Below are 57,671 nucleotides of genomic sequence, written 5' to 3' on the forward strand. Positions count from 1 at the left end.
TCCGTTCAGGTCACCCTGTTTCTCGTCCGACTTACCGTATTTCTGATGCACATAACTGGCTTTCACAAAAACATCTTTGTTGATATTCCAGGTCAGGCTGGTAAATGGCGAAAGCCTGGATTTCGGCTCCAGCCAGACCCCTCCCTGATTGCTGTGCGTCCAGGTTTTAATCGGATACAGCGCACCGCCTTCCAGACTCAGACGTGAATCTGCGGTCATTTGCCAGTTCGCCCCCAGTGACGCTTTGGCGTAAGGCTGCAAAGACACTTCAACGGCGGTGTACTGCCGGGTGGTGTTTTGTGAGGCAATATACACATCGTCAGAGCGGATATTTCGCACCCACGCCTGGCCGCCGACAGCGCCTTTCATATCGAAAGACACACTGTCGGATGCCCGGTAACGGTAGCCACGGGTCATGTCCGCGCTGTAGCCGGTGTAATAGGTTTTGCCCTTCAGCGAGCCGTTCGCCACGTTGGCCTGATCGTCCAGCGTACTGCCTTTATAACGGACGATCCCGAACATCACGCTCATGTCCCAGGCTTTTAATAAGCCGCTTTGGGTATCGAGATAGTTATTGGATCCGAAATTAACGCGCAGGCGCGGGCCATGTTCAGCAACATATTTACCGTCCATATTACTGACGGATTCGTCCCACTTGTAATATTCGGCACCATAACTCACATAGTGCCGCATCCCTTCGGTATTGCTGCTCAACAAACTTTCCCCGGCCCGGGAAACCCCGGAAACCAATAAAGAACTCGCGACCAGCAAGCTGGATACGGTCTTTAATTTAATCATTTTCATGTTTTATTTCTACTTACGGGTRGATGGAGCTGGTTGCTTAGTAAGCAATAAGGGGATGCTAATGTCAGGAGGGGGATAATTAAAGTTATTTATCTGTTTTTAGTAAAAAAACGATCTTTTGATCTGTCATAAGCTAAATTATTGGTTATATAACAATTTTGTTTGACTTAATATCTGTATATTATTTCTGTAATTTGGCTTAAATATCAGATCCTTCATCGTTAAATTTAGCTTAAATAAAGATTTAATGACTGTTTTGATATTAATTTGTCTTAAGGAGTATAGCGGGTATTCATCCATGTAAATATATTTTACTTAAGTAATGCTTATTGAGTTTCAGGCGGGGGAATATTCAATATCAGAATTTGTCTATACAAAAGAAAGGCCGGACATTTCAAAAATGCCCGGCCTTTCCTTTATTCAGCTCTGATCAGACTGACGGCAGATTGCGGCCGTAATAGATTTCCTGCATTTCCTTGTAGAGCAAATCGGTGATTTCTTTACGCTCTTGCGCGCTCAGTTCATCCGGTTTGGCATTAAACAAGTAATGTTTGAGATCGAACTCTTTCAGTAACATCTTGGTATGGAAGATGTTTTCCTGATACACGTTGACGTCCATCATGTCGTACAGTGCTTTCATATCCTGCGACATGAAGTTCTGAATCGAATTGATGGAATGGTCGATGTAGTGTTTAACACCGTTCACGTCGCGGGTGAAACCCCGGACACGGTAATCGATGGTGACGATGTCGGATTCAAGCTGATGAATCAGATAGTTCAGCGCTTTCAGCGGCGAAATCACGCCACAGGTCGAGACTTCAATGTCAGCGCGGAAGGTACACAGCCCGCCTTCGGGATGGCTTTCCGGATAGGTATGCACACAGATATGGCTTTTATCCAGATGCGCGACCACGGAATTCGGCAACGGGCCCGGATGCTCGGTGGTATCGACATCACGCGGGTCCATCGGCTCTTCGCTCACTAAAATCGTCACGCTGGCGCCCTGTGGTTCGTAATCCTGTCGCGCCACGTTGAGGATATTGGCACCGATAATGGAGCAGGTTTCGGTGAGAATTTCCGTCAAACGGTTGGCGTTATATTCTTTGTCAATGTAGGCAATGTAGCCATCACGATCGTCTGCGGTTTTGGCGTAGCAGATATCGTAGATACAAAAACTCAGGCTTTTGGTCAGGTTGTTGAAGCCATGCAGTTTCAGCTTTTGCAATTTAGTTCACCCCCTTATGGATGCTGTATCAGCGTGCGGCTGACAGGGCATTCAGTAAATATTGCGGCAGGGCAAAGCTGCCGTGATGAATCGCCGGATTGTAATAACGGCAAGTTATGTCTGCGGCGTCGAAACGCGCCTGCAAGGTTTTGCTGTCAATCTGGCGATATTCCGGGCTGTTGGTCGCCCAGGCAAAGGTCATGATGCCGCCGTAATAGGTCGGGATCGCGGCCTGATAGAAACTGACATCACTGAAATAGTGGCTCAGTTTGGTGTGGCTGTTCACCGCTTCATCCTGCTGGAGGAAGCACACGCCATTTTGTGCCACGAAAATGCCGCCCGGATTGAGGCAACGGGCACAACCTTCGTAGAATGCCGACGTAAACAGGCTTTCTCCGGGACCGATGGGATCGGTGCAGTCGGAGATGATCACGTCGAAGGTTTCAGTGGTCTGATTAACGAAGTTCACGCCGTCGTCGATCACCAGTTTGAAACGCGGATCGTCATAAGAACCGGCATTATGGTTGGGCAGATACTGGCGGCAAAACTCCACCACGCCGGCATCAATTTCCACCATCGTGATCGACTCCACGCCTTTGTGGCGAGACACTTCGCGCAGCATTGCGCCGTCGCCGCCACCAATGATCAGCACCTTGCGGGCGCTGCCGTGGGCGAACAACGGGACGTGGGTCAGCATTTCGTGGTAAATGAATTCATCACGCTCGGTGGTTTGCACCACGCCGTCGAGCGCCATCACGCGACCCAGCGCCGCGTTCTCGAAAATCACCAGATCCTGATGATCGGTTTTCTCACGGTATAGCTCTTTATCGACGCTGAAGTACTGGCCAAAATGGGCGTGCAGCGTCTCATACCATATTTCTTTGGATGACGAGTTCCGGGACATGTCGTTGTTTCTCCTGATCAATCGCAGCCATAAAAATGGGCGCACATGATAGCTAACTCTGCCTGTCCATGCACGGTTGAATTTCAGACAGGTAAATGTAGATTAAGTGTAGACGAGGCAGGCGTGGTGCGAAAAATCGGGGGACAGGGGGAAAGAAAACAGGCTCCGGCATCAGAATGACGGAGCACACGGCTGAAAAACGGCTGACAGGATTCAGTTGGTGTAGGCCAGTAAACTCAGCGAGTCGCGGGCCAGAGACTTACATTTTGTCGGTTTAGGCACGGCGATCCCACTCAGATCACGGTAGCTTTCTTCGCCCATCGACTGCATGTTAAAGCTGTTGTAATTGCTCAGGTCCCAGCGGTTTTGCTGGGCGAAAAACACGATAGCCCGTTTGATTTGGGTGTTCGGCAGTTGTTCGTAACCGCAGTTATTTTTCAGATAAACGAAGACTGCCGTCAGATCCGCCAGATCTTCCGCTTCTGATTCACTCAGCGCCTGACTGGCGGAGGAGAAACCGAGCAGCGACAGTAATAACAAACACAGTGTTGTTTTTTTCATGGGTGTGTTCTTGTTCTTGTAGATTGAAAGTCAGAAGGACTTGGCTCACAGGCAGTTAAAAGGACGTTACCATATTTGCACTGAGCGGCACCAAATTTCTTTTACCGCTGAACCGCTTGACCTTCCCCTTAGGGGAAGGGATAGGCTGTCGTACTATTATGGCACGCCTGCGCCATCTGTCTGGTTATCACCCTTCAAAAGGACCGAAAAATGAACCGACGCGATTTCGTGAAGTGGACGACCCTGATGGGCGCCGCCAGTATGCTGCCCGGCTGGAGCCGCTTCGCGCTCGCCGCTGACCGCCCGGCATTGCCCATCCCGGCGTTACTCGAACCGGATATCCGCAGCGCCATTACGCTCACATTACAGCGCGGGCAGAGCCAGTTTCTGCCTGGCGTGAACACTGAAACCTGGGGCGTAAACGGTAATCTTCTCGGCCCCGCGTTGCGTATCCGTCGTGGGAAACCGGTCAGCGTCACCATCAATAACCGGCTGGATGTGGCCAGCACCGTTCACTGGCACGGGCTGGAAATTCCCGGTGACGTGGATGGCGGGCCGCAGGGATTAATCGAACCCGGCCAGAATCGCAAAGTCAGTTTGCAACTTGATCAACCCGCATCGACCTGCTGGTTCCACCCGCATCCGCATCAGACCAGCGGTTATCAGGTGGCGATGGGGCTCGCCGGGCTGGTACTGATCGAAGATGAAAGCAGTGACCTGTTGCAGATCCCAAAACGCTGGGGCGTGGATGATATTCCGGTCATTTTGCAGGATAAGCGCCTGAACGACGCCGGTAAAATCGATTATCAGATGGACGTCATGACCGCCGCCGTCGGCTGGTTCGGGCAACACATGCTGACCAACGGCGCGGTGTATCCGCAGCACGGAATTTCCCGTGGCTGGGTACGTTTTCGTTTACTCAATGGCTGTAATGCACGCTCGCTGCATATCGCCACCAGCGATCAGCGGCCGATGTATGTCATCGCCAGTGACGGCGGTTTCCTGCCTGAGCCGGTGAAAGTCAGCGATTTGCCGCTGCTGATGGGCGAGCGTTTTGAAGTGCTGATTGATTGCAGCGACGGCAAAGCCTTTGATCTGGTCACGCTGCCGGTGAAGCAAATGGGCATGACGCTGGCACCGTTCGACAAACCGTTGCCGGTGTTACGCATTCAGCCGACGCTGACCCAAAGCGGCAGTTCATTGCCGGACACGCTGGTGCCGCTTCCGGCGCTGGTGTCAGTGGATAATCTGCCGACCCGCTGGCTGCAACTGATGATGGATCCGCAGCTTGATCAGCAGGGTATGGCGGCGCTGATGAAACGTTATGGCCACAAGGCGATGGCCGGCATGAGCATGGATCACGGCGGGGGCGGGATGGCCGCAATGCCGGGTATGTCCGGTTCCGGTCACGACGGTCATGGCGGTATGGCAGGAATGGCAGGAATGGACATGAGTCAATCGTCCGGTGGTTATGATTTCATGCAGGGCAACAAAATTAACGGCAAAGCCTACGACATGAACCTGCCCGCTTTCGATGTGAAACAAGGCCAGTATGAGAAATGGACCCTTTCGGGCGAAGGCGACATGATGCTGCATCCTTTCCATATCCACGGCACACAGTTCCGTATTCTTTCTGAAAACGGTCAGCCGGTCGCGCCCCATCGTCAGGGCTGGAAGGACATCGTGCGCGTTGAAGGCGCCCGCAGCGAAGTGCTGGTGCGCTTTAATCATCTGGCGGATAAACAACATGCTTACATGGCGCACTGTCATCTGCTGGAACACGAAGACACCGGCATGATGCTCGGCTTTACGGTATCCGCGTGATCCGGTTTACTGCTTTCCTTTCTGTAATTTCTTAAAAATCAGCGGCCGGGGGCGATCCTCCGGCCCGCGTCTTTCCTTTCCCTCCCGTTTCTTTCTTTGCCTGTGCTACTCCTTCGAATATATATCTTTCAATTTGAAAGATTAAACTTTCAAAATGTGATCAATATATAATTAATATAAATTCAATATGATTATATTTTCAGCGTGGAGTAACAAAACATGAAAGCTTAAACCCACGTATCCCTACAGGAGAAGATGATGATCGATGTAATAACGCACGGTGCCGAGTGGTTTATCGGCCTGTTTCAAAAAGGGGGAGAGGTGTTTGTCGGCATGGTCACCGGCATTCTGCCTCTCTTAATTAGTTTGCTGGTCGTCATGAACGCGCTGATCGTGTTTGTCGGACAGCGGCGGATCGAACGTCTGGCGCAGCGTTGTGCCGGAAATCCGGTTTCACGTTATCTGCTGTTACCGGTGATTGGCACCTTTGTTTTCTGCAATCCGATGACCCTCAGCCTCGGGCGTTTTATGCCTGAAATCTACAAACCCAGCTATTACGCCGCAGGCTCCTACAGCTGCCATTCCATGAACGGACTCTTCCCGCATATTAACCCCGGCGAACTGTTTGTGTATCTCGGCGTTGCCAGCGGACTGACCACGCTGGGATTACCGCTCGGGCCGCTGGCCGTCAGTTATTTCCTGGTCGGTATGGTGACTAACTTCTTCCGCGGCTGGGTAACGGATCTCACCACCCGCATCTTTGAACGCAAGATGGGCATTCAGCTTGATCGTGAGGTTCAGTTGTAATCAGGTTCAATTCTAATCAGGTCAAATTCTAAAAAGCGGAGCAGAAAATGAGCGTTACGATTCGCATTAACCGGGGTGAAGGTGGCTGGGGTGGTCCGTTGCTGATTGAGGCGGTGCCCGGCAAAAAAGTGATGTATATCACGGCGGGCACGCGCCCGGCGATTGTCGACAAGCTGGCAGAACTGACCGGCTGGGAAACGGTAGACGGTTTTAAAGAAGGTGAGCCACCGGCAGAGGAAATCGGTGTGGCGGTAATCGACTGTGGCGGCACGCTGCGCTGCGGCATCTACCCAAAGCGACGCATCCCGACGGTTAATATCCATTCGACCGGTAAATCCGGCCCGCTGGCACAATTTATTACCGAAGACATTTATGTTTCCGGTGTCCGTGAGCATGACATCGTGCTGGAAAGCGCAGAGGCGGCTGAGCCGGTAAGCGCAGCGGCTAAACCCGCACCGGCTGCGGCAGGACGCGACTACGACACCACTAAAAAAATTACCGAACAAAGCGACGGCCTGCTGGCGAAAGTCGGGATGGGGATGGGCTCCGGCGTAGCCGTTTTATTCCAGGCCGGGCGCGACACCATCGACACCGTGCTCAAAACCATCCTGCCATTTATGGCGTTCGTGGCGGCGCTGATCGGCATCATTATGGCCTCCGGGCTGGGTGATCTGGTGGCGCACGGGCTGACGCCGCTGGCGAAAAGCCCGGTCGGGCTGGTGATGCTGGCGCTGATCTGTTCCTTCCCGTTGCTTTCTCCTTTCCTCGGCCCGGGCGCGGTGATTGCGCAGGTTATCGGCGTGCTGGTGGGGGTGCAGATCGGGCTGGGCAATATCCCGCCACATCTGGCGCTGCCTGCACTTTTCGCCATCAACGCTCAGGCGGCGTGCGATTTCATTCCTGTCGGACTTTCGCTCGCCGAAGCCAAACAGGACACCGTGCGTGTCGGCGTGCCTTCGGTGCTGGTCAGCCGTTTTCTGACCGGCGCACCGACGGTACTTATCGCCTGGGCCGCTTCCGCTTTCATTTACCAGTAAGGAGTCACTGTGCAAACCATTTATCAAACCACTATTACGCAAATCGGCGATTTCGCCCGTGAAGCCTTAACCGACCAGATGCTGATCACCTTCCGTGAAGGGGCGCCAGCGGATATTCAGGATTATTGCTTCATTCACCAGCCCGGGAAAATGGAAGGGGAATTGCATCGTGGCGCGTATATGGAACTGGCTGATGTGCGTTATCCGGTGACCGCCGTGGGAGAGGTGGCGATGCAAAATCTGCGCGAGCTGGGGCATATCACCCTGCGTTTTGACGGCAGTGCCGAGGCTGAGTTTCCCGGCAGCGTACATGTAAAAGGCACCACGCCCGACGATATTCCGCTGGGCAGCGTATTGAAATTTATCGATTAACTATCAGAGTCAGGAGTCAGTTATGGAACAGGTTGCAGTCGTGATCGGCGGGGGGCAGACGCTGGGCGCATTTCTCTGTCAGGGGCTGGCTGAATCCGGCTATCGCGTGGCGGTGGCGGATTTGAATGAGAAGAATGCCGCATCGGTGGCAGAGCAGATTAACCGGCAGTTTGGCGAGGAAAGGGCGTTCGGATTTGCAGTCGATGCCACCAATGAAGCCAGCGTAGAACAACTGGCGAAAGCGGTGGATCAGACGTTCGGCAGGGTCAGTTTACTGGTATACAGCGCAGGGATGGCGAAGGCATCGCCAATCACGGATTTTGCCCTCAACGACTTTGATCTCTCGTTGCAGGTCAATCTGGTGGGATATTTCCTTTGCGCCCGTGAGTTTTCGCGCCTGATGATCCGCGACCGTATTCCGGGACGCATTATTCAGATCAACTCCAAATCCGGCAAAGTGGGCAGCAAACATAATGCCGGTTACAGCGCGGCCAAATTCGGCGGCGTGGGGCTGACACAGTCTCTGGCGCTGGATCTGGCAGAGTACGGTATTACCGTGCATTCGCTGATGCTGGGCAATTTACTCAAATCGCCGATGTTCCAGTCATTATTACCGCAATACGCCAAAAAACTGGGCATTCAGGCCGATGAAGTCGAGCAGTATTACATCGATAAAGTGCCGCTGAAACGCGGGTGCGACTATCAGGATGTGCTGGATATGCTGCTGTTTTATGCCAGCGATAAAGCCTCGTATTGTACTGGTCAGTCGATCAATATCACCGGCGGTCAGGTGATGTTCTGATGTGTTCCGCCTCTGTTATGCAGGGGCGGATTACTCTGTCATTAACAACATCATGTTATTAACAACATCATGTTAAGGAGAAAATAATGACCCCGACTGCGGCATTAATATTCTGTGCGGTGCTGGCCTGGGTGGCACAAATCGCGCTCGGCTGGTGGCAGTTACAGCGCTTTAACCGGGCATTCGACAGATTGTGTTTACAGGGAAATGTGGGCGTCGGGCGTTCCGGCGGACGTTTCAAACCGAGAGTGGTACTGGCGCTGGCTTTCGATAAACAAGAAAAAGTCTGTGACGGCTTTTTACTGCGCGGCCTGACGATTTTCGCCCGCCCCCGGCCGGTAACGTCGCTTAATGGCATGAGCCGGGAACAATTGATGACAGGTGTGATCTTCCCGAAAGATCCGAATATTCAAACTGCACTATCATTAGCGATTGAACCGAAATCATGATATTTTCACTTTAAAAGCTATTATCTTTCAAAAAGAATGATGGCTGTGAATTTATCTTAAAATTTGAGCGAAAATCGTGATGAAACCTAAGCAACGGCAGGCGGCGATACTGGAGCATTTACAGCAATTTGGAAAGACGGCGGTGGACGATCTCGCCGCGCATTTCGCCACAACCGGCACCACTATCCGCAAAGATCTCACCCTGCTGGAAGAAGAGGGTGCAGTAATCCGCACTTACGGCGGTGTGGTGCTCAGCCGTGAAGAAGGCGACCAGCCTATCGACCGTAAAACCCACATTAATACCGGAAAAAAATTGCGCATTGCCCGCGCAGCTATTCAGGAAATTCAGGACGGCGACTCGCTGATTTTTGATGCGGGCAGCACCGTGATGCAGATGGTGCCTTTCCTCAGTCAGTTTAATAACATCACCGTCATGACCAACAGCCTGCATATCGTCAATGCGCTGGTGGAACTGGATAATGACCAGACCATCCTGATGCCGGGCGGCACCTATCGCAAAAAATCCTCCTCCTTCCACGGCAGTCTGGCCGAAAGCGCGTTTGATAAATTCAATTTCGACAAACTGTTTATCGGCGCAGATGGCGTCGATCTCGACGGCGGTGTTACCACATTCAACGAAGTTCACGGCGTCAGTCAGGCGATGTGTAAAGCGGCTGAGCGTATTTTCCTGCTGGTGGATTCGTCAAAATTTGGCCGCAAAAGCCCGAATGTGGTGTGCCACTTAGGCAAGGTCGATACGCTGATCACCGACAGCGGGCTTAGCAGCCAATACCGCGATGCCATCGAAAAATTGGGGATCCGCATTATTCTGGTCGGGGAAGACGATGAGTGACGCATTACTGAATTACGTATCTGAAAAATGGTGCTTTTGGGATAAAAAATATCGCGGTATCTAATGATTAAGTTTAGCTGACCCGGTTACACAGGAAGCTGACACCAGCGCTACTCATCGGCGGGTTCTTTGATATAATCCTTTCCACTATATGGTCGCTGTTTTTCTGAAAAACAGCGATAAGTATTCTTAAATCAGGTGGTTAGTCTTTATATGAAACATCGTGTTGACGTCATGATTTCCGAAGAGGAAGTCAAAACCCGAATTGCCGAGTTGGGCCGTGAAATCACCGAACACTACCGCGACAGCGGCAGCGAAATGGTGCTGGTTGGATTGCTGCGCGGTTCTTTCATGTTTATGGCTGACCTGTGTCGCGCCGTGGACGTGCCGCACGAAGTGGATTTCATGACTGCCTCCAGTTATGGCAACGGCATGTCTACCACCCGCGACGTTAAGATTCTCAAAGATCTCGACGAAGACATTCGCGGTAAAGATGTGTTGATCGTCGAAGACATTATCGACTCCGGCAATACGCTGAGCAAAGTGCGTGAAATCCTGCAACTGCGTGGCCCGAAATCTCTGGCCATTTGTACCCTGCTGGATAAACCCGAGCGCCGCGAAGTGGACGTAAAAGTCGAATACGTCGGTTTCCCGATCCCCGACGAATTCGTTGTCGGCTACGGCATCGACTACGCCCAGCGTTATCGCCATCTGCCGTATGTTGGTAAGGTTGTGATGCTGGACGAGTAAAGTTCGGCTGCGCCCCGCACAGCAGTTAATTAAAAACGGCCTTCAGATTTGGAGGCCGTTTTTTTATATTCATTTCAAATAATAAATAATCTATTCAACTTATCTGCTTGATATCCGGTAAAATTGAAACTTCTGCTTTTTAGGTATAGGTTATTTTTAATATTTACATGGATTATTATAGTTTCATATAATGCATGTCAGTTAATGGAATAAATAAGTTAATGAAAATAATCAGGGATGAAAAGATAAAAACTAGATACAGTTGAGGAACTTAATGGTACTTATTTCTATGCAGGAAAATCGAACCTGACTGCAGGAGAATTATTTTTCATGATTTGCTGTGAAAATGTCATTAATAAAAAATCCTTGCGGGTACTGCATGCAGTTCTTCTCCATAAAGCCGGGGTTGGAATTCATTGGTTTTCCCAGGAAAATAACTTCAAGTAACCTCCTCATTTACCGTCGTTACGATTTCAGGCTCAAAGCGACCTCTGCGTCTGCAAAAATGTTGCCTGGTTGAGTAAAGTAAGAGGGTAGAAAGAGGAGGTAACTAAATCATAGTGCTATAACCTCAGTGCCTTATATTACAAAAAAATATTTTAAACTAAATCAGCGGGTTCTTTTTCCTCCAAATATAGTTATCCTTGTTTTTTATTCTGAAAAATAACCATGGCATAACCCAGGCAAGTAAGAATAAAGGTATCGCTAAAATGACAGATAGATTAACAAAGTTATAGTTTTGGTAGAGTAACAGGATTAAAAGAGCTGAAATAAAAATCAAAATGATCCGTAAATATAAAATTAACTTCCTCGTAGGTCTGTCAATATAGGCCATGATTATTTCAGCACCACAATAAGGACATAGGGTGCTGTTTTCCTTTAATTTACTATCACAGAATCCGCATGTAGCATGCTCATCAACATGATTACTTTTCACGTAAACCTCTCGGACTGACTTTTGCTGTGTATGAATTTTTGCTAAATGTTATTTATTTGATTTTATTATCTTAATTAGTACTCTTTATCTCGAGTGTACTTTACATAATTTCTTTTGAAATTAGCAAGGGGATTTTTCTTGCAAACCGTAAGGGAATATGTGGGGGTTCTGTTAGTTTTTAGTAATGACTTCTTTTACCAAGATTGTTCTTATTTTGAATTTCTATATACAACCCTTATCTGAACAGGGGATAGGTTTTGTAATATAAATTATGGCTAAGACATTTCCTAGTAAGCTTGCCATGTGAATTTTTATTGAATACCTTGCTGACTGCTTCTTAATGCGGCTGAAATAAAAATCGGCAGGGGTAGCGAAAAGAACAGGCCAGGAATTGTAAAAAGCTCATACGCTAATGTTTCTGACTATCCATGCGCTGAGAGAACAAGACATTGTTCTTATTTACACGTTATTTGCTCGCTTGTCTGGCATCCGGTGTCATTTAAACTCATTTTTGTTTCGTAATACTTACTCAGTGCTTTGTTTATGATTAGATTTTCTGGACAGATACAAGTGATACTAATCTCCTCTCCCTGTGTTGAACACCGACAGGCGTCGATTCTCCGTGACTGAGCTTTTAATCAACCCGCAGTTATTGGCAGAACGCCGGGGCGCGCCGGAGACGCTTTTTGCGGTCAAAACCTCCGGGTCAGGGGCAGAAGCAACGATGCGCTATTCTGGTGCGTGCTTATATCTCCGTCGACAATTGAGAACATCAGACTGACAGGTTCAGATACTGTTGAACGGCGCTGAGTAATAAAAAGGCACTAAAAAAGGCACATTTTTGTGCCTTTTGTTTTTTGAATTTCTGTAGAGTAGGGCGGCTTGTTATTGCGGGTCGCCGTTCAGCAAGGCGGAGACGCCCTGACGGTAGCGCTGTTCCAGTGTTTCGCGGCTGGTGGCATCAACTTCTAGGTTGCGCAGACGTCCGTCCAGAATGCCGTAAACCCAGCCGTGCAGCGTGACTTTCTGGCCGCGTTTCCAGGCCGATTGCATCACGGTGGAGTGGCCGAGGTTGTAAACTTGCTCAACCACGTTCAGTTCACATAACTTATCGAGGCGCTTCTCTGGCGACAGTTCGCCCAGCAGGGAACTGTGTTTGTACCAGATGTCCCGGATATGCAACAACCAGTTATTAATCAAACCCAGTTCAGGGTTTTCAACCGCCGACTGCACACCGCCACAGCCGTAGTGACCGCAGATAATCACGTGTTCGACTTCCAGCACGTCGATAGCATATTGCACAACGGACAGGCAGTTAAGGTCGGTGTGGATGACCAGGTTGGCAACGTTACGGTGAACGAACAGTTCGCCTGGCTCAAGCCCTGTCAGGCGCTCGGCGGGAACACGGCTGTCAGAACAGCCAATCCACAGAAAGCGGGGTTTTTGAGATTGGGAAAGCCGCTCAAAGAAACCAGGATCTTCATCAATCATGGTTTTGGACCAGGCTGCGTTATTGCTGATGAGTCTTTCTATGTCATTCATTGATGTTAATAGCCTGTGTTACGAGCTGACTGCGATGGAGTAATATAGGGCAATGCCCCGACTTTTCAAACTGATTCGGCATCTCCGTTTACTCATTCTTACAACAGGGTTTTCACAAGAAGGTACGCTCCCTTTATGAATTATGCATTGGAACTGGAAAAGTTAACCAAAACTTACGCCGGTGGTGTACAGGCTTTGCGTGGAATCGATCTGCGCGTCGAAGCTGGCGATTTTTATGCCCTGCTTGGGCCAAACGGTGCGGGTAAATCCACCACCATTGGCATCATCAGTTCACTGGTCAACAAAACCGCCGGCAAAGTGCAGGTGTTTGGCTATGACATCGATAAAGATATCGTCAACGCTAAACGTCAGCTCGGGCTGGTGCCGCAGGAATTTAACTTCAACCCGTTTGAAACCGTCATGCAGGTGGTGGTTAATCAGGCCGGTTATTACGGCGTGCCACGTCCGCTGGCATTGCAACGTGCTGAAAAATATCTGACGCAGTTGGATCTCTGGGGCAAACGCAACGAGCGTTCGCGCATGCTGTCCGGCGGGATGAAGCGTCGTCTGATGATCGCCCGTGCGCTGATGCACGAGCCAAAATTGCTGATCCTCGATGAGCCAACGGCGGGTGTGGATATCGAATTACGTCGCTCAATGTGGGGCTTCCTGAAAGAGCTGAACGCACAGGGCACGACCATCATTCTGACCACGCACTATCTGGAAGAAGCGGAAATGCTGTGCCGTAACATCGGTATTATTCAGGGCGGCCAGTTGGTGGAAAACACCAGCATGAAGGAACTGCTCTCTAAGCTTAAATCTGAAACTTTCATTCTGGATTTAGGGGCGAAAAGCCCGCTGCCGGTGCTGGAAGGTTATCGCAGTAAGCTGACGGATACGTCAACGCTGGAAGTGGAAGTCATGCGCGAGCAGGGACTGAACTCCCTGTTCAGCCAACTGAGCAAGCAGGGCGTGCAGGTATTGAGTATGCGTAACAAGGCGAACCGTCTGGAAGAGCTGTTTGTCACGCTGGTGAACGGCAGCGAGGAAAAGAAATAATGTCGCAATTGTATTGGGTGGCACTCAAAAGTATCTGGCTGAAAGAGATCAACCGGTTTGGTCGCATCTGGATCCAAACGCTGGTTCCGCCGGTCATCACCATGACCTTATATTTCATCATCTTTGGTAATCTGATCGGCGCACAGATTGGCAACATGCACGGTTTCACCTACATGCAGTTTATCGTGCCGGGGCTTATCATGATGGCGGTGATCACTAACTCCTACGCCAACGTGGCCTCGTCGTTCTTCAGCGCCAAATTCCAGCGCAATATTGAAGAACTGCTGGTGGCTCCGGTGCCGACGCATGTCGTTATTGCCGGTTATGTCGGCGGCGGCGTGGCGCGCGGGATCTGCGTGGGGATCCTGGTCACGGCGATCTCGTTGTTCTTCGTGCCGCTGGTGATCCATTCCTGGTGGATCATTGCGCTGACACTGTTACTGACCGCGATCCTGTTTTCTCTGGGCGGTCTGCTGAACGCCGTGTTTGCAACAACGTTTGACGATATCAGCCTGATCCCGACCTTTGTGCTGACCCCGCTGACTTATCTGGGTGGCGTGTTCTACTCGCTTTCCCTGTTGCCGCCAATCTGGCAGGCGATCTCTAAGCTGAACCCGATCGTCTACATGATCAGCGGTTTCCGTTACGGTTTCCTGGGGATTTCTGACGTGCCGCTGGTGTTTACCATGAGCGTGCTGGTGGCATTTATCGCGGTGTTTTATTGGCTGGCGTGGTACTTGATCGAGCGCGGGCGTGGTCTGAGAAGTTGATTTTTCTGTGCTCCCTCCCCTGCGAAGGGGAGGGCTGGGGTGGGGTATCAAGGTCAAAAACTAAATTCAAAGTGTGCTTTAACTCATTGCTTTGTATTTAAAACCCCCTCCCATCCTCCCCCTTCGCAGGGGAAGGCGTTTTATCAAGCCACCTGAACAGGCACGGCTTTGGCGGTGCGTTTCAGTTGGTTTTCACCTTCGAAATAGGCCACTTTCGGTTTGTGCTGGCGGGCTTGTTCATCTGACATCTGCACGTAAGAACAGATGATCAGCAGATCGCCGACACAGGCACAACGCGCTGCCGCGCCGTTGACCGAAATAATACGCGAACCGCGTTCTGCCGCGATGGCGTATGTCGAGAAACGCTGACCGTTATCAACGTTATAAATATCAATTGCTTCGTATTCCAGAATGCCTGAGGCATCGAGAAAGTCCTGATCGATGGCGCAGGAGCCTTCGTAATGCAAATCTGCCTGAGTTACGTGAACCCGGTGCAGTTTGCCTTGCAGCATTGTACGTACCATTGCGTGTGACCCTTCGTGCGTAAATAGTCTGGGAACCCGCCGGTCTGACATAGCCAAATACTGATGTTTTCCGGCGGCCAACATAGTTGCCGATTTGACCTGCGCTGTCTACTGCGTCAGATCAACCTCCTGATTATCAATCAGTCTGGCTTTACCCAGCCAGGCCGCCATCAGGATCACCGCAGATGTACTGTCGACGGACAACTCCTGCAAGGTTTTCGCATCACGGATAAACAGTTCGTCCGGCGTGAAACCCGCTTCGCGAAGTTGCTGCGCGGTTTCCTGCAACATTTCATCGACATGGCGCTCGCCCTGGCTCAGCCGTTCAGCCAGCGCATTCATGATTTTGTTAAGCTGGGGTGCGAGTTTACGTTCCTCGGCAGTCAGATAGCCGTTGCGTGAACTCAGTGCCAGACCGTCTTTAGCGCGCACAATTGGCACGCCCACTATCTCAATATCGTAGCCCATGTCTTCCACCATGGTGCGCAGCAGCGCCAGTTGCTGGAAGTCTTTTTGCCCGAAACAGGCCACCTGCGGCTGCACCAGATTGAACAGTTTGCTGACGATGGTGGAGACGCCACGGAAATGTCCCGGACGGCTCGCACCTTCCAGAATGGTGGAAATCACTGGCACATCAACCTGTGTTTGGATCGCCAGACCTTTCGGATAGACTTCTGCCGGTGACGGCGCAAATACCAGATCCACGCCGCGTTTGTTCAGCTTCTCACAGTCTTCCTGCAAGGTGCGCGGATAACGCTCGAGGTCATCCGGGCGCTCGAACTGCATCGGGTTGACGAAAATACTCACCACGACCACATCGCCGCGGGCTTTGGCTTCTTCCACCAGCGTCATATGGCCTTCGTGCAGATTGCCCATGGTCGGCACCAGCGCGATACGTTTGTTATTCTTACGAAAATCCCGGATTTCGCGACGCAGCAGCGCCACGCTGTCAATTATCAACACCAGCCTTCTCCCGATTATTTAAAGGAATGTTCTTCACCCGGATACACGCCTTGCGCGACCTGATCAACATACAAACGCACCGCGCCACGAATATCGCCCGCTTCGCTGAGGAAGTCTTTGGCGAATTTTGGCGTATGGCCGCCGGTAATGCCGAATGCGTCGTGCATCACCAGAATCTGGCCGTCGGTCACATTGCCTGCGCCGATGCCGATAACCGGAATACTGAGTTCTTCGGTGACGCGGCGTGCCAGATCGACCGGCACACATTCCAGCACCAGCAGTTGCGCACCCGCTTCTTCGAGCATCATCGCATCTTTGATCAGCTGATTGGCGGCGACTTCATCGCGACCCTGAACTTTGTAGCCGCCGAAAATATTCACCGACTGTGGCGTCAGCCCCAGATGGCCACATACCGGCACTGCGCGTTCGGTCAGCATTCTGACCGTATCACACAGCCAGCTTCCGCCTTCGAGCTTGACCATATTGCCGCCCGCGCGCATCAGCACGGCGGCGCTTTCAAACGCCTGCTCCGGCGTGGCGTAACTCATGAACGGCAGGTCAGCGAGCAATAACGCGTGAGGTGCGCCGCGACGCACACAGCGCGTATGGTAAGCAATCTCTTCTACCGTCACTGGCAGGGTGGAATCCTGACCCTGAACGACCATGCCCAGAGAATCGCCAATCAGCATGACGCTGATCCCTTGTTCCGCAAACAGCTGCGCAAAACTGGCGTCATACGCGGTAATGGTCGCAAATTTATGTTTTTCCTGCTTCCATTGGCGAAGCTGGCTCAGCGTGGTTGGTTTCATGAACACGTTCCTTTGAATAATTCATCGGATGAATACGATGCCAGTATTCTACTGTATGAGCCGAAAGTCAGACAGCTTGTTTGATAACGGGCAGGATGATCTGTGTCTTAAGAAGTGATTAAGAAGCCTCGGCTATAATGGCAAAAACGGAGGGAACCATGCGAATTCTATTGATTGAAGACGACAAGATGATTGGCGACGGCATCAAAGCCGGGCTGGCGAAACTGGGTTTTACGCTCGACTGGTTTACCGACGGGCTGACCGGCAAGGCCGCGCTTGACAGTGCGCCGTACGATGCCGTGATCCTCGATTTAAGCCTGCCGGGTATGGATGGTATGCAGCTTTTGCGTGAATGGCGAAAGGCTGGCCGGGATACGCCAGTGCTTATCCTCACCGCGCGCGATGCGCTGGAGCAGCGCGTCGGCGGGTTGCAGGCCGGTGCCGATGATTATCTGTGTAAGCCATTCGCGCTGGTGGAAGTCGCAGCACGGTTGCAGGCGCTGATCCGCCGTCGCCACGGCGTGATAACGCCGAAGGTAACCCATGGCGCAGTGGAATTTGATCCCGCAGCCCGCAGTGTGACGCTCAACGGAGAAGCCGTGACGCTGACCCCGCGTGAAGTGACTGTGCTGGAGTTGTTTCTTCGCAACAAAGGTCGTGTGCTGGCGCGTACGCTTATTCAGGAAAAGCTCTACAGCTGGGAAGACGAGGTCAGCAGTAACGCGGTGGAAGTCCATATTCACCATCTGCGCAGCAAACTTGGCAAAGGCTTTATTCGCACCGTGCATGGCGTGGGGTACACGCTCGGGGATGAGATAAAACCGGGTGAAGGAGGGGAAGCGTGAGGCGGCTGAAGAAACTGCAAAAGCTGAACAATCTGAGTCTGCGCCTGCGCCTTATCCTGCTTTTTTCCCTGCTGGCGCTGCTGACCTGGCTGATTGCCAGCGGTGTAGCGTGGCATCAGACCCGCAAACATATCAACGAAGTTTTCGATACCCAGCAGATGCTGTTCGCCAAACGTCTGGCTGCCACCGGCTTAGGCGACCGGCTCAATCTGCAAAAAGACACTGAGCTGCCGGACACTAAAAAAATGGTCCGCAAGGGCTCACGCGGCCATACCGATGACGACGCGCTGACGTTTGCCATCTTCAATCGTCACGGGCAGATGCTGCTCAATGATGGCGAGAACGGCAAACGCATCCGTTTTGACGGTGACACGCAGGGGTTTAACGATGTCGAGCTGAGAGGGGACAGCGATGTCTGGCGTATGGTCTGGCTGACTTCGCCGGACGGACAATATCGCGTCGCGGTCGGGCAGGAACAGGATTACCGCAATGATATGGCCTGGAGCCTGGTGAGTGGCCAGCTGACGCCGTGGCTGGCTTCGTTGCCCATTTTGTTACTGGCGCTGATTGTGATGGTGACGCTTGAACTGCGGCCGCTGCGCCGCGTGGCGGAAGGTTTGCGTCAGCGCTCGCCGGAAGATGCCGCGCCCATCGAGACTCATCAGTTACCCGGTGAGGTGTTGCCGCTGGCAAATGCGCTCAATTCTCTGTTTGACCGCACGAGTGAGATGCTGGTGCGTGAACGGCGGTTTACGTCTGATGCCGCTCACGAGCTGCGCAGTCCGCTGGCGGCTTTACGTGTGCAAACCGAAGTCGTACAGCTTTCCGGCGATGACGCTGAAATGCGCGACCATGCGCTGGAAAATCTGACGATCAGTATCGATCGCGCTACGCGGCTGGTGGATCAACTGCTGACACTTTCTCGGCTGGAAAGTTTTTCCACGCCTGAAGAGCTGGAACGTATCGACTGGCCTTCGCTGGTCACTCAAAGTCTGGCGGAACAGGATTACCGCGCGCACGGCAAAGGTATCGAATTACGTTTTGAACAGCAGGGCGTTCCGCCTGAAATGCGTGGTCAGTCGCTGCTGCTTTCGCTGATGGTGCGCAATCTGCTGGATAACGCGATCCGTTATTCGCCAGCCGGAACCTGCGTGACGGTGCGACTGAAACCGTGGGGAATGACGGTTGAAGATCAGGGGCCGGGCATCAGCAATGAACATCTGGCAAGGCTCGGTGAGCGTTTTTACCGGCCACCAGGACAGGAACAAACGGGCAGCGGATTGGGGATTTCGATCGTACAAAGGATCGCGCAGTTACATCATCTGAACGTGGTTTATCAAAATAGAGCAGAAGGTGGGTTGGAAGTGCGGGTAAGTCGCTGAGCGACTTACCATTTGGTCAGACCGTTAAGCGGCACGCGGGCGAGCAGAGTTTGCAAGGTTTCGCCGTCAGGGAACACCAGTTCTGGTGCCAGATCGGCCAGCGGATACAGCATGAATTCGCGGTTTTTCATGTCGTAATGCGGCACCGTTAAACGCTCGGTGTTGATCACCTGATCGCCATAAATCAGCATATCAAGATCTAACGTCCGCGGCCCCCAGCGTTCGGCTTTGCGGACGCGTCCCTGATTTTGCTCGATCCCTTGTGTGCAATCGAGCAACTCTTCCGGCGGCAGCAGCGTATCGAGCGCCACCACAGCATTCAGATAATCAGGTTGATCCTGTGGCCCCAGCGGTTTACTGCGGTAAAACGGGGATGCGGCCACAAAGCGGGTGCGCGGCAAATGTGCCAGCGCCTCCAGCGCACAGTTTACCTGGTCAAGCGGACGGGCAAGATTACTGCCCAGAGCCAGGTAAACGCGGATCATTGACCGCCATCCTTGCGCGGCGCCCGTTTACGCGGACGGCGGGTACGTGCACGGCGTGCCGGTACAGCGTCGTCACCCAACGTACCGAGCATGCTTTTCTGCGATGCCGGTGTCGCTTCCTGGAACTCGCCCCACCACTGCGCCAGACTCTGCAATTCGCGGTGCTGTTCGACTTCAGCGCGCAGTACCAGTAAATCATACGCCGCGCGGAACTTAGGATGCTCCATCAGCTTGTGCGCACGTTTGCCCTGACGACGTGACAGGCGCAGTTGCAGCGCCCAGATATCACGTACCAGCGTGGTAATACGTTTTGGAATGGCCAGCGTACGGCATTGCTCGTCGAGCACATCGTTCATTGCCAGCGCGAAGGCGTCGTAATAGGTCAGACCGCCTTCCTGCGCCAGCTTCTGTGCATGCTCGATCACCGGATACCACAGCATAGCGGCGAACAGGAACGCCGGATTGACGCGCTGATCGTTATGCAGACGGTGGTCGGTATTTTTCAGCACCTGAATCAGAATGTGTTCCATCGGGCTGTCGCCTTGCTCAGTAAACTGGCGGGCAATCAGCGGGAACAACGGCTGGAACAGCTGGTATTCACAAAGCTTTTTATACGTCTCGTAACCGTAACCGGCCTGCAACAGCTTCAGGGATTCTTCGAACAGACGCGCTGGCGGGATTTCCTGTAACAGCGTCGCCAGACGTGGGATCGGTTCGGCCGTTTCCGGGCTGATTTTCATGTCCAGTTTGGCAGCGAAACGTACTGCGCGAAGCATACGCACCGGATCTTCACGATAACGGGTTTCAGGATCACCGATCAGACGGATGATGCCGTTTTCCAGGTCGCGCAGACCGCCGGTGTAATCACGTACGGTGAAGTCCGCGACGCCGTAATACAGGCTGTTAATGGTGAAGTCACGGCGCTGGGCGTCGTCTTCAATGGTGCCGAAAATGTTGTCGCGCAGCAGCATGCCGTTCACAGCCTGCTGGGATACGTTTTTATCTTCGGTTTCTTCGTGCTGTTCATGGTGACCGCGGAACGTCGCCACTTCGATGATTTCCGGCCCAAACATCACGTGAGCCAGACGAAAACGACGACCAACCAGACGGCAGTTACGGAACAGTTTGCGTACCTGATCCGGCGTTGCGTTGGTGGTGATGTCGAAATCTTTTGGTTTTTTATCCAGCAGCAAATCACGCACACCGCCGCCGACCAGGAAGGCTTCAAAGCCAGACTTGTTCAGGCGGTACAAGACTTTCAGGGCGTTTTCGCTGATATCACGACGAGAAATATTGTGCTCATCGCGGGGAATAATGGTCATCGCACGGGTTTCACCGGCGTAATCGAATGAGGGGCGCGGTTTCTGTACATGTTCGACAGAAGGGCGCGGAGCGCGCTGTACGTTGCGGTCGGCGCGCGGCTCGTTATTACGATCACCACGGTTATCGCTGCGTTCACCACGCGGCGGATAAGATGAAGAAGAGCGGCGGCTGTTGTTATTGCGGCGTTCGCCTCTGTTCGCGTTGTCTTCCCGACGGCCGCGATTTTCACGACGTTCAGGATTGTTTGCCTTCACATTGCCTTCGGCCACAGGAGACGGATCACGACGGGAATTCTCCTCGCGATTAGGTTCTCCATGAAGCGCGGCTTCGTCATGAACAGCCTTTTCTTCACGAACGACTTTATCTTCACGAACTAGCACCTTACGGCAAAAATTGGCTACTCGGGTAAAAATGGTACACCTCGATAGTGACTGAAAAAATTGACGTGACGCAAAAACAGCGGCTAATCATAGCTCACGACAGGCGCTTTGAGAATGCCGAAGTCACATCTGCTATGCATTAGCGCTCTGACGCGGTATCGCTGATGGTGTCCAGTGCGTTGTCGCCCAGCGTAATAATAAAGGCAAAGTGTAATCCTGCCAGTTTTCCGGCAACGTTTGCCCTAAAAATTTCAGCGCCTTAATGATAACCGGTCGCGGATCGCCTGCGGGCAGCGCCGGCGCGTGATTCTGCTTGGAAAGCTTGTTGCCTTCTTCATTCACCGCCAGTGGCAAATGCAGATATCCCGGCTGCGGATAACTCAGATGCCGGTACAGCGAAATCTGGCGCACGGTCGGTTCAATCAGATCCGCGCCGCGCACAATGTGATTCACGCCCTGAAAATGGTCATCGATCACTACTGCCAGATTATAGGCAAACAGCCCGTCGCGGCGACGGATAATAAAATCTTCTTCGGCCAGTTTAGGACTGGCCTGTAAATGCCCCTGAAAATCATCGTCAAAACCGTACACCGGCAACGTCTGATGCAGACGTATGGCCGCATTTTTCGGGCTGAGTTGCAGGCTGCGGCAGTGGCCGTCATAGGTGCCACCGATTTGCGCAATACGCTGGCGGGTACAGGTGCAGTAATAACTTTTTTGCTGCTGATACAGCCAGTCCAGCACGTCGCGGTAAGCGCCGTGACGTTTTGACTGCCAGAGTACATCGCCATCCCATTCCAGCCCGTAACGCTCCAGCGTTCTCAGGATACGGTCAGCAGAACCGGGGATTTCACGCGGCGGATCGATATCGTCAATGCGCACTAACCAGATACCGTTTTGTGAGCGGGCATGCAGATAACTGCCGAGAGCGGCGATCAGGGAACCAAAATGAAGGTCACCGGAAGGTGAGGGAGCGAAACGGCCTGTGTAGTGTTGTTCTTGCGACATACGAATGGGGACAGCGTTAAAAGGGAACGCGGTGCATGACGCACCGCGTGGAACCCGGGGACTTAGCCAGCCATCTGCTTTTCGCGGATTTCTGCCAGAGTCTTACAGTCGATACACAAATCAGCGGTAGGACGGGCTTCAAGACGGCGGATGCCAATCTCAACACCACAGGAATCGCAATAGCCGAAATCCTCGTCTTCCACTTTTTTCAGTGTTTTTTCAATCTTTTTGATCAGCTTACGTTCACGGTCACGGTTACGCAGTTCGAGGCTGAATTCTTCTTCCTGAGCGGCACGGTCTACCGGATCAGGGAAGTTTGCGGCTTCATCCTGCATGTGTGAAACGGTACGATCGACTTCATCCCTGAGCTGATTGCGCCATGCTTCAAGAATCTTTTTGAAGTGAGCCAGCTGAGCGTCGTTCATATACTCTTCGCCCGGCTTCTCTTGATACGGCTGCACCCCAGCGATAGCGAGAATGCTCAAGGACGACGTCTTACGGGTTTGGCCTTCTTGCATGATGCTTCTCCTACATAACACGCACTATGTTCATCCACTTTTCCCGTTCCGGCATAGCCGCAACGTACAGGCTTCGAACATTTCGATCCCCAACGGGGGAAAAAATCAGGCCGCTATAAATAACAGAAGGCAACGAGGTTGGCAATTATTCATCGCAGGTGCTTGACAAGCCTGTGAGGAAAAGCGTATTCGCGACCTGTTTTTTATGCCGCCGACAGGTTATTACAGGGTTATCCGAACTCTTTATGTTCACTGGCTGATATTGCCAGCAGCGGTAACCTTTTTGTGAGGCGCATACCCTCAGCAGAAAGCTCAGCACTGTAGCACATCACTTCGACACCCTTGTTTTGGACATACTTCAGTAAATCGGTATAACGCGGATCAATATGGTGTGCAGCGGATACGCTTTCAATACCTGAATGTAAAACAGCGAAGAAAAGTACCGCCCGCTGCCCCTGCTCTGCCATCGACTGTAACTCGCGTAAATGCTTCTGACCGCGCAGTGTGACTGCGTCGGGGAAGAATCCCAACCCCTCCTGCAGCAACGTGACAGACTTCACTTCAATATAGCAGTCCGGTTGATTTTCTGCCTGTAACATCAAGTCTATACGGCTGTTTTCGGCGCCGTATTTTACTTCTGTTGTTAATTTACTGTAACCGGATAATTCCGGTATTTGCTGTTCATTGATTGCCTCACGGACCAGTTGATTGGCCCGCAGCGTATTGACGCAAATCCAGTGTTTTTGTTGGGTTTCGGTCAGTTCCCAGCTGTGTGGATATTTACGTTTGAGATTGTCCGAGGTGGAATACCAGACGGTGTCGCCGGGAGTCGCGCAACCGGTCATCGCGCCGGTGTTGGCGCAGTGCAAGGTCAGTTCCGTGCCGTCCGGCGTAATCACGTCAGCGAGAAACCGTTTGTAACGTTTGATCAGCGTAGCCGATTGAAGCGCAGGCTCGAAGTGCATGAAAGTTTCCGTGTGAAATGTTCTTGTTAAAAAGAGGGCTAAAAGAGATCAGGTTGCCTGCGTATCGCCCAGCGGCCAGGTTTGCAGGCAGTGATAACGGGTGCGCCCCCGCTCAAACAGGGATTCGTACAAACTGAATTCTGTGGCGTCCAGTTGCCAGCCAGGTGTGGCCGGAGGAACCGCGACCGGACGGGTCGCATTGCGGTACAGCGACACATGCGGATGAAACGGCAGTGTACTCTGATGACAACCGTTGCGCGCAGCGTGAGATCGCAATACGGACGCCAGTTGCAACAAGGCATTGGGCGCGCGTTTTGTGCCAATCCATACCACGCCGGAGCCCGGCCAGTGGCCAATATCATCCAGTACTACGCTGAATTTCTGTCCCTGAATGCGCCCGGCGACGCGGGTCAGCGCGGCCTCTTTGAGGGCGCTGACTTCACCGAGAAACGCCAGCGTAATATGCAGATTAGCGGCTGTGACGGGGCGGCCAGTGTCCGCCGGGAAGTGGTCCGCGCGCCACTTAATCACCTGCTTTTGCATTTTTGCGGGCAGCGATAAGGCGAAAAACAGGCGGCGTTCGGCAGACATAGAGATTCCTGTGAAGACAAATCACGGCAACATGCCGGATGTGGGGCTAAATGCTACAATGCCCGCCGTTTAAAGTTAACTCTCATGGAGCATTCATTGTCTTCTTTGCCGGTCAGCGCCGTACTCGAACCGCTTTTAGCTGCACTGCAACAGGCTCAGCAGGTGCTGTTGCTTGCGCCAACCGGTGCCGGTAAATCCACCTGGCTGCCGTTGCAGTTGCTGAAACAGGCCAACCTGTCGGGTAAGATCCTGCTGCTTGAGCCGCGCCGTCTGGCGGCGAAAAATGTCGCTTTCCGTCTGGCGCAGCAACTGAATGAAACGCCGGGGCAGACAGTGGGGTATCGCATGCGTGCAGAAAGCAAAACCAGCGCGGCGACCCGTCTTGAAGTGGTGACCGAAGGCATTCTGACCCGCATGGTACAGGCTGATCCCGAACTGACCGGCGTGTCGATGGTGATCCTCGATGAATTCCATGAGCGCAGTTTGCAGGCCGATCTGGCGCTGGCATTGTTGCTCGATGTGCAGAATGCGCTGCGCGATGATTTAAAAATTCTGATTATGTCGGCCACGCTCGACAACCTGCGCCTGTCTTCTTTACTGCCTGATGCGCCGGTGATTGAATCCGCAGGCCGCAGTTTTCCGGTCGACAGGCAGTATCTTTCTCTCGCGACACACGAACGGCTGGATGAAGGCGTGGCGCGGGTAGTCAGCCGTCTGATGAGTGAAAATCACGGCTCGATGCTGCTGTTTTTACCCGGTGTGGCGGAAATCACCCGTGTACAGAATTTGCTGACCGGCAGACTGACGGACGACGTCGATCTCTGCCCGTTGTACGGTGCGCTGTCGCTGGAACAACAGCAAAAAGCCATTCAGCCCTCACCGGCCGGACGCCGCAAAGTGGTGCTGGCGACGAATATTGCTGAAACCAGTCTGACCATCGAAGGTATCCGTCTGGTGGTCGACAGTGGTCTGGAGCGCAGCGCGCAGTTTGACCCGCGCAGCGGCCTGACGCGGCTGGTAACGCAACGCATCAGCCAGGCGTCGATGACCCAACGTGCGGGCCGTGCCGGTCGTCTGGAGCCGGGCTTGTGCTGGCATCTTTTCAGCAAAGAGCAGGCGGAACGCGCCAGTGCTCAGGCGGAAGCCGAAATTCTGCAAAGTGACCTGAGCAGTTTCTGGCTCGAGTTGTTGCAGTGGGGCTGTCAGGATCCGGCGCAACTTCAGTGGCTGGATATGCCGCCCCCCGCTTCGCTGTCTGCCGCAAAAAATCTTTTACAGCAGCTTGGCGCAACCGATGCGCAGGGCAAACTCACCACTGCCGGACAACGCATGGCCCGGCTTGGCTGTGAGCCGCGGCTGGCGGCGATGCTGATTTCTGCCACAGCACAAAGTCCCGATGCGCTGGCAACGTCGGCGCTGCTGGCGGCAATGCTTGAAGAACCGCCACGCGGCGGGTTACCGGATATGGATTACTGGTTCAGCCGTCCGCAGGGAAACTGGCAGCGGCGGGCAAAACAACTGGCGCAGCGTACCGGCGCGAAAAGCGGTGAGCCTGATGCTTCGCTCGCGCCGTGGTTACTGGCGCGGGCGTTCAGCGATCGTATTGCCCAGCGTCGCGGCGAAGATGGCCGTTATCTGCTGGCGAACGGACTGGGGGCGTCCTTGCCGCAGGGTGACGGATTAACCCGCGCACCGTGGCTGGTCGCGCCGCAGTTATTACAGGGCAACAACAGCCCGGATGCCCGTATTTTGCTGGCGATCACGCTGGATATTTCGCAACTTCCGTCGCGCCTGCCGGATGTCGTCAAAGAACAGACGGCGGTAGAATGGGATGAAGAAAAAGGCACGCTGCGCGCCTGGCGCCGCTGGCAGATCGGGCGTCTGGTGCTGAAAGCCAATCCGCTGGCAAAGCCGGACGACGGAGAGCTGCAACAGGCGCTGATCGACTGGATCCGCACGCAGGGTTTGCAGGCGCTGAACTGGTCGGTCGCCGCGGAGCAATTGCGCGTGCGGCTTCTTTGCGCCGCAAAATGGTTGCCGGAAGCCGACTGGCCTTCGGTTGACGATCAGGCTTTGCTCGACGGTCTGGAACGCTGGTTACAGCCTTCTTTACAGGGTGTTCGTTCGCTGAAATCGTTGCAGCAGGTTGATTTACATGATGCCTTGCTAAGGCTGCTTGACTGGCAACAGCGTCAGCGTCTGGACAGCGCGTTGCCGACTCATTACACCGTGCCGACTGGCAGTCGTCTGCCAATCCGTTATCATGCAGACCAGCCACCGGCGCTCTCGGTGAGAATGCAGGAGATGTTCGGCGAGCAGCGTAGCCCGCAACTGGCGGAAGGGCGTGTTGCTGTGGTGCTGGAACTGCTGTCACCGGCACAGAGGCCGTTGCAGATCACCGCCGATCTGGCGGCATTCTGGCAGGGTTCTTATCGCGAAGTGCAGAAAGAAATGAAAGGGCGCTATCCGAAACATCCGTGGCCGGACAATCCGGCGCAGGCATTGCCGACGCGCCGTACCAAGAAGTCTTCAGCGCCATGATGAAATGTGCATGGAAAGAACAATTTTTCAGACATTTCTTCTGGGCGAAACATAAAGCGGGGCACAGAGTAAGCGCCTTGCGGCCTGAACTTCAGGCCAGATAGACTATCCATTTGAAATCAAAAATGAAAATGACTCAGCTAAGCAGAATCATTATGACGAACACAGCAGCACGTTGGGAGATTGACTGATGTCTGGCGATGATCGCGAGCCGATTGGCCGTAAAGGTAAACCTGCCGGGCGCAAGCCTGCGCGGGCTCGTCCCGTTCGCCGTAGCCGCCGGGATGACGACTACGAAGAATACGAAGAGGAAATCGATGACGAGTATGAGGATGATGATGACTACGAAGAAGAACGGGAGTCACGCATGAGCCGTAAAGCCCCGCCGCGTAAAGCGAACAAAGGCGGGAAGAAAAGCGCCAGGCGCCGTCTGTTCTGGTTATTAGTCAAACTGTTTGTCGTCTTCCTGATTTTGCTGGGGATTTACGCGGTTTATCTCAACAAGCAAATTCATGACCGCATCGATGGCGGCAAAGTCTGGCAGTTACCTGCGGCGGTGTATGGCCGTCAGGTCAATCTTGAGCCGGACATGCAAATCAGCAAAGCTGAAATGGTCGGATTGCTGGAAGGCACGCAGTATCGCGAAGTGACGCGCATCACCCGTCCGGGCGAGTTTACGGTTCACGCGAATTACATTGATTTGCTGCGCCGTCCGTTTGATTTTCCGGAAGGAAAAGAAGGGCAGGTCAACGCCCGCCTGATGTTTGACGGCAACAGTCTTTCCGAGATTAAAAACCTGGATAACCAGCGTGATTTCGGTCTGTTCCGCCTCGATCCGCGTCTGATCACTATGTTGCAGGCGTCTAACGCCAACGGTGAACAGCGTCTGTTCGTGCCACGTTCCGGCTTCCCTGATTTGCTGGTCGATACGCTGCTGGCCACGGAAGACCGTCATTTCTATGAGCATGACGGTATCAACTTCTATTCCATCGGTCGTGCCGTGGTGGCTAACCTCACCGCCGGTCATGCGGTGCAGGGGGGATCAACGCTGACGCAACAGTTGGTGAAAAACCTGTTCCTGACCAACGAACGTTCGCTGAGCCGTAAAGCGCGTGAAGCGGTGATGGCGATCCTGCTGGATGCAGATTACAGCAAAGACCGCATTCTTGAGCTGTATCTGAACGAAGTGTATCTCGGCCAGAGCGGTTCTGATCAAATCCGCGGTTTCCCGCTGGCAAGCCTGTATTACTTTGGCCGTCCGGTGAACGAACTGAGTCTGGATCAGCAGGCATTGCTGGTGGGTATGGTGAAAGGTGCCTCGCTGTATAACCCGTGGCGTAATCCGCAAATGGCCTTGCAGCGTCGTAATCTGGTGCTGCGTTTGCTGGTTGATCAGAAAGTTATCGATCAGGAACTGTATGACATGCTCAGCGCGCGTCCGCTGGGCGTGCAGCCGAAAGGCGGGGTGATTTCGCCGCAGCCTGCGTTTATGCAGATGGTGCGTCAGGAACTGCAGGCTAAACTGGGCGATAAAGTTCAGGATATGTCCGGGGTGAAAATCTTCACCACGCTGGATCCGATTTCTCAGGATGCGGCGGAAAAAGCGGTCGAGGAAGGCATTCCGTTACTGCGCAAGAAAAGCGGTTTGAATGATATCGAGACGGCGATGGTGGTGGTTGACCGTTATACCGGTGAAGTGCGGGCGATGGTCGGCGGCGCGGAAACGCAGTTCGCGGGCTTCAACCGTGCGATGCAGGCGCGACGTCAGGTCGGCTCGCTGGCGAAACCGGCGACCTATCTGACCGCGTTGTCTCAGCCGGATAAATACCGGCTCAATACCATCCTTGCCGATCAGCCGCTGACGTTGAAACTGGCAAATGGTCAGACATGGTCGCCGAAAAACGATGACCATCAGTTCCGCGGTCAGGTTCTGTTGGTGGATGCCCTGGCGCGCTCGATGAACGTCCCGACAGTCAATCTGGGGATGGCCGTTGGTCTCGACAACATCACCAAAACGCTGATTGATCTGGGGATCCCTAAAGAGTCGCTGAACCAGACGCCATCAATGTTGCTGGGTGCGATTGCGTTAACGCCAATGGAAGTTGCGCAGGAATACCAGACCATTGCCAGTGGCGGCAACAAAGCGCCACTGTCAGCGGTACGCTCAGTGATTGCGGAAGACGGCACCGTGCTCTATCAGAGCTTCCCGCAGGCTGTGCGCGTGATCCCTTCTCAGGCAGCGTATCTGACGTTGTATGCCATGCAGCAGGTAGTGCAGGAAGGGACCTCGCGCGCACTGGCGAACAAGTTCCCGAAACTGCATCTGGCGGCGAAAACCGGTACGTCGAACGAACTGCGTGACAGCTGGTTTGCCGGTATCGATGGCAATCAGGTAGCGATCACCTGGGTAGGCCGCGACAACAACGGCCCGTCCAAACTGTGGGGTTCTACCGGTGCGCTGGTGCTTTACGGACGGTATCTGGAAAACGGCACACCTCAGCCCCTGGATCTGCAAATGCCGGAAGGCATCAGTACGATGAATATTGATGGCAGCGGTAACTTTGTCTGTGGCAACAGCGGCGGCTTGCTGGGCGGCAGTGGCGCGGTGCGTTCAATCCCGGTCTGGACTGATTCACCGGACGCCATGTGTCAGGCTTCTGTGAGCGCTGTTCAGCAACAGCAACAACAGATCCAGCAGCAACAGCAACAGCAACAACAACAGCAGCAATCCGGACAGCAGCAACAGCCACAATCTCAGGATGAGAAGAAAGACAGCAACGGCGTGGCGGGCTGGATCAAGGATATGTTTGGCTCAGGCAACTGATAATTAATTGATTTCGTAAAGCTAAAAAGGGCGCAATGAAAATTGCGCCCTTTTTTATTTGTCATTCTTAATCCAAATTTACCTACCCCATTTCACATTTCCAGCAAGCAAGTCACATTCATCCCCGTTTAATTTATAAGCGTTTTTACCCACGTTTAACATGAGGATACTTTTTATTCATTCGGAAAAGCCATGCATTAAATAGGCTTGCAGCCGCGTAAGCATTGAGCATAATATGCAACGTTCATAATAATAATTATCGTTTACATTCCCATTACTCTTCCAGAGATTATGCAATGGCTTCTCAATGCTCGCTTTCAACTTCAGTCCAAAAAGGTGCATTTAAGCGCCGGACGTTAGCTTTAACCCTCGCCGCTGCGCTGGGCTCTGCCGCGTTTTATGCGAGTGCAGCCACCAAAGCCCCGGCAAAAGAAGACACTATAAACGTGACCAGCTCGGCAATGGCCGAAGCGGCACCCGAATCTGCGTGGGGGCCGGCGGCCACTATCGCGGCAAAACACAGCGCGACCGGCACAAAAACCGACACGCCACTGGTGAAAACGCCACAATCTATTTCCGTGGTGACCCGTGAAGAAATGGACATGAAACAGCCTGCTTCAGTAAAAGAAGCCTTAGGCTACACGCCGGGCGTTTTCGCCAGCCGTGGCAGTTCCTCCACCTATGATGCGATCGCTATCCGCGGTTTCACATCGGTGAACACCAACCAGTATCTCGATGGCATCAAACTTCAGGGTGACAACTATTCTGAAGTGTCGATGGATCCGTACATGCTCGAGCGTGTTGAAGTGCTGCGCGGGCCGTCTTCCGTTCTGTACGGTAAGAGTAATCCGGGCGGTGTAGTCAGCATGGTCAGTAAACGCCCGACCACTGAACCGCTGAAAGAAGTGCAGTTCAAAATGGGTACAGACAACCTGTACCAGACCGGCTTTGATTTCAGCGACGCCATCGACGACGCGGGCGTGTATTCCTACCGTCTGACCGGCGTGGCGCACAGCCAGGATACTCAGCAGGAGATGGCGAAAGAGAAACGCTACGGTATCGCGCCGTCTTTCACCTGGCGTCCTGATGATAAAACCAGCTTCACTTTCCTGAGCAACTTCCAGAACGATCCGGATGCCGGTTTCTACGGCTGGTTACCGCGTCAGGGCACCGTGGTGCCGTATTACGACGCCAACGGAAAAGCACACAAGTTGCCGACCGACTTCAACGAAGGCGAAGAAAGCAACAAGATGTCCCGCAACCAGAAAATGGTCGGTTACAGCTTCGAACACGGCTTTAACGACACCTGGACCGTGCGTCAGAACCTGCGTTACACCAAACTCGATACCCAATACAAAGGCGTTTACGGCACCGGTTATGTCGGGAATGGCGTGATGAGCCGCGCGTACGTTCAGTCAAAAGAGAAACTGGCTAACTTCGATGTGGATACCCAGGCGCAGGCTAAATTTGCCACCGCAGATGTCGATCACACCTTGCTGATGGGTGTGGATTACATGCGTATGCGTAACGACATTGATGCCGATTATGGTTCCGCCAGTAATCTGAACATGAGCAACCCGCAGTACGGCAACAGTAATGTGTCCTTGTACTTCCCGTATGAAGTTCTCAACCGTCAGGAGCAAACCGGTCTGTACGCACAGGATCAGGCGGAATGGAACAAGTGGATCCTGACCGTTGGCGGTCGTTACGATTTCGCAAAAAGCTCGACGTTTACCCGTTCAAGCAACAGCGCTACGCAAATTAATGACCAACAGTTTACCTGGCGCGGCGGTCTGAATTATCTGTTTGATAACGGCATCTCCCCGTACTTCAGCTACAGCGAATCCTTTGAACCGACAGCGGGTTCTAACAAGGATGGGAAGCCGTTTGATCCATCAATCGGTAAACAGTACGAAGCGGGTGTGAAATACATTCCGAACGATCGTCCGATCAGTCTGACGGCGGCCGTATATCAGCTGACGAAAACCAAAAACCTGACCAACGATCCTACCGATCAGACGAATACCTTCAGCGTTCAGTCAGGTGAAATTCGTTCCCGTGGTCTGGAACTGGAAGCGAAAGCCGCACTCAACGCCAACATCAACATGACGGCGTCTTACACCTATACCGATGCGAAGTACACGCACGACCTTGCTTATGAAGGCAAGCGTCCTGCTGAAGTGCCTGCGAACATGGCATCACTGTGGGCGGATTACACCTTCCACGAAACTGCACTGAGCGGTCTGACTGTGGGTTCCGGCGTTCGTTACTTCGGTTCAACCTCCAGCTTCTACACGACGGGCGATAAGACTAACGAAGCCTTTAATGTTGCCGGTTACACACTGGTTGATGCGACGATCAAATACGATCTCGCACGCTTTGGTCTGCCGGGCTCTTCCGTTGGCGTGAACGTCAATAACCTGCTGGATCGCGAGTATGTGGCAAGCTGCTACCGCGATTACGCCTGTTACTGGGGCGCGGAGCGTCAGGTGGTTGCCACCGCAACCTTCCGTTTTTAAGAGTCTTCGAATAGTCAGTATGTAAGCACTAAAATCCGGGCACGCAGGTCGTGCCCGTTTCCTGTTCTCAACCCGATGTCGACGTAGAAAATCTTATGCCTGATAACAACGTACATCCGTCTTCCCCGCTGCCAGACAGCGTCTTCCGCCTGCAGGACGTGAGTTTCAGCGTCCCGGGACGCACGCTTCTCGCGCCATTATCCCTGACCTTTGCGCAGGGGAAAGTGTGTGGCCTGATTGGTCACAACGGGTCAGGAAAGTCGACGTTATTAAAAATGCTCGGGCGGCATCAGTCTGCGACATCTGGAACGATTTACCTCAATGACACGCCGCTGGCGCAGTGGGACAGCAAAGCTTTTGCGCGTCAGGTTGCCTATTTGCCGCAGCAACTCCCCGCCGCAGAAGGCATGACCGTGCAGGAACTGGTGGCGATTGGCCGCTATCCGTGGCACGGCGCACTGGGTCGTTTCAAACATCAGGATAAAGAAAAGGTCGAAGAAGCCATTGCGCTGGTCGGCCTCAAACCGTTCGCCCGGCGTCTGGTGGACAGCCTCTCCGGCGGCGAACGTCAGCGTGCCTGGCTGGCGATGATGGTGGCGCAGGACAGCCGTTGCCTGCTGCTCGATGAACCGACCTCTGCGCTGGATATCGCCCATCAGAAAGATGTGCTGGCCTTGATCCAGCGTCTGAGCCGTGAGAAGGGCTTAACCGTGATCGCCGTGCTGCATGATCTGAACATGGCTGCCCGCTATTGCGATCAACTGATGGCGCTGCGCGGTGGTGAAATGATTGCCCAGGGCGCGCCGGAAGAGATGATGCGCGGCGATGTACTGGAACAGATTTATGGCATTCCGATGGGTATTCTGCCGCATCCTGCGGGTGGCGCGCCGGTGAGCTTCGTATACTGATATGTCTGATATTTCAAATTTTTCCGGAATCACCCGTCGTCGTCTGTTGCAGATGATGGCGCTTTCTCCGTTGCTGACCTCGGTGCCTGCGCTGTCGGCATCGCGTCCCGATCTCAGCCGCATTATTGCTCTCGAATGGTTACCGGCTGAACTGCTGATCGCACTCGGCGTGATGCCGCTGGCGATTGCCGATATCCGTAATTACAACACCTGGGTGGTTGAACCACCGCTGGCACCGGGCGTGATTGATGTCGGTCAGCGTACCGAACCCAATATGGAACTTATCCAGCAGCTAAAACCTTCGCTGCTGCTGATCACCGCCGGTTATGGTCCGACGACCAGTCAGCTCGAATCCATCGCGCCGGTTCTGGGTGTCAAAGCCAATGACGGTTCGGCAAAACCGCTCAATCTGGCCATCAGTTCCCTGCATAAACTGGCGGATCGTCTCGGTTTACAGGATCGCGCCGAAACGCATTTGCAGCTGTACCGTGACACGCTGTTGCAAACCCGCGAACAACTGAAGCCGGTCGCGCAGCAGCCGCTGCTGTTAATCACCTTTATTGATACGCGCCACGTTCTGGTGTTTGGCATGGGCAGCATGTTCCATGAAGTGATGGGTGAGCTCGGGCTGACCAACGCCTGGGCCGGGGAAGGCAGTTTCTGGGGCAGCGTATCGGTCGGCGTCGAGCGCCTGACCCGTATTAAAAACGCCCGCGTGTTGTGTTTCGAACACGACAACGCCGACATGATGGAGGCAGTAGCAAAAACGCCGCTGTGGAAATCCATGCCGTTTGTGCGCGCGAACCAGTTCAGCATCGTGCCCGCCGTCTGGTATTACGGTGCAACCTTCAGCGCGATGAATTTCTGCAAAATTCTCACCAGCACTCTGGGGAAACCGGTATGAACCGCCGTTCATTCAGCGTTTCGCTGACTCTCCTGATTCTGCTGGCGCTGGCCGCCGGTGCGCTCAGTCTCTACAACCTGAATCAGCAACTGCCTTATGCGCAGTGGCGCGGGGCGTTGTGGCAGCCTGATATCGATAATGTCCAGCAGATGCTTTTCCATTACAGCCTGCTGCCGCGCGTCGCTGTGGCCTTGCTGGCCGGTGCCGGGCTGGGGCTGGTTGGTTTGCTGTTCCAGCAGGTATTACGTAATCCGCTGGCAGAGCCCGCGACGCTGGGTGTTTCGGCAGGCGCGCAGCTCGGCCTGACGGTCGCCACGTTGTGGGCACTGCCGGGCGGGATGATCACCCAGCAGTTTGCCGCCATGGCTGGCGCGGTGGTGATTGGTGCACTGGTGTTCGGCATCGCCTGGGGCAAACGCATGTCACCGGTCACGCTGATCCTCGCCGGTCTGGTGCTGGGCTTGTATTGCGGAGCGGTGAATGGCCTGATTGGCATCTTCAACTACCAGAACCTGCAAAGTCTGTACATGTGGAGCAGCGGGGCGCTGAACCAGCAGGACTGGGATATCGCGAACTTCCTGCTGCCGCGGGTGATTATCGTCTGGCTGCTGGCGTTTCTGTTGCAGCGTCCGATGACGCTCCTGGGGCTGGATGATGGCGTCGCCAAAAATCTTGGCCTCGGCCTGTCAGCGGCGCGTCTTGCTGTGCTGACGCTGGCGATTTTAATGAGTGCGCAACTGGTCAATGCGGTCGGGATCATCGGTTTTATCGGCCTGTTTGCACCGCTTCTGGCGAAAATGCTCGGTGCACGTCGTCTGGCTGCACGGCTGATCATTGCGCCGGTTATCGGTGCGCTGCTGCTTTGGCTTACCGATCAGGTGATGCAAACCATTACCACATTTTGGATGGAGATTCCGACCGGTGCCGCGACAGCGCTGGTGGGCGCGCCGCTGCTGTTATGGCTGCTGCCGCGTTTGCGCAATAACATGACACCGCCGCCAATGGATCAGGGCGATCACGTACCGGTTGAACGTCAGCATCTGGTGCGCTGGATGTCACTGGCGCTCGCCGTGCTGTTACTCGGGTTGATGGTTGCACTGATGGCCGGACGCAACGCCACTGGCTGGAGCTGGTCCACCGGTGCAGATTTACAGGCGCTGCTGCCGTGGCGTTTGCCACGCGTGATGGCGGCGCTGGCTGCGGGTATTATGCTGGCGTCATCCGGTGTGCTGATCCAAAAACTGACCGGTAATGCGATGGCCAGCCCGGAAGTGCTGGGGATCAGTTCCGGTGCGGCGACCGGCGTGGTGGTGATGATGTTTATCGTCCCGGGCGATGCCTTTGTCTGGCTGCTGCCTGCGGGCAGTGCGGGTGCGGCGCTGACGTTGCTGGTGATTATGGTGGCCTCGGGGCTGCGAAGTTTTTCGGCCGAACGTATGTTACTGACCGGTATCGCGCTCAGTACCGCTTTCACCACGCTGATGACGCTGCTGCTGGCGAGCGGCGATCCGCGAATGGGTGGCCTGCTGACCTGGCTTTCAGGTTCAACCTATTCCGTATCCGCTGAAGCCGCCTGGCGAACGCTGATTCTGGCCGGGGTGCTGATGGTTCTTGTGCCATTCTGCCGCCGCTGGATAAATATTTTACCGCTGGGGAGCGTGACCGCAAAATCAGTCGGACTGGCGCTGACGCCCACCCGTCTGGCGATTTTACTGCTGGCGGCGGTGATGACAGCGGCGGCAACGCTGACTGTCGGGCCGCTGAGTTTTGTCGGGCTGATGGCACCCCATATGGCGCGCATGATGGGCTTTCGCCGGGCGGTTCCGCAGTGGATGGTCGCCAGTATTCTCGGCGGGTTGCTGATGGTCTTTGCGGACTGGTGCGGACGGATGATCATTTTCCCGGATCAGATCCCGGCTGGTCTGCTCGCCACCTTTATCGGTGCGCCGTACTTTATTTATCTGCTGAGAAAGCAGGCGGGATAGAGAATTTCAGCCAATAGAAAATAGGGATGTTAGAGCAGATTTTTCTTTGGACGCGGCCTTAGTTCCTCCCCTTCGCAGGGGAGGGAGCGGACTTGACTGGCGCTTAAAGCTTAGCGAAACAACGTCGTGCGGCATCAATCGTGCGCTGAATATCTTCCGGCGTATGCGCGAGAGACATAAAGCCTGCTTCGAAGGCGGAAGGGGCCAGGTAAACGCCTTCTTCCAGCATCAGATGGAAGAACTTTTTGAAACGCTCAACGTCGCATTTCATCACGTCCTGATAGCAGGTCACGGTTTCTGCATCGGTGAAGAACAGCCCGAACATGCCGCCGACGTGGTTCACCACGAACGGAATATTTTCTTTCTGCGCCGCGTCCAGCAAGCCTTCGGCCAGTTGGGTGGTGCGTTCGGTCAGGGTCTGATGTACGCCCGGTTGCGCGACCTGCGTCAGGCAGGCAATACCGGCCGCCATGGCAATCGGGTTACCGGAAAGCGTGCCTGCCTGATAAACCGGACCGGTCGGTGCCAGCGCTTCCATCACGTCGCGGCGTCCGCCAAATGCGCCCACCGGCATGCCGCCGCCGATGATTTTACCCAGACAGGTCAGGTCAGGCATCACATCGTAATACTCCTGAGCACCGCCCAGTGCGACGCGGAAACCGGTCATCACTTCGTCGATGATCAACAGTGCGCCAAATTCATCACAAATTGCGCGCAGACCCGGCAGGAATTCCGGTAATGGCGGCACGCAGTTCATGTTGCCTGCGACCGGCTCCACGATGATGCAGGCGATGTCGTCAGGGAATTGCTCGAATGCAGCACGGACGGAATCGAGATCGTTATAGGTACAGGTCAGCGTATGTTTGGCGAAATCAGCCGGGACACCCGGCGAGTTCGGCTGGCCGAGGGTCAGCGCGCCGGAACCGGCTTTCACCAGCAGGCAGTCGGCGTGGCCGTGATAGCAGCCTTCGAATTTAACGATTTTATCGCGATGGGTGAAACCACGCGCCAGACGGATCGCGCTCATCGTCGCTTCGGTGCCGGAGTTCACCATACGCACCATGTCCATGCTAGGCACCAGGCCGGTCACCAGCTCGGCCATTTTCACTTCCATCTCGGTCGGTGCACCAAAGCTCAGGCCGCGCTCAGCCGCCTCAATCACCGCATTGCGGATTTCGGCGTTGTTATGGCCAAGCACCATCGGTCCCCATGAACCCACGTAGTCAATGTAGGCTTTACCATCGGCATCAAACAGGAAAGCGCCGTCAGCGCGCGCGATGAATAAGGGGACGCCGCCAACGCCGGAGAAGGCACGTACCGGCGAGTTAACACCGCCCGGGATTAGCGCTTGCGCCTGCGTGAACAGACTTTCTGACTTACTCATTATTCGGCTCCTGAATTGCTGGGTTCAATATGTCACGGAAAGATTTATGCGCCCATTCTAGTGAACTGAGCGGCGTTATCAAACCGCTAACCGTGCGGCATTTTGTTGCAGATCCTGTCAGGACGGCAATTTGTATGATTAAATCCATCCATCTTCCATAACATTTTTTATATTTCCCTTTCTGAGATGAATGAATCAGACACTGAAATTTTAGCGGATGCGCCCGTGCGCGGCCCGCGCAAACGCAGCGAAATCCTGCGCCTTTTACTGCGTCGTGATAAAACGCCGGTCACCATTTTGCTGGTCGCCGCAGTGGTCGGTACGGTTGCCGGCTTACTCGGCGTGGCTTTTGAGAAAGCAGTGAACTGGGTGATGGCGGTCCGGCTTGCCGGGCTGGGCGTCTTCAATGATTACTGGATCCTGCTGTGGCCGCTGACATTTGTGTTTTCTGCCGCGCTGGCGATGGTCGGCTATTATCTGGTCCGGTGTTATGCGCCTGAAGCGGGCGGTTCGGGGATCCCTGAAATCGAAGGCGCACTGGAGGAATTACGGCCGGTGCGCTGGTGGCGGGTGATCCCGGTGAAATTCTTTGGCGGCATGGGCACGCTGGGTGCGGGTATGGTGCTGGGAAGGGAAGGGCCAACCGTGCAGATGGGCGCGAATGTCGGGAAAATGATGGTCGATATTTTCCGGCTGCGCAGCGCGGAGGCGCGGCATTCGTTGCTGGCTACCGGCGCGGCGGCCGGGCTTTCTGCGGCATTTAACGCACCGCTCGCCGGTATCCTGTTCATTCTCGAAGAGATGCGCCTGCAGTTCCGTTACAGCCTGATCTCGATAAAAGCGGTGTTTATCGGCGTGATCATGTCGAGTATCGTTTTCCGTATTTTTAACGGCGACGGCGCGGTGATTGAAGTCGGCAGGCTGGCGAGTGCGCCGCTCAATACGCTGTGGTTGTATCTGGTGCTGGGCATGGTCTTTGGTGTGGTCGGCGTCAGTTTCAATGCGCTGATTTTCCGCACACAGGATATGTTTGCCCGTGTGCATGGCGGAAATCTGCGAAAAATCCTGATCATCGGCGGCATGTTGGGCGGATTCTGCGGCCTGCTCGGGCTGGTGCATCAGGAAGTCACCGGTGGCGGATTTGCGTTGATCCCGCTGGCGGCGGCAGGAAAATACAGCCTGATGATGTTGCTGGTGATCTTTGTTGTCCGGGTGGTGACTACGCTGCTGTGCTTTGCCTCCGGCGCACCGGGCGGGATTTTCGCTCCGATGCTGGCGCTGGGCACTTTGCTCGGCACCGCATTCGGCACCGCCGCGCTGGCTTGGTTTCCGCAATATGATATTCAGCCTGCCACCTTTGCCATCGCCGGGATGGGCGCGTTATTTGCCGCCAGCGTGCGTGCACCGCTGACGGGTATCGTGCTGGTACTGGAGATGACCGATAATTATCAGCTGATTTTACCGATGATCATTACCTGCCTGGGCGCGACCCTGCTGGCGCAATTTCTGGGGGGTAAGCCCTTGTATTCCGCCATATTGACCCGCACCTTACAGAGGCAGGAACGTGAGAACGCGGAAAAAGCGCAGGGTGAGATCGCCGCTGAAGGCATCAATAAGCAGGACAGCGCAGCCAAAAATGCCCATACTTGAAGCATTAACTCAGGTATAAGATAATGAGTATATTATTCAGACAGTCAATCCGGCGGCCTGAACAAATGCGGATTGGGAGTGAGAAATTATGAGTGAAGCATTGTTGAATGAAACAACCGCGTTGCCGTTACAGTTTACTGAGGCCGCGGCGCGTAAGGTGAAAAACCTGATTTCCGACGAAGAAAACCCGAACCTGAAACTGCGCGTGTACATCACCGGTGGGGGTTGCAGCGGATTCCAGTACGGTTTCACCTTTGACGACAAAATTAATGACGGCGACATGACCATCGAAAAAGCCGGTGTGGCGCTGGTGGTTGACCCGATGAGCCTGCAATATCTGGTTGGCGGTTCGGTGGATTATACCGAAGGTCTGGAAGGTTCACGTTTTGTGGTGACCAACCCGAATGCAAAAACGACATGCGGTTGCGGTTCTTCCTTTAGTATCTAAATATCCGTCTTAAAGAAAAAGCCCGTTTGCTATGCAGACGGGCTTTTTTTATGTTGAAACCGTCGGTGTGAACAGGGTGCTCAGGTAAGTGAGCATTCACAAGGGGGTTACCATTCGACAGTCACCAGCTTCGAACCGATGCTAATTCCCGGCACGGCATTAAGCATGATTTCGCTGATATGCGGTTGCATCATCGTGTGGCTGGCGCAGATGACGGAAGTGCCTGTGCGCGCAGCATCAATCTTGCAACCCGGCAGGATGGTCAGGCTGACGCCAATCTGACCGCCCGCCATGCCCGCAACAGCCGACAGCGGGATCAGTGCGAGCAGCGCACTGAGTAAAAGAGCTTTCATTATTGTTATTCCTGCTGGTGTAGTTCAACAAAATCAGCCTGGCTGAAAAGGTTATCGGTCTAAATTTTACGGCCTTTAATCCAGATTTCTTATGATCGGGAAATAAGTCACGTTTTTATCGTGTATCGCGCCGTTATTCTTATTATTTCGTCTGTAATACAAAGAGATAATGTTAAATCGAGGGCTGGCAACGTACGTAGGATTTTACGCCGGACATGTTACCAGATGACAGGGCAGAATTATTGATTTCGGTTAATAAAGCAACAATTCGGAAAAGCGCCATGCCGGTATTTCGCGGGGGCATGGCTAAATAGTTAGTAAGCATTCACCCCTGAGGCAAGGCTGCAAGCTGCGGGCAAAGTTGTTGTGCGGCAAGAAGAATACGCGGCCCGGCGCGGCTGAACCAGTCAGGATCCAGTGCGATAACCTGCGCGCTGAGCATGGAACGCCAGTAATCCTCGATCACCTGTTTTTGTGATGTTCCGCCCGATATAACAATAACCTGAGGATGACGGCTTAAAACCTGTTCCCGGCTGACCTGAGGCCAGGGCACACGACTGTCGGCGAAAATATTTTTTGCACCACAGACGTTAAGCACTTCACTTTGCATTGTGGTCGCGGCGGCAGTAAACAGCGGCTGGGTGCCGAACTGAATAAAGGCAGAAACCGGCTTTTGGCGATGATATTTCAGCTTCAGCGCCTGCCATTGCTGGCGAAAATCAGCAGCGGCGCGTTTTGCGCTGTCCGGAGAAGGGCTGTACGCCGCAAGTTGTTCCAGCGCTTGTGCCACCTGTTCCGCATTTTGCGGATCAAGATAGATAACGTGGATACCCAGCGAAATCAGCTGATCCAGCGGACGTTGCGGGTTACCGCCACGCCAGGCGAGAACTACATCAGGTTTCAGCGTCACAATACGTTCGACGTTAATTCCCTGCCAGTTCGCCACCTGCTCAAGCTTGCTGGCCTGTGGCGGGTAATCGGAGTAAGCACTAACTCCGATTACCTGATCGCCCAGACCGGCGGCAAATGCCAGTTCTGTCAGATTGGGTGCCAGACTGATCACCCGTTGGGCCGGCGCCGCAGTTGCTGCCACAGGCAGCAGCAGGCAACTCAGTATGAGGCCGAACCGGCGCATCATTATTCTTCGCCAGCCGCCAGCGCTGTCAGCATCGCATCTACCATCAGGGTGGATTGCTGTGCGGCAACCACCAGGAATTCTTCAAAGCTCAGGTGGGATTCACCATCAGCAACATCAGAAATTGCGCGAACGACCACGAACGGGGTACCGAACAGGTGGCAAACGTGACCGATAGCCGCGGCTTCCATTTCGACAGCAGCAACATTCGGGAAGGTTGCGCGGATACGTGCCAGAGGCGCTGCGCCATTGATGAACGCATCGCCACTGCAAACCAGACCGCGTACGGCGTTCAGGTTGAGTTCACGGATACAGTTTTCTGCCAGTTCAATCAGCGCCGGATCAGCAGTGAACGCAGGCGGGCAACCGGCCATCTGGCCCGGTTCATAGCCAAACGCGGTGACGTCAGCATCGTGATAACGCACTTCATCAGACACGACGATATCACCGACTTTCAGGGTTTTCGCCAGCCCGCCTGCGGAACCGGTATTGATCACCACGTCAGGACGGCAATGTTCCAGCAGCAATGTGGTGCCCATGGCGGCAGACACTTTACCAATGCCGGATTTAAGCAGCGCCACGTCCACACCGTTTAACTGGCCAGTATAGATTTCGCAGCCTGCGCGTTCGATAGTCTGACGGTTGATAATCTTGTCGCGCAGCAGGGTCACTTCCTGCTCCATTGCACCGATAATGCCTACTTTCATATGAATACTCGCAGATGTGGTTGGAATGAGYCGCAGCGTGTGCGGAATTGACGGTTTAATCACGAAAACAATGTGCGATAGTCTATCATGGCTAAAGGTAAGAAATAATCCGTTTGGGGTGCAGGTTGCTACTGCAAAAAGCGCGTCGGTTTGATGTGTGAGTGGCTGAAAAGGTGGGAAATCATGTCCGGGATCGATTTTAAAACGAAATTCAATTTTCAGCGTCCTTTCAGCGCCCCGATCGAGGCACGCGATGACTATGATGTCGTCCGTCAGTTCGAAAGCGATCGCGGGCGCATTATCAACTCGGCTGCCATCCGCCGTCTGCAACAAAAGACTCAGGTTTTTCCGCTGGAGAAAAATGCTGCCGTCCGCAGTCGTCTGACCCATTCCCTTGAAGTTCAGCAGGTTGGCCGTCACATCGCCAAAGAGATCCTCCACCGTTTGCGCAGGCAGAACAAGCTTGAGGCTTACGGGCTGGACGAGGTGACCGATCCCTTTGAAAGCGTGGTAGAAATGGCGTGCCTGATGCACGACATCGGTAATCCGCCATTTGGGCATTTTGGTGAATCCGCCATTAACAACTGGTTTGCTAAGCGGATGGACACCGCCGGTTGCGGCGAAACACCACAGGAAACGGATGCCTGTCTGGTGACGTGTTTGCGCCTGACGCCAGACGATGCTGAACTGAACCAGCTGCGCAGTAAAATCCGCTACGACCTGTCTAATTTTGAAGGCAATGCGCAGGCCATCCGGCTGGTCTTCACCTTGCTGAAACTCAATCTGACTTACAGCCAGACCGCCTGCATTCTGAAATATACCCGCCCTGCGTATTCAATGACTAAACTTCCTTCGCATGATTACCTGATGAAAAAACCGGGTTTTTATCTGGCGGAAGAGCCGTTCATCAAAAAACTGCGCACTGAACTCGGGCTGGGTGAATTTAACCGCTTTCCGCTTACCTACATTATGGAAGCGGCCGATGATATTTCTTACTGCATTGCCGATCTGGAAGATGCGGTTGAGAAAAGTATTTTCAGCGTGGAACAGCTTTATAATTATCTGTGCCGTGAGTGGGGCGCGATAGAGAAAAATGACTTCTTCGATAAAGTGGTTCGCACTGCTTACGAGAAAATGGATAAAGCGAAAACGTTCCGTAATCCGGTGGATTACTTCTTTATGGAACTGCGCGTTCAGACAGTGAAACAACTGGTGCCGCATGCTGCCCGCCGGTTCATTGATAATATAGAAGATATTTATCAGGGTACCTTTAATCATGCGTTGCTGGAAGATGACAGCCAGGCCAACCGGTTGTTAGAGATTTATAAAGCGGTGGCCTTCAAACAGGTATTCAATCATCACGAAGTGGAGGAGCTGGAATTACAAGGCTATCGGGTGATCAGCGGATTACTTGATATTTATAGCCCGTTGCTGGATATGCCTTTGACCGATTTTAACCAGCTAGTTCAGGAGGATACGCACAGGAAATATCCGATTGAAACCCGTCTGCTGCATAAGATTTCAGCCAAACATCGTCTGGCTTACAACAATGCCGTGGCGGCGCTGGAAGGATTACCGGTCGCGGAACATGCCGCGCAGGAGTTTTATTACCGTGCGCGAATGATTCAGGATTATATCAGCGGAATGACTGACCTTTATGCATACGATGAATACAGAAGACTCATGGCGGCTGAGTAATTTGTTTTAAAAAGACAAATTGAACTCTCTTTAATTTTCTTTACGGAACTGTTTGAAAAAACGCCATTTGTAAATGCTGACAATAATTTTTTACCATTGTCATTTCGACCCTGATGAACTTCACGCTATTAATACCATCTCAGTATCACGACTACCAAGCAATGCGACTATTTTGGTTGCCACAATAATTTTAAGAGATCCTGAAAAATGAAAAAATCGAGTTTATTCCTCAGCGCATTAGCGTTAAGCATCGGTATGGCAATGGCCCCGGTTTCTTCTGCACTGGCTGCTGAAACTGCGTCTTCCAGCACCAGCACCACTCAGCTTCCTAGCCTGGCACCTATGCTTGAAAAAGTGATGCCATCGGTGGTGAGCGTCAACGTTGAAGGCAGTGCGCCGGTAAAAACACCACGCATGGGTCAGCAGTTCCAGCAATTCTTTGGTCAGAATTCGCCGCTGTGCCAGGACGGTTCGCCGTTCCAGGGTTCTCCGGTGTGTCAGGGCGGCGGTCAGGGGCCTGACGGTCAGCCTGCGCCTGAACAGAAAGAAGATTTCCGCGCGCTGGGTTCCGGCGTCATCATTGATGCCGACAAAGGTTATGTGGTTACCAACAACCACGTTGTTGATAACGCAACCAAAATCAGCGTACAGCTGAACGATGGCCGTAAGTTCGACGCCAAAGTCATCGGCAAGGACCCGCGTTCTGATATCGCGGTGATTCAGTTACAGAATGCGAAAAACCTGACGGCCATTAAGATGGCGGATTCCGAACAACTGCGTGTGGGCGATTACACCGTGGCTATCGGTAACCCGTATGGTCTGGGCGAAACCGTGACTTCCGGTATCGTTTCTGCACTGGGTCGTTCCGGCCTGAATATTGAGAACTACGAAAACTTCATCCAGACGGATGCCGCGATCAACCGCGGTAACTCCGGTGGTGCGCTGGTGAACCTGAATGGTGAACTGATTGGCCTTAACACGGCGATCCTGGCACCGGACGGCGGCAACATCGGTATCGGTTTTGCGATCCCAAGTAACATGGTGAAAAACCTGTCCAAACAAATGATCGAATTCGGTCAGGTGAAACGCGGCGAGCTGGGCATCATGGGGACCGAGCTGAACTCCGAACTGGCGAAAGCCATGAAAGTTGACGCACAGCGCGGTGCATTCATCAGTCAGGTCATGCCGAAATCTGCCGCAGAGAAAGCGGGCATTAAAGCCGGTGACGTGATCCTGAGCATGAACGGTAAACCGATCAGCAGCTTCGCCTCGTTCCGTGCTGATATCGGCACCCTGCCAATCGGCACCAAAGTGACGCTCGGCCTGCTGCGTGAAGGCAAACCGATGAACGTTGACGTGACCATTGAGCAAAGCACTCAGACATCGAAAATCGAATCCGGCAACATTTATACCGGCATCGAAGGGGCTGAACTGAGTAACGGTGCGGCAGGTGATCAGAAAGGTGTGAAAGTCGATGAAGTGAAGCCGGGTTCAACGGCCGCGCGCATCGGCCTGAAAAAAGGCGACGTCATTTTGGGTGTGAACCAGCAGAAAGTGACCAATCTGGGCGAGCTGCGTAAAATTCTCGACACCAAACCAAACGTTCTGGCGCTGGATATTCAGCGTGGTGATACCTCAATTTACCTGCTGGCGCAGTAATTTCCGCCTGCTATACCTCACACAAAGCACGCTCCGGCGTGCTTTTTTTTGCCTGTCTTTCAGGGACTCTCATCAATCATGTGGATTTTGCCGGGCCGGTTGGGCATTTGCTTAAAAATGTGATATTCCCCGCAACTTCAATAGGTGCTTTCGCTCTTTGGGCATTTGCATAATGTATGGGCATCGCGGCCTGAGTATGCTGTTTTAACAACGATAAAACAGCAAGGCAGGGGTTCCATGTCGGCATATCATCTCGATGCAAAGCTGGCGCAACAAATTGTTGCCCGCACAATGCAAATTATTGATAGTAATGTGAATGTCATGGATGGTCGCGGACGGATTATCGGCAGCGGCGATGATCAGCGTCTTGGTGAATTGCACGAAGGCGCACTGCTGGCGATTTCGCAGGAGCGCATTGTCGACATCGACGAGGGCGTTGCACGGCATTTGCACGGTGTACGTCCGGGCATCAACCTGCCGTTGCGTATTGACGGTCAGATCGTGGGCGTTATCGGCCTGACGGGCAATCCGTCCCAGTTGCGTCAGTATGGCGAGCTGGTGTGTATGACCGCCGAAATGATGCTCGAACAGGCGCGTCTGCTGCACATGCTGGCGCAGGACAGCCGTCTGCGGGAAGAACTGGTGCTTAACCTGATTCGTGTGGATGAACTCTCTCCGGCGCTGATGGAGTGGGCGCAGCGTCTGGGCATCGACCTCAACCGGCCACGTGTCGCGGCGGTGGTGGAAGTCGACAGCGGACAGCTCGGTGTGGACTCTGCCATGGCAGAACTGCAACAACTGCAAACTTTACTGACCACGCCGGAGCGTGACAACCTGATCGCTATCGTTTCCCTCACCGAAATGGTGGTGCTGAAACCGGCCCTGAACAGCTACGATCGCTGGGATCCAGAGGGCCACCGCCAGCGCATTGATCATCTGCTGTCGCGCATGACCGAAACTGGTCGTCTGCGCGTGCGCATTTCCCTTGGCAACTTTTTTACCGGCCCTGGCAGCATCGCCCGTTCTTATCGCACCGCACGTACCACCATGAGTGTGGGCAAACAGCGGATGCCGGAACAGCGGTGTTACTTCTATCAGGATCTGATCTTACCCGTGCTGCTCGACAGCCTGCGTGGCGGCTGGCAGGCCGATGAACTGGTGCGTCCGCTGGCGCGTCTGAAAGCGACGGATGGCAACGGATTACTGCGCCGCACACTGACGTCGTGGTTCCACCATAATGTTCAGCCGACCGCTACGTCTAAGGCACTGTATATTCATCGTAATACGCTGGAATATCGCCTCAACCGTATCTCGGAATTAACCGGCCTGGATCTGGGGAACTTCGACGATCGTTTATTGCTGTACGTGGCCCTGCAATTAGATAACAACCATCTGTGACCGCCATCACAGCCGTTTCATTTTTTGTGAAACAACTCGCACGTCGCTGGGCATTTGCCTCAGGATAAATGCAAAGGGCTATTTATGCTTGGTTGATTGCCCAATGAGTAAAGGGAATGTTGTTCATATACTGGCTGCGTTCCTTCCTCTCTGAACCCTACAGTTCTGTGAATGGAATGACTTTTATCTCTGTTTAGAGGCGTTGTCATTAATTCCGGAGAACACCATGGAAACTACCGTTTCAGCAGCCAGTGCCGTCAAAAAAAGAACTAACGCGCGCTACTGGATAGTGGTGATGTTATTTATTGTCACCTCATTTAATTACGGCGATCGTGCCACGTTATCCATTGCCGGTTCGGCGATGGCCAAAGATATCGGGCTGGATTCCGTCGGGATGGGTTATATCTTCTCGGCATTTTCCTGGGCATATGTCATCGGGCAAATACCCGGTGGCTGGCTGCTCGATAAATTCGGTTCGAAAAAAGTTTATTTCTACAGCATTTTCATCTGGTCGTTATTCACCCTGCTGCAAGGCTTTGTCGATGTCTTCAGCGGCTTCGGCATTGTGGTATCGCTGTTTGCTTTACGTTTTCTGGTTGGCCTGGCCGAAGCGCCGTCCTTCCCCGGCAACAGCCGTATCGTCGCAGCCTGGTTCCCGGCTCAGGAACGTGGCACCGCAGTCTCTATTTTTAACTCAGCGCAGTACTTCGCCACGGTTATTTTCGCCCCGATCATGGGCTGGCTGACGCACGAAGTGGGCTGGTCACACGTCTTCTTCTTCATGGGCGGTCTGGGGATCGTGCTGAGTTTCATCTGGCTGAAAGTGATCCACGATCCGAAAGATCATCCGGGCGTAAATCAGGCCGAACTTGATTACATGGAAGCCGGTGGTGCGCTGATCAATATGGATCAGAAAATCACCAAAAAAGCCGTCGTAAAAGGCGAAAAAACCTTCCAGATGAAACAGTTACTGAAATCCCGCATGATGATTGGCATTTACATCGGCCAGTACTGCATCAACGCGCTGACCTATTTCTTCATCACCTGGTTCCCGGTGTATCTGGTTCAGGCGCGCGGTATGTCGATACTTAAAGCGGGCATGGTGGCCTCAGTACCGGCGATTTGCGGATTCCTCGGCGGCGTACTGGGTGGAATTATCTCCGACTGGCTGATGCGCAGAACCAGCAACCTGACACTGTCGCGCAAGGCTCCGATTGTGATCGGTATGCTGTTGTCGATGTCGATGATTTTCTGCAACTACGTTGATACCGAATGGATGGTGGTTGGCATTATGGCATTCGCCTTCTTCGGTAAAGGTCTGGGTGCGCTGGGCTGGGCGGTAATGGCCGATACCGCACCGAAAGAAATCAGCGGGCTGAGCGGCGGATTGTTCAACATGTTCGGTAACGTCTCCGGCATCATCACGCCGATCGCTATCGGCTACATTATCGGGACCACCGGTTCCTTCAACGGCGCGCTGATTTATGTCGGCATCCACGCACTGCTCGCCGTCGTCAGTTACGTGTTTATTGTCGGAAAAATCGAACGTATTCAGCTTCGCCCGTACCACGGTACAGGCACAGTAAAAGGGGAAAGATGATGAGTACGCAATCCTCACCGGTTATCACGGATATGCAGGTCATTCCTGTGGCAGGGCATGACAGCATGCTGATGAATATTGGTGGCGCGCACGGTGCTTACTTCACCCGCAATATCGTTATCCTCAAGGACAGTGCCGGGAACACCGGTGTCGGCGAAGCGCCGGGCGGGGAGGTGATTTACAACACGCTGGTGGAGGCCATTGCTCAGGTGAAAGGCCAGGAAGTGGCGCGCATGAACCGGCTGGTGCATCAGATCCACGTCGGCAATCAGTCATCGGATTTTGACTCTTTCGGTAAAGGTGCGTGGACGTTCGAACTGCGCGTTAACGCCGTCGCCGCACTGGAAGCCGCGCTGCTGGATCTGATGGGCAAATTCCTCGGCGTGCCGGTGTGTGAACTGCTCGGGCCGGGCAAACAGCGCGACGAAGTCACGGTGCTCGGTTATCTGTTTTATATCGGTGACCGGCAGAAAACCGATTTGCCGTATCAGGAAGGGGAACGCAGCCATCACGACTGGTATCACCTGCGTCATCAGGAAGCGATGAACAGTGAGGCGGTGGTGCGGCTGGCCGAAGCGGCGCAGGATCGCTATGGCTTCAAAGATTTCAAACTCAAAGGCGGCGTGCTGCCGGGCGAGCAGGAGATCGAGGCGGTTAAAGCACTGGCAAAACGCTTCCCGGATGCGCGGATCACGGTTGATCCGAACGGCGCGTGGCTGCTGGATGAAGCAATCGACCTGTGCAAAGACCTGCACGGTATCCTCAGCTATGCCGAAGATCCGTGCGGTGCGGAGCAAGGTTTTTCCGGCCGCGAAGTGATGGCGGAATTCCGCCGTGCCACCGGTTTGCCGGTCGCCACAAACATGATTGCCACTAACTGGCGCGAGATGCAGCACGCGGTGATGTTGCAGTCGGTGGATATTCCGCTGGCGGATCCGCATTTCTGGACCATGCATGGCGCGGTGCGGGTCGCACAACTTTGCGATGAGTGGGGTCTGACGTGGGGCTGCCATTCGAATAACCATTTCGACATTTCGCTGGCGATGTTTACCCATGTCGGTGCGGCCGTACCGGGTAAGCCGACGGCGATAGATACGCACTGGATCTGGCAGGAAGGCAACCAGCGCCTGACCAAAGAGCCGCTGCAAATTGTGAACGGGAAAATCAAAGTGCCTGAAAAACCGGGGCTGGGCGTGGAGATCGACATGGATCAAATCCATCGCGCCCACGAGCTGCACCGGAAACTGCCGACCGGTGCGCGCAACGATGCCGCCGCGATGCAGTATCTGATCCCCGGCTGGACATTCGATCGCAAGCGCCCGGCACTGGGGCGTGGTTAACGGAATCTGAATTCACTAAGGAGTAAGCATGACCTCTTCATCTACACCTAAAATTGTCTCCATGCAGGTGATCCCGGTGGCCGGGCACGACAGCATGTTGCTTAATCTCAGCGGCGCACATGCCCCTTTCTTCACCCGCAACATCCTGATCCTCAAGGACAGCAGCGGTAACACCGGCGTCGGTGAAGTGCCGGGCGGCGAGAAAATTCGTCAGACGCTGGATGATTCCGCGTTGCTGGTGATTGGCAAAACGCTGGGTGAATACAAAAATGTGATGACCGCCGTGCGGGAAAAATTCGCCGACCGTGATGCCTCTGGCCGCGGTTTGCAGACTTTTGATTTGCGTACCACTATCCACGTCTTGACGGCGATCGAAGCCGCGATGCTGGACTTGCTCGGCAAGCATCTGGGCGTCACCGTGGCATCATTGCTGGGCGACGGGCAGCAACGTGATGAAGTCGAAATGCTCGGCTATCTGTTCTACGTCGGCGACCGCAACAAAACCTCACTGGGCTATCAGAGCCAGCCGGGCGACAGTTGCGACTGGTATCGCCTGCGCCATGAAGAGGCGCTGACACCGGCGGCGGTGGTGCGTCTGGCGGAAGCGGCGTATGAAAAATACGGCTTTAATGATTTCAAACTGAAAGGCGGCGTACTGGCAGGCAGCGAAGAGGCCGAAGCCGTGACGGCGCTGGCGCAACGCTTCCCGCAGGCGCGGATCACACTTGATCCTAACGGTGCCTGGTCGCTGAATGAAGCGATTGCGCTCGGCAAACAACTGCGCGGTGTGCTGGCGTATGCGGAAGATCCATGCGGTGCCGAGCAGGGCTTCTCCGGGCGCGAAGTGATGGCCGAATTCCGTCAGGCAACCGGCCTGCCGACGGCCACTAATATGATCGCCACCGACTGGCGTCAGATGGGGCATACCATCCAGCTGAAATCCGTGGATATTCCGCTGGCGGATCCGCACTTCTGGACGATGCAGGGGTCAGTTCGCGTCGCGCAGATGTGCCACGAATGGGGGCTGACCTGGGGTTCGCACTCTAACAATCACTTTGATATTTCACTGGCGATGTTTACCCAGGTGGCCGCCGCTGCGCCGGGTAAAATCACTGCCATCGATACGCACTGGATCTGGCAGGAAGGCAATCAGCGCCTGACCAAAGAACCGTTGCAGATCAAAGGCGGTAAGGTGCGCGTGCCGGAACAACCGGGTCTGGGCGTTGAGCTGGATATGGATCAGGTGATGAAGGCGCACGAGCTGTACAAAGGCATGGGGCTGGGTGCCCGTGACGATGCGCAGGGCATGCAGTTCCTGGTGCCGGACTGGAAGTTTGATCCGAAAAAACCGTGTCTGGTGCGGTAAGTGATATGCAACTATAAAAAAGCCTCTCCGGTGAGAGGCTTTTTACGTTCTGACAGGAAACTCAGCCCCGTGCGTGTGCCGCGGCCTTTTCTATCTGTTCATCCGAAGGGCGTACACCGGTATACAGCACGAACTGCTCGACGGCCTGAAGTGTGGCGACTTCCGCACCGGTAATCACTTTCTTGCCGTGTTCGCGGCCGTAGCGGATCAGCGGGGTTTCTACCGGCAGCGCGACGACGTCAAAGACGATGCTGGCGCGGTCAATCACCGCCGGTTCAAAGGCCAGTGAATCCACTTCCGGCCCGCCCGCCATGCCGATTGGCGTGACATTCACCACCATATCCACGGCAACATCGCCGACTTCTGCTTTCCATTCATAACCGTATTCTTCCGCCAGCGCACGGCCGTTAGCTTCGTTGCGGGCAATGATGTAGCCCTTTTTGAAACCGGCATCACGAATGGCCGCGACCACGGCTTTGCCCATGCCGCCGCTGCCGCGCAGGGCGAAAACGGCATCACGCGGCACCTGATGGCTGTCGAGCAGTTTGGCGACCGCGATGTAATCCGTGTTGTAGGCGCGCAGGAAGCCGTCGTCATTGACGATGGTATTCACCGACTGAATGGCTGTCGCGGAAGGATCCAACTCATCGAGGAAAGGAATGCAGGCTTCCTTGAACGGCATCGAGACCGCGCAGCCGCGAATACCCAGTGCGCGTACGCCTTTCACCGCGGCTTCGATGTCTTGGGTGGAAAATGCTTTGTAGACGAAGTTCAGGTCTAATGCCTGATAAAGGCTGTTATGAAAACGGGTACCGAAATTGCCCGGACGACCGGAAAGGGACATACACAACTGCGTGTCTTTGTTAATTTCCCGACTCATTTCATTCTCCTTTTAAGATGTTCTTTATGACCTTACGGCCTCTTAATGAACCTTAGCTGAAACGATCCGCCCCGACAATCTGCCTCTGTCTCAAATCGGCTGTTATACTTAACAGATGCGTGAACACGGAGGCTGATATGAATTTGGACTTGTTTGATCACCCCGATTTTCACCCCAACTGGCGCGAAGAACTGTGCCCGGGCGCGGTGGTATTGCGCGGTGCGGCGCTGGCAGAGGATGTCGCATTGCTGGCGGAAATCGACCGGATCGCCGGGCTGGTGCCTTTTCAGTATCGCGCCACGCCGGGCGGTTATGCGATGTCGGTGGCAATGACCAATTGCGGTGATGTCGGCTGGGTGACGGACAGGGCAGGTTATCGCTACCAGGCCACCTCGCCGGAAAGTCATCAGCAATGGCCGCCGATGCCGGAATTGTTTCGTTCGCTTGCCGTGAGCGCGGCGGACCAGGCGGGTTTTGCAGGCTTCGAGCCGGATGCCTGTCTTATCAACCGCTATCAGCCGGGGGCGAAAATGAGCCTGCATCAGGACAAAGACGAGCACGATTTCGGCCAGCCGATCGTCTCTGTCTCGCTGGGCTTACCGGCTGTTTTCCAGTTTGGCGGCATGGAGCGCAGTGATAAAACCCAGCGTGTGCCGCTGATGCATGGCGATATTGTGGTGTGGGGCGGCCCGTCGCGGCTGCGTTATCACGGCGTATTGCCACTGAAAGCGGGCGAGCATCCGCTGACCGGATCGTACCGGTTTAATCTTACGTTCCGTAAAGCGACGTAATTCCGTGGGCATCAGGCCGTAAAGCACAGGACTTTGTCCGCATTCTGCTTTACACTGCCGCCCTGCAAAAAATGACATGTTGAATAAATAATTACTTAGGCGGTAAGCGATGAACGGCGTAATCACAACCTGGTTTGAAGATAAAGGTTTCGGTTTTATCAAAGATGAAAACGGCGATAACCGTTATTTCCACGTGATTAAAGTTGCAAACCCTGAGCTGATTAAAAAAGATGCGGCAGTCACCTTTGAGCCGACCACCAACAACAAAGGCCTTTCCGCCTTTGCGGTGAAAGTCGAGCCGGAGAGCAAATACATCTTTATTGCCGGTGAGCGTATCAAAATCACCAGCATCAAATCCTTCCTGGCGTTTAACGAAGAGGTTCCTGCTGAAACCAAAATCGACAAAGAAAACGCTGTGCTTTCCGTCGGATTGTTGATGAACCGTATCCGCCCGCAGGAAGAAGAAAAAAAAGCGGAGATGCGCACCATGAAAAAGTTGCTGATCACCACTTTCCAGAACAGCACCTATGTGTTCACTGAAGATGAAATTGACGTGGATGCCACCGTCAAGACGCTGAAAGCGCTGTAATATCCCTTCTCAAACCGGTGCACATCGTGGCACCGGTTCTGCTTTCCCTTCTTTCTTAATACGTCACCGTGACCGTCACCATATCGCTGTAGTTACCTGCGGGCTGATTGCTTTGCGCAAGATTTACGGATGCGGTATACGGAAACGATTGTGAAGTGCCGGTGCCGGTCGCGCTGCTGTCGGTGGAAGCCGTCCATACCGTGCTGTCACCTTTAAATATCTGATATTGCAGATAACGGGTGGTGCCGCCGACGGTGGAGGCCATCTGCCGGTATTGTCCGGACACCGGCACGCTGCTGGTCAGGTTGACGGAATAGCTGGCGTTCAGGGTGCAGCGTACGCTGATAGTATTTGCCACCACTGTGGTCAGGCCGGAAGGCAGTGCAGCACTGCCGAAACCCACATTGGGCGCGCTGTCGATATAACAGAAATTGGTGACATTGAGCGTCAGGGCGACATTGCCCGACACGTTACCGGAGTCTGCGAGACACAGTAAGGTGCCGATAGCCACTGAACACATATTCCATGTCCATGAGATGGGAATGACATCGGTATAAGTGCCTGCGGCCAGATTGGAAATGGCGACCGGCCGGACGTAGAGAGGTAAGGTGCTGTTGGGGCCGGAAAACAAGCCGAGTAATCCCAGCGCCGTGGTGCTGCTCCAGCTGATGGTATCGCCCTGATTATAAACGGCACTGCAGCTGGCATCCTTGCACAGGCTGTAGGGTAAATACTGCCCCGTTGTCCCGCTGTAAAGTCTGGGCTGCGAATTGCTGGGATGCTGAGTCACGCCGATAAACGCGGTGATGGTATTGGTGCCTGCGATGTTAAGCAGCCCGCCAGTACAACTTAATCCGCTGCCCCCTGAGGTGATCAGCGGCGATGAACTGACTGCAAACGAGTTTTGTGTGCCCAGCGTAATGCTCCCGGGCGCCGTCGTGCATCCCGCTTTTGCCCACCACGTTGTACCCAGCAACAGCATCAGCAATAATCCGCGATGCATCTGCTGCCTGAAAATCCTCATGATTTATCTCCTGCCGTTGTTTTCGCTGTGCCGCCGGGGCATGTCAGCGGGCCGACCTGCTCAATGCTGTGACGGGCAGGGTTCAGGGTGAAACTGACCCGGCATAGCGAATGATCTTCCGTCTGGATATTCAGCACGTTGTTTTCCTGTAAGTGCGAGAAGTACACCAGCCCGTCGTAACCGGTGACGGTGGTCTGTTCTGTGTTTTGTTCCGTGACCAGCGTGCCGGGTTTCAGCGGTTGTCCGGCGGCGTCATGCAGGGTGATATTGGCGGACAGCACTTTCTCGACGCTGAATTTCACCACCACGCCGCTGCCTTGTTTCACCGCGATGCGGTCATTGACGTTACTGGTGACCACGTCGGCAGGCAGCGGCAGGGTGTCGATTTCCACTTTGGCCGGATAATACGAGCTGACGGTCGGGATCAGCAGGTGGCCGTTTTTATCGGTTTTGCCCATTTTCTGATTCTCGAACAGCACCGGAACATCCGCGTAATGATCGGTATCTACCACGATAAAGGCATCATTGATCTTATCCGACAGGAACCAGTCATTGGCCATGAACACCACGGATCCGCTCAGATCTGCCCAGTGGGTGTAATCGCCCTGATTGCCGTAGAAGCCGCCCTGGATCGTAGCGTAATGGGATTTCCAGGTGGCATCGGCCTGCTGATACGGATTGTTGCCGCCGCTGTAAGCCAGATTCCAGCCCAGACCGCCGTCGGTGGGCGTCGCCTTGCTGGCGCCGGTTTGCTCCTGATAATTACCCGCACTGTCGCGCTGTACGCCCGCATTCATATTGATGTTGGTGCCAATCGGAATGATGAACTGCAACTGCGCGCTGTAGCCGGTATCGCCCAGCGTTTTATTGAGGGATAAAAACATGCTGCTTTGTCCCCACAGCGAGCGGCTGTAAGAAAAATTCACCAGCCGCGTATGCGAATTGTCATAGGCTTCGACATCGTAATACCCGATGCCCATCGTGCCGTTAGCGTTCCCGAACGGCGACGTGCTGAACGTCACCTGATCTGCCTGACGGCTTAACCGCGTGTCGCTGGTGTAAGACGTGATGTCCTGATAACCCGCCGTGCGTTTTGAGCGCAGAGCAGACAGGCTGAATACCGTCGAATAGTAGGAATAGCCCAGCGTGTATTGGCTGCCGTCTTTTTTATCGGTCACGTTCTCGCCCCGCGCACGGTCGGCTTTACTCTGGCTGCCTGAAACACTCAGTGTGCCCCAGGTGCTGACCGCGATATCGGTGCCCAATCCGCCCAGCGCCAGACCCTGTACGGTTTCGGAATGGCCGGACAGCGTCAGGTAATCGCTCAGCCCGTATCGGTAAATCCCGCTGAATGCGGTATCTGAGTAGTCGCCGTTGGTGACGCCATAATTGTTACGTACAGCCCCGAGCGAGAAATCGAAATCGCTGAGGCTTTTGCGCAGCAACGTGTTGGAAACGTAAAAGGGCACGCTGGTCGAGACCTGACGTCCGACCGCATCGGTGGTCACGATCGTCGCTTCACCGGCGCCATTGATATACGGCACGTTGGTCAGGGTAAAAGGCCCGGAATTGAGGTTATTACTGCTGGCCTTGTAGCCGTTCAGAAACAAATCAACCGTGGTCGGTACCGCCGCCGTGCCGCTGTATTGCAGCAACGGGTAGGTCACCAGATCCGGACGCACGCCAAAGTTACGGCTGATACGCAGGCCGCCCATCCGCGCCGAGTTACTCCACGTCAGGGAATCGCTGACGAAATCCCCGACCTGATAGCTGATCAGATTTTTCTCGTCGGTGAAACGCCAGAAGGTGTCGTAACGCAGATAACCGTCCTGCGTGGTCTGGCCGCCGTTGCTGTTGTCGGCGTTATCAATGTTGTAGCGGTAAGTGCCGGTATTGGTGACCAGTCCGAGGCTGCTGAATAACCGTTGCTCCATCCAGGTGGCGACAGACTTCGCACCGCCGGGTGGATCGGTGTAGTACGAATCATAGTTAAACAACAGGCCGGTGCTGCTTTGCGACGGCGTGTAATTCATCAGCGGATCGCCGCTGACATTCTGGTTCGGCAGCCAGGCATCTGGCACCGTTAACACCAGTTGCTGGGTGGCCGAATCGTATCTGGCTTTTACGTCCGGCAATTCACCGACATTGATCAGCCCCTGCCGGCCATTAATGTGGATGTGATTCTTCGCCAGAACACCGGCTTCGACGAAGTAGGCGTTATTGCGATACGTCACCGGCACGACCTGATTATCCGTCTGACCGTTGACCACAACCGACAGATAAAACATGGCGTCCGTGACCACCGGTGCCGCACGCGGGGCATCAGGCAGTGAAGAATATTCCTGCGCCTGTGCACTGAACGTACTCAGGCATATCAGGCACAGGCTTCTCCGGAAATAAAGCGGTCGCTGATGACCTTCCCGGAGAAGACGTCTGATTGTCATTCGTTGCGGCTCCTGCTGTTACTGGCCGCGTGGAATGACAATCGGTTGGGTGTTATCGGCAATCTGCGCATTGAGTTGCGCCCCTGGCGTCACACCTGCGGGCACTGGCCAGCGCATTTGTTGTCCCGGCAATACATAACCCATAAAGCCGCCCACCATGGTTTTTACGCCTTGTTTCTGGTTACCCGTCGCCGACCAGAAAACGTTACTCAGGCGTGCGTGGACGAGGCCGGTATTACCCACCTGCAAATAGGTTTTCCCGCCCTCGGACACCGTACGCCAGTTGAGGATCGGACGCGTCGCCGTGGAAGGGTCGCGTTTGATATCCGCGCGATCGTTGGTCCACAAATTGCCGCCATCCATAAACAGCGGCAGTAAATAACGCATCTGCAATTGCAGACCGACGACCGCTTTGTCCTTCCCCTGCGCGGAGTCGTTCAGCGGAGAAGGGATTTCATCAATAATGATGCGATACGCCTGCTCGGTATTGGCCGGCACCGGCGTGTTGCGGATAAGCCTGATCAACTGACGCTGCCCCGGTGGCACGGTAGCAAATGGCGGGCTGGCGACCACGTTGGTCTGATCGGCATACTTCTCGTTAAAATTCTCCTGCTTCCAGGCCAGTACGCGCACCTGCAAGGACACCGGTTCTGCGCCACGGTTTTCCAGCCACAGGGCAGATCCGTTCTGATCAGATTCAATAATCTGATAGACCGGCCAGACCAGCACCGAACTGGCAGCCTGTGCGTTCACGCAAGACAGAAAGGCACCGAGCAATGCGGCGGTAGTGAAAAGGCGTAGAAACAGTGTCTTCATATTTTTATATCCTGATGATTCAATAAGTTAACGTGACAGTGACGGTGTCGGTATACGTCCCGGCGGAAGGCAGAGGGGTCACAGCGTATAAACGTGCATAAACCGGGTAGGTTTGCGAGGTATCCGGAAAACTGGGGATGGACATCACCAGCGCGCCATTGCCCCAGACCAGACTGCGGGCGGCATCGCGGAAAAGCTGGTAGCCCAGCAGATCGGTAT

At 54.0% G+C, this 57,671-nt stretch carries 51 protein-coding genes and 1 pseudogene (1 of these 52 running past the window's edge); 29 read left to right on the plus strand and 23 right to left on the minus strand.

The window, feature by feature from the left end; translation table 11 throughout:
* The 4 genes from AC1DUO_RS13410 to AC1DUO_RS13425 all read right to left on the minus strand — a co-directional run.
* The coding region (locus tag AC1DUO_RS13410; protein WP_477987605.1) for a hypothetical protein at positions 1-714 on the minus strand (714 nt) is incomplete at its 3' end.
* Positions 715-1,234: 520 nt separating this feature from the next.
* The gene (gene speD / locus AC1DUO_RS13415; protein ID WP_013576969.1) at positions 1,235-2,029 is read right to left on the minus strand and encodes an adenosylmethionine decarboxylase; all 795 of its coding nucleotides are present in this window, start codon (positions 2,027-2,029) and stop codon (positions 1,235-1,237) included.
* Positions 2,030-2,057: 28 nt separating this feature from the next.
* Positions 2,058-2,933: a polyamine aminopropyltransferase gene (speE, locus tag AC1DUO_RS13420; protein WP_013576968.1), complete on the minus strand. Its 876-nt coding sequence runs from the start codon at positions 2,931-2,933 to the stop codon at positions 2,058-2,060.
* A gap of 213 nt (positions 2,934-3,146) precedes the next feature.
* Entirely contained in the window at positions 3,147-3,494 is a 348-nt protein-coding gene (locus AC1DUO_RS13425; RefSeq protein ID WP_013576967.1) for a YacC family pilotin-like protein, read from the minus strand.
* Between the two features lie 210 nt (positions 3,495-3,704).
* Here AC1DUO_RS13425 and cueO point away from each other — a divergent pair, with 210 nt between their 5' ends.
* From cueO to AC1DUO_RS13470, 9 genes and pseudogenes are all read left to right on the plus strand, one after another.
* Positions 3,705-5,318 (plus strand): multicopper oxidase CueO, encoded by a 1,614-nt coding sequence (gene cueO, locus AC1DUO_RS13430; RefSeq protein WP_119262090.1) that lies wholly within the window; start codon positions 3,705-3,707, stop codon positions 5,316-5,318.
* A gap of 258 nt (positions 5,319-5,576) precedes the next feature.
* Entirely contained in the window at positions 5,577-6,125 is a 549-nt protein-coding gene (srlA, locus tag AC1DUO_RS13435) for a PTS glucitol/sorbitol transporter subunit IIC (protein WP_013576965.1), read from the plus strand.
* Positions 6,126-6,172: 47 nt separating this feature from the next.
* Entirely contained in the window at positions 6,173-7,162 is a 990-nt protein-coding gene (gene srlE / locus AC1DUO_RS13440; RefSeq protein ID WP_013576964.1) for a PTS glucitol/sorbitol transporter subunit IIB, read from the plus strand.
* 9 nt (positions 7,163-7,171) lie between these two features.
* The gene (gene srlB / locus AC1DUO_RS13445) at positions 7,172-7,534 is read left to right on the plus strand and encodes a PTS glucitol/sorbitol transporter subunit IIA (RefSeq protein WP_013576963.1); all 363 of its coding nucleotides are present in this window, start codon (positions 7,172-7,174) and stop codon (positions 7,532-7,534) included.
* Positions 7,535-7,556: 22 nt separating this feature from the next.
* Positions 7,557-8,336, plus strand: coding sequence for a sorbitol-6-phosphate dehydrogenase (gene srlD, locus AC1DUO_RS13450; protein WP_013576962.1), 780 nt, complete (start codon positions 7,557-7,559; stop codon positions 8,334-8,336).
* Between the two features lie 86 nt (positions 8,337-8,422).
* Positions 8,423-8,785 carry a transcriptional regulator GutM gene (gutM, locus tag AC1DUO_RS13455; RefSeq protein WP_013576961.1) on the plus strand — a complete coding sequence of 121 codons (363 nt, stop codon included), beginning with the start codon at positions 8,423-8,425 and terminating at the stop codon, positions 8,783-8,785.
* Between the two features lie 79 nt (positions 8,786-8,864).
* The gene (gene srlR, locus AC1DUO_RS13460; protein ID WP_013576960.1) at positions 8,865-9,638 is read left to right on the plus strand and encodes a glucitol operon DNA-binding transcriptional repressor SrlR; all 774 of its coding nucleotides are present in this window, start codon (positions 8,865-8,867) and stop codon (positions 9,636-9,638) included.
* A gap of 213 nt (positions 9,639-9,851) precedes the next feature.
* Positions 9,852-10,388: a hypoxanthine phosphoribosyltransferase gene (gene hpt / locus AC1DUO_RS13465; RefSeq protein ID WP_013576959.1), complete on the plus strand. Its 537-nt coding sequence runs from the start codon at positions 9,852-9,854 to the stop codon at positions 10,386-10,388.
* Positions 10,389-10,640: 252 nt separating this feature from the next.
* Positions 10,641-10,757 (plus strand): annotated as a pseudogene (locus tag AC1DUO_RS13470) (STM2901 family protein); the annotation flags it as partial.
* A gap of 1,453 nt (positions 10,758-12,210) precedes the next feature.
* Here the strand turns inward: AC1DUO_RS13470 and can are convergent.
* Positions 12,211-12,867: a carbonate dehydratase gene (can, locus tag AC1DUO_RS13475; protein WP_013576954.1), complete on the minus strand. Its 657-nt coding sequence runs from the start codon at positions 12,865-12,867 to the stop codon at positions 12,211-12,213.
* Between the two features lie 135 nt (positions 12,868-13,002).
* Between can and AC1DUO_RS13480 the strand changes: the two genes are divergently transcribed.
* Positions 13,003-13,926: an ABC transporter ATP-binding protein gene (locus AC1DUO_RS13480; protein ID WP_013576953.1), complete on the plus strand. Its 924-nt coding sequence runs from the start codon at positions 13,003-13,005 to the stop codon at positions 13,924-13,926.
* Positions 13,926-14,696, plus strand: a complete 771-nt coding sequence (locus tag AC1DUO_RS13485) for an ABC transporter permease (protein ID WP_013576952.1) — start codon at positions 13,926-13,928, stop codon at positions 14,694-14,696. Before AC1DUO_RS13480 ends, AC1DUO_RS13485 begins: the two co-directional genes overlap by 1 nt.
* A 143-nt stretch (positions 14,697-14,839) precedes the next feature.
* On the opposite strand, the gene panD is transcribed toward AC1DUO_RS13485, so the two are convergent.
* The 3 genes from panD to panB all read right to left on the minus strand — a co-directional run bounded on the left by panD (position 14,840) and on the right by panB (position 16,992).
* The gene (gene panD / locus AC1DUO_RS13490; RefSeq protein ID WP_013576951.1) at positions 14,840-15,220 is read right to left on the minus strand and encodes an aspartate 1-decarboxylase; all 381 of its coding nucleotides are present in this window, start codon (positions 15,218-15,220) and stop codon (positions 14,840-14,842) included.
* Positions 15,221-15,328: 108 nt separating this feature from the next.
* The gene (gene panC / locus AC1DUO_RS13495; protein WP_119262089.1) at positions 15,329-16,183 is read right to left on the minus strand and encodes a pantoate--beta-alanine ligase; all 855 of its coding nucleotides are present in this window, start codon (positions 16,181-16,183) and stop codon (positions 15,329-15,331) included.
* Between the two features lie 14 nt (positions 16,184-16,197).
* On the minus strand, positions 16,198-16,992 hold the full coding sequence (gene panB, locus AC1DUO_RS13500; protein ID WP_013576949.1) for a 3-methyl-2-oxobutanoate hydroxymethyltransferase: 795 nt from the start codon (positions 16,990-16,992) through the stop codon (positions 16,198-16,200).
* A gap of 158 nt (positions 16,993-17,150) precedes the next feature.
* Here panB and qseB point away from each other — a divergent pair, with 158 nt between their 5' ends.
* Positions 17,151-17,837 (plus strand): quorum sensing response regulator transcription factor QseB, encoded by a 687-nt coding sequence (qseB, locus tag AC1DUO_RS13505; protein WP_013576948.1) that lies wholly within the window; start codon positions 17,151-17,153, stop codon positions 17,835-17,837.
* 23 nt (positions 17,838-17,860) lie between these two features.
* Positions 17,861-19,219 (plus strand): quorum sensing histidine kinase QseC, encoded by a 1,359-nt coding sequence (gene qseC / locus AC1DUO_RS13510; RefSeq protein ID WP_173362117.1) that lies wholly within the window; start codon positions 17,861-17,863, stop codon positions 19,217-19,219.
* Between the two features lie 5 nt (positions 19,220-19,224).
* Here qseC and folK read toward each other — a convergent pair whose 3' ends face one another.
* The 6 genes from folK to thpR form a co-directional block, all read right to left on the minus strand.
* Entirely contained in the window at positions 19,225-19,704 is a 480-nt protein-coding gene (gene folK / locus AC1DUO_RS13515) for a 2-amino-4-hydroxy-6-hydroxymethyldihydropteridine diphosphokinase (RefSeq protein ID WP_013576946.1), read from the minus strand.
* Positions 19,701-21,026, minus strand: a complete 1,326-nt coding sequence (pcnB, locus tag AC1DUO_RS13520; protein ID WP_037033568.1) for a polynucleotide adenylyltransferase PcnB — start codon at positions 21,024-21,026, stop codon at positions 19,701-19,703. The genes folK and pcnB overlap by 4 nt, the downstream gene beginning before the upstream one ends.
* A gap of 513 nt (positions 21,027-21,539) precedes the next feature.
* Positions 21,540-22,415, minus strand: coding sequence for a tRNA glutamyl-Q(34) synthetase GluQRS (gluQRS, locus tag AC1DUO_RS13525; protein WP_119262088.1), 876 nt, complete (start codon positions 22,413-22,415; stop codon positions 21,540-21,542).
* A 62-nt stretch (positions 22,416-22,477) separates the two neighbouring features.
* Positions 22,478-22,933 (minus strand): RNA polymerase-binding protein DksA, encoded by a 456-nt coding sequence (gene dksA / locus AC1DUO_RS13530; protein ID WP_013576943.1) that lies wholly within the window; start codon positions 22,931-22,933, stop codon positions 22,478-22,480.
* 230 nt (positions 22,934-23,163) lie between these two features.
* On the minus strand, positions 23,164-23,898 hold the full coding sequence (gene sfsA, locus AC1DUO_RS13535; RefSeq protein ID WP_013576942.1) for a DNA/RNA nuclease SfsA: 735 nt from the start codon (positions 23,896-23,898) through the stop codon (positions 23,164-23,166).
* Positions 23,899-23,946: 48 nt separating this feature from the next.
* Positions 23,947-24,489 carry an RNA 2',3'-cyclic phosphodiesterase gene (thpR, locus tag AC1DUO_RS13540; protein ID WP_112150941.1) on the minus strand — a complete coding sequence of 181 codons (543 nt, stop codon included), beginning with the start codon at positions 24,487-24,489 and terminating at the stop codon, positions 23,947-23,949.
* A 96-nt stretch (positions 24,490-24,585) separates the two neighbouring features.
* Here thpR and hrpB point away from each other — a divergent pair, with 96 nt between their 5' ends.
* The 6 genes from hrpB to fhuB all read left to right on the plus strand — a co-directional run bounded on the left by hrpB (position 24,586) and on the right by fhuB (position 36,170).
* Positions 24,586-27,030 (plus strand): ATP-dependent helicase HrpB, encoded by a 2,445-nt coding sequence (hrpB, locus tag AC1DUO_RS13545; protein ID WP_119262087.1) that lies wholly within the window; start codon positions 24,586-24,588, stop codon positions 27,028-27,030.
* 190 nt (positions 27,031-27,220) lie between these two features.
* Positions 27,221-29,854 carry a bifunctional glycosyl transferase/transpeptidase gene (gene mrcB, locus AC1DUO_RS13550; RefSeq protein WP_112197469.1) on the plus strand — a complete coding sequence of 878 codons (2,634 nt, stop codon included), beginning with the start codon at positions 27,221-27,223 and terminating at the stop codon, positions 29,852-29,854.
* 296 nt (positions 29,855-30,150) lie between these two features.
* Positions 30,151-32,373, plus strand: coding sequence for a ferrichrome porin FhuA (gene fhuA, locus AC1DUO_RS13555; protein WP_121019719.1), 2,223 nt, complete (start codon positions 30,151-30,153; stop codon positions 32,371-32,373).
* A gap of 95 nt (positions 32,374-32,468) precedes the next feature.
* On the plus strand, positions 32,469-33,281 hold the full coding sequence (fhuC, locus tag AC1DUO_RS13560; RefSeq protein WP_119262085.1) for a Fe3+-hydroxamate ABC transporter ATP-binding protein FhuC: 813 nt from the start codon (positions 32,469-32,471) through the stop codon (positions 33,279-33,281).
* 1 nt (position 33,282) lies between these two features.
* Positions 33,283-34,185 carry a Fe(3+)-hydroxamate ABC transporter substrate-binding protein FhuD gene (fhuD, locus tag AC1DUO_RS13565; protein ID WP_013576936.1) on the plus strand — a complete coding sequence of 301 codons (903 nt, stop codon included), beginning with the start codon at positions 33,283-33,285 and terminating at the stop codon, positions 34,183-34,185.
* Positions 34,182-36,170 (plus strand): Fe(3+)-hydroxamate ABC transporter permease FhuB, encoded by a 1,989-nt coding sequence (gene fhuB, locus AC1DUO_RS13570; protein ID WP_126124281.1) that lies wholly within the window; start codon positions 34,182-34,184, stop codon positions 36,168-36,170. Before fhuD ends, fhuB begins: the two co-directional genes overlap by 4 nt.
* A gap of 103 nt (positions 36,171-36,273) precedes the next feature.
* On the opposite strand, the gene hemL is transcribed toward fhuB, so the two are convergent.
* A complete protein-coding gene (gene hemL / locus AC1DUO_RS13575; RefSeq protein ID WP_013576934.1) occupies positions 36,274-37,554 on the minus strand; it encodes a glutamate-1-semialdehyde 2,1-aminomutase in 1,281 nt (426 codons plus the stop codon).
* Between the two features lie 186 nt (positions 37,555-37,740).
* Here hemL and clcA point away from each other — a divergent pair, with 186 nt between their 5' ends.
* Together clcA and erpA are read left to right on the plus strand one after the other, a co-directional pair.
* Complete coding sequence (gene clcA / locus AC1DUO_RS13580) at positions 37,741-39,204, plus strand: H(+)/Cl(-) exchange transporter ClcA (protein ID WP_041673167.1); 1,464 nt, start codon at positions 37,741-37,743, stop codon at positions 39,202-39,204.
* Between the two features lie 88 nt (positions 39,205-39,292).
* A complete protein-coding gene (gene erpA, locus AC1DUO_RS13585; protein WP_013576932.1) occupies positions 39,293-39,652 on the plus strand; it encodes an iron-sulfur cluster insertion protein ErpA in 360 nt (119 codons plus the stop codon).
* A gap of 107 nt (positions 39,653-39,759) precedes the next feature.
* Here the strand turns inward: erpA and AC1DUO_RS13590 are convergent, their stop codons facing one another.
* From AC1DUO_RS13590 to mtnN, 3 genes are all read right to left on the minus strand, one after another.
* The gene (locus tag AC1DUO_RS13590) at positions 39,760-40,005 is read right to left on the minus strand and encodes a hypothetical protein (protein WP_015690401.1); all 246 of its coding nucleotides are present in this window, start codon (positions 40,003-40,005) and stop codon (positions 39,760-39,762) included.
* 325 nt (positions 40,006-40,330) lie between these two features.
* The gene (gene btuF / locus AC1DUO_RS13595; protein ID WP_015690400.1) at positions 40,331-41,143 is read right to left on the minus strand and encodes a vitamin B12 ABC transporter substrate-binding protein BtuF; all 813 of its coding nucleotides are present in this window, start codon (positions 41,141-41,143) and stop codon (positions 40,331-40,333) included.
* Positions 41,143-41,847 carry a 5'-methylthioadenosine/S-adenosylhomocysteine nucleosidase gene (gene mtnN / locus AC1DUO_RS13600; protein ID WP_013576929.1) on the minus strand — a complete coding sequence of 235 codons (705 nt, stop codon included), beginning with the start codon at positions 41,845-41,847 and terminating at the stop codon, positions 41,143-41,145. The genes btuF and mtnN overlap by 1 nt, the downstream gene beginning before the upstream one ends.
* 183 nt (positions 41,848-42,030) lie before the next feature.
* Between mtnN and dgt the strand changes: the two genes are divergently transcribed.
* The 6 genes from dgt (at position 42,031) to gudD (ending at position 50,908) form a co-directional block, all read left to right on the plus strand.
* Entirely contained in the window at positions 42,031-43,545 is a 1,515-nt protein-coding gene (dgt, locus tag AC1DUO_RS13605) for a dGTPase (RefSeq protein ID WP_015690399.1), read from the plus strand.
* A 207-nt stretch (positions 43,546-43,752) separates the two neighbouring features.
* The gene (degP, locus tag AC1DUO_RS13610) at positions 43,753-45,204 is read left to right on the plus strand and encodes a serine endoprotease DegP (protein ID WP_013576927.1); all 1,452 of its coding nucleotides are present in this window, start codon (positions 43,753-43,755) and stop codon (positions 45,202-45,204) included.
* A 237-nt stretch (positions 45,205-45,441) separates the two neighbouring features.
* Positions 45,442-46,602, plus strand: a complete 1,161-nt coding sequence (locus tag AC1DUO_RS13615) for a CdaR family transcriptional regulator (protein WP_013576926.1) — start codon at positions 45,442-45,444, stop codon at positions 46,600-46,602.
* Positions 46,603-46,828: 226 nt separating this feature from the next.
* On the plus strand, positions 46,829-48,202 hold the full coding sequence (locus AC1DUO_RS13620) for an MFS transporter (RefSeq protein ID WP_013576925.1): 1,374 nt from the start codon (positions 46,829-46,831) through the stop codon (positions 48,200-48,202).
* Positions 48,199-49,542: an enolase C-terminal domain-like protein gene (locus AC1DUO_RS13625; protein WP_013576924.1), complete on the plus strand. Its 1,344-nt coding sequence runs from the start codon at positions 48,199-48,201 to the stop codon at positions 49,540-49,542. The genes AC1DUO_RS13620 and AC1DUO_RS13625 overlap by 4 nt, the downstream gene beginning before the upstream one ends.
* A gap of 28 nt (positions 49,543-49,570) precedes the next feature.
* Entirely contained in the window at positions 49,571-50,908 is a 1,338-nt protein-coding gene (gudD, locus tag AC1DUO_RS13630; RefSeq protein WP_119262084.1) for a glucarate dehydratase, read from the plus strand.
* Between the two features lie 61 nt (positions 50,909-50,969).
* Here the strand turns inward: gudD and AC1DUO_RS13635 are convergent, their stop codons facing one another.
* Positions 50,970-51,788, minus strand: coding sequence for a shikimate 5-dehydrogenase (locus AC1DUO_RS13635; RefSeq protein WP_013576922.1), 819 nt, complete (start codon positions 51,786-51,788; stop codon positions 50,970-50,972).
* 137 nt (positions 51,789-51,925) lie between these two features.
* Here AC1DUO_RS13635 and alkB point away from each other — a divergent pair, with 137 nt between their 5' ends.
* Together alkB and AC1DUO_RS13645 are read left to right on the plus strand one after the other, a co-directional pair.
* Positions 51,926-52,579, plus strand: a complete 654-nt coding sequence (alkB, locus tag AC1DUO_RS13640; RefSeq protein ID WP_119262082.1) for a DNA oxidative demethylase AlkB — start codon at positions 51,926-51,928, stop codon at positions 52,577-52,579.
* 109 nt (positions 52,580-52,688) lie between these two features.
* A complete protein-coding gene (locus tag AC1DUO_RS13645) occupies positions 52,689-53,168 on the plus strand; it encodes a cold-shock protein (protein WP_013576920.1) in 480 nt (159 codons plus the stop codon).
* Positions 53,169-53,223: 55 nt separating this feature from the next.
* Here AC1DUO_RS13645 and AC1DUO_RS13650 read toward each other — a convergent pair whose 3' ends face one another.
* The 4 genes in view from AC1DUO_RS13650 to AC1DUO_RS13665 are tightly spaced (at most 19 nt apart) and all read right to left on the minus strand, a layout consistent with a single transcriptional unit that may run on beyond the window.
* Positions 53,224-54,192: a Csu type fimbrial protein gene (locus tag AC1DUO_RS13650; protein ID WP_013576919.1), complete on the minus strand. Its 969-nt coding sequence runs from the start codon at positions 54,190-54,192 to the stop codon at positions 53,224-53,226.
* On the minus strand, positions 54,189-56,636 hold the full coding sequence (locus tag AC1DUO_RS13655; protein WP_119262081.1) for a fimbria/pilus outer membrane usher protein: 2,448 nt from the start codon (positions 56,634-56,636) through the stop codon (positions 54,189-54,191). Before AC1DUO_RS13655 ends, AC1DUO_RS13650 begins: the two co-directional genes overlap by 4 nt.
* 18 nt (positions 56,637-56,654) lie before the next feature.
* Entirely contained in the window at positions 56,655-57,452 is a 798-nt protein-coding gene (locus AC1DUO_RS13660) for a fimbrial biogenesis chaperone (protein ID WP_013576917.1), read from the minus strand.
* 19 nt (positions 57,453-57,471) lie between these two features.
* On the minus strand, positions 57,472-57,671 hold the 3' portion of the coding sequence (locus tag AC1DUO_RS13665; RefSeq protein ID WP_112197498.1) for a Csu type fimbrial protein. It continues 346 nt past the right edge of the window; only the last 200 of its 546 coding nucleotides appear in the window; the start codon falls outside the window, past its right edge — the gene reads right to left on this strand; it ends in the stop codon at positions 57,472-57,474.

The sequence above is a fragment of the Rahnella sp. P4_A8 genome (genome assembly GCF_056402435.1).

Coding starts and splice junctions, on each gene's coding strand:
- speE (WP_013576968.1), bottom strand. CDS start 2,933: ATGTCCCGGAACTCGTCATCCAAAGAAATATGGTATGAGACGCTGCAC.
- AC1DUO_RS13425 (WP_013576967.1), bottom strand. CDS start 3,494: ATGAAAAAAACAACACTGTGTTTGTTATTACTGTCGCTGCTCGGTTTC.
- cueO (WP_119262090.1), top strand. CDS start 3,705: ATGAACCGACGCGATTTCGTGAAGTGGACGACCCTGATGGGCGCCGCC.
- srlA (WP_013576965.1), top strand. CDS start 5,577: ATGATCGATGTAATAACGCACGGTGCCGAGTGGTTTATCGGCCTGTTT.
- srlE (WP_013576964.1), top strand. CDS start 6,173: ATGAGCGTTACGATTCGCATTAACCGGGGTGAAGGTGGCTGGGGTGGT.
- srlD (WP_013576962.1), top strand. CDS start 7,557: ATGGAACAGGTTGCAGTCGTGATCGGCGGGGGGCAGACGCTGGGCGCA.
- gutM (WP_013576961.1), top strand. CDS start 8,423: ATGACCCCGACTGCGGCATTAATATTCTGTGCGGTGCTGGCCTGGGTG.
- srlR (WP_013576960.1), top strand. CDS start 8,865: ATGAAACCTAAGCAACGGCAGGCGGCGATACTGGAGCATTTACAGCAA.
- hpt (WP_013576959.1), top strand. CDS start 9,852: ATGAAACATCGTGTTGACGTCATGATTTCCGAAGAGGAAGTCAAAACC.
- can (WP_013576954.1), bottom strand. CDS start 12,867: ATGAATGACATAGAAAGACTCATCAGCAATAACGCAGCCTGGTCCAAA.
- AC1DUO_RS13480 (WP_013576953.1), top strand. CDS start 13,003: ATGAATTATGCATTGGAACTGGAAAAGTTAACCAAAACTTACGCCGGT.
- AC1DUO_RS13485 (WP_013576952.1), top strand. CDS start 13,926: ATGTCGCAATTGTATTGGGTGGCACTCAAAAGTATCTGGCTGAAAGAG.
- panD (WP_013576951.1), bottom strand. CDS start 15,220: ATGGTACGTACAATGCTGCAAGGCAAACTGCACCGGGTTCACGTAACT.
- panB (WP_013576949.1), bottom strand. CDS start 16,992: ATGAAACCAACCACGCTGAGCCAGCTTCGCCAATGGAAGCAGGAAAAA.
- qseB (WP_013576948.1), top strand. CDS start 17,151: ATGCGAATTCTATTGATTGAAGACGACAAGATGATTGGCGACGGCATC.
- folK (WP_013576946.1), bottom strand. CDS start 19,704: ATGATCCGCGTTTACCTGGCTCTGGGCAGTAATCTTGCCCGTCCGCTT.
- pcnB (WP_037033568.1), bottom strand. CDS start 21,026: ATGACCATTATTCCCCGCGATGAGCACAATATTTCTCGTCGTGATATC.
- gluQRS (WP_119262088.1), bottom strand. CDS start 22,415: ATGTCGCAAGAACAACACTACACAGGCCGTTTCGCTCCCTCACCTTCC.
- dksA (WP_013576943.1), bottom strand. CDS start 22,933: ATGCAAGAAGGCCAAACCCGTAAGACGTCGTCCTTGAGCATTCTCGCT.
- sfsA (WP_013576942.1), bottom strand. CDS start 23,898: ATGCACTTCGAGCCTGCGCTTCAATCGGCTACGCTGATCAAACGTTAC.
- thpR (WP_112150941.1), bottom strand. CDS start 24,489: ATGTCTGCCGAACGCCGCCTGTTTTTCGCCTTATCGCTGCCCGCAAAA.
- mrcB (WP_112197469.1), top strand. CDS start 27,221: ATGTCTGGCGATGATCGCGAGCCGATTGGCCGTAAAGGTAAACCTGCC.
- fhuA (WP_121019719.1), top strand. CDS start 30,151: ATGGCTTCTCAATGCTCGCTTTCAACTTCAGTCCAAAAAGGTGCATTT.
- fhuC (WP_119262085.1), top strand. CDS start 32,469: ATGCCTGATAACAACGTACATCCGTCTTCCCCGCTGCCAGACAGCGTC.
- fhuD (WP_013576936.1), top strand. CDS start 33,283: ATGTCTGATATTTCAAATTTTTCCGGAATCACCCGTCGTCGTCTGTTG.
- fhuB (WP_126124281.1), top strand. CDS start 34,182: ATGAACCGCCGTTCATTCAGCGTTTCGCTGACTCTCCTGATTCTGCTG.
- hemL (WP_013576934.1), bottom strand. CDS start 37,554: ATGAGTAAGTCAGAAAGTCTGTTCACGCAGGCGCAAGCGCTAATCCCG.
- clcA (WP_041673167.1), top strand. CDS start 37,741: ATGAATGAATCAGACACTGAAATTTTAGCGGATGCGCCCGTGCGCGGC.
- erpA (WP_013576932.1), top strand. CDS start 39,293: ATGAGTGAAGCATTGTTGAATGAAACAACCGCGTTGCCGTTACAGTTT.
- AC1DUO_RS13590 (WP_015690401.1), bottom strand. CDS start 40,005: ATGAAAGCTCTTTTACTCAGTGCGCTGCTCGCACTGATCCCGCTGTCG.
- btuF (WP_015690400.1), bottom strand. CDS start 41,143: ATGATGCGCCGGTTCGGCCTCATACTGAGTTGCCTGCTGCTGCCTGTG.
- mtnN (WP_013576929.1), bottom strand. CDS start 41,847: ATGAAAGTAGGCATTATCGGTGCAATGGAGCAGGAAGTGACCCTGCTG.
- dgt (WP_015690399.1), top strand. CDS start 42,031: ATGTCCGGGATCGATTTTAAAACGAAATTCAATTTTCAGCGTCCTTTC.
- degP (WP_013576927.1), top strand. CDS start 43,753: ATGAAAAAATCGAGTTTATTCCTCAGCGCATTAGCGTTAAGCATCGGT.
- AC1DUO_RS13615 (WP_013576926.1), top strand. CDS start 45,442: ATGTCGGCATATCATCTCGATGCAAAGCTGGCGCAACAAATTGTTGCC.
- AC1DUO_RS13620 (WP_013576925.1), top strand. CDS start 46,829: ATGGAAACTACCGTTTCAGCAGCCAGTGCCGTCAAAAAAAGAACTAAC.
- AC1DUO_RS13625 (WP_013576924.1), top strand. CDS start 48,199: ATGATGAGTACGCAATCCTCACCGGTTATCACGGATATGCAGGTCATT.
- gudD (WP_119262084.1), top strand. CDS start 49,571: ATGACCTCTTCATCTACACCTAAAATTGTCTCCATGCAGGTGATCCCG.
- AC1DUO_RS13635 (WP_013576922.1), bottom strand. CDS start 51,788: ATGAGTCGGGAAATTAACAAAGACACGCAGTTGTGTATGTCCCTTTCC.
- alkB (WP_119262082.1), top strand. CDS start 51,926: ATGAATTTGGACTTGTTTGATCACCCCGATTTTCACCCCAACTGGCGC.
- AC1DUO_RS13645 (WP_013576920.1), top strand. CDS start 52,689: ATGAACGGCGTAATCACAACCTGGTTTGAAGATAAAGGTTTCGGTTTT.
- AC1DUO_RS13650 (WP_013576919.1), bottom strand. CDS start 54,192: ATGAGGATTTTCAGGCAGCAGATGCATCGCGGATTATTGCTGATGCTG.
- AC1DUO_RS13655 (WP_119262081.1), bottom strand. CDS start 56,636: ATGACAATCAGACGTCTTCTCCGGGAAGGTCATCAGCGACCGCTTTAT.
- AC1DUO_RS13660 (WP_013576917.1), bottom strand. CDS start 57,452: ATGAAGACACTGTTTCTACGCCTTTTCACTACCGCCGCATTGCTCGGT.